The organism is Microbispora sp. CA-135349 (assembly GCF_050947365.1).
In the GTDB taxonomy this organism is placed as follows: Bacteria; Actinomycetota; Actinomycetes; order Streptosporangiales; family Streptosporangiaceae; genus Microbispora.
The window spans coordinates 7,676,567-7,733,504 of record NZ_CP192001.1 but is presented as its reverse complement, the minus strand read 5'-3'; the positions used below and the strand labels follow the sequence as shown (position 1 = coordinate 7,733,504).

Genomic DNA, 56,938 nt, shown 5'->3' with positions numbered 1-56,938 from the left:
GGGAGCGACCGGGCGGACGCTGCGGATTCAGCGGCTCGTTCACGTAGACGAGGCGGCCGCTCGCGGTCAGCATCCGGCCCACCCAGCTCGTGCCGCTGCGCGGCAGGCCCGTGACCAGCATGGGCGGCCCTGAAGCCGCCACCCGGTCCCGCTTGCGCCGCCGCTCGGATGCCGGTGTCACGACGCCTCCATGACGGCCCTCGTCCGAGTGGGACGATTCAGGCCGAAGGGGCGCAGGCCGTAGCGGCGGTGGACCTGCACGGCGGGCAGCAGGTTCTTCACGATGACGCCGCCCGACCAGCCCAGCGCCGCCCCGAGCGCGCCGTGCGCGGGCACGAGCAGCACGTCGAGGACGACCGTCACCGCGACCGCCGTGGTCACGTTGGCCAGGCCGGCGGCCGTACGCCCGCCCGCGACGAGCACGACGTCGACCATGCCGCAGGCGGTGGCGACCATCATCGTGGCCGACAGGACGAGCGCGATCGCGCCGCCACCGGCGTAGGGGGGCCCGAACAACGGCAGCAGCCACGGTGCGAGCGCCGCGTATCCCAGCCACAGCGGCCAGGTGAGCAGCACGAGCCACCTCGTGGTCGTGCGGTACACCGCGCCGGCGCCGTCCAGGTCGCCCTCGGCCAGGGCCCTGACCAGCCGTGCCTGCGCGGCCTGGGCGAGCCCCTGGTTGGCGAGTTGGCCGAGCACCTTGAAGCGGGTCGCCGCCGTGTAGACGGCCGCGGCGGCGGGCCCCGCGAGCAGCGCGACGATCACCACGTCGAGCCGCTGGAACACCGACTGCAGGGCCGCCGCGGCCGACCGCGGCGCGGTGTGCCGCCAGAACGCGCCCACCTCTCCCACCTCGTACGGACCGAGCGCGCGCAGCCGTACGGCGGCCAGCGTCACACCGGCCACGGAGGGAAGCGCCCACGCGGCGGCCAGCACCGGCGGCGGGGCTCCGGCGAGCACGGCGGCGGTGACGAGGGCGAGCTGCCCGAGCGGCTGGACGGTCCCGGCGAGCAGCAGCGTCGGCCGCATGGTGCCGAGCCCGCGGGTGGCGCAGATCAGCACGTCCGACAGGGCGACGAACGGCAGCGCGGCGGCCAGTACCGCCCAGACGCCGCCGGGCACGCCGGTGAGCCCGGCCAGCGGTCCGGCCGCCAGGACGATCCCGGCGCCCGTCACCGACGCGAGCAGGGCCACCGGCGCGAGGATCCCGACGACCAGCCGCCGCCCTCCGCCCCGGCCGGCGCCGCACGCGGCACGGTTGCGGGCCAGGGCGTGAACGAGGCCGTTGCCGGTGTCGAGGCGGACGACGCCCGCGAGCATCAGGCACAGGGCCGTCGCGCTGAAGAACATCCCGGCCGCCGCCGGTTCGAGCGACCGCGTCACCACCAGCGTGATCGCGACCTGCCCGCACGCCGTGGCGCCCGCCGTGGCCAGACCGGCGAGCCCGTGCCTGAGAAGACCCCCCGTCAGCGCCGCCACGAGGGCACCGTCCCGAGCCACGGCACGAGCAGCTCGTCCCACGGCTCGAAGTGCTCCCGAAGCCGGCGGTGAACCGACGCGGGCATGACCGCACGCGGCCGTGCGTTGTGCCGCTCGAACTCCACGTTCCCCAGCCGGGGCAGCCCGAGGAAGCCCAGCACCCGGTCGTACGCGGAGGCGGGATCGCGGAACAGCAGCCCGCTGTCGAGCACCAGGATCCGGTCGTGCCCCACGAGCGGCTCCAGCCGGGCCAGTTGTTCGGCGTACCGCCCTCGGGCCAGGTAGGCGTGGTGCCGGTGCGCGTGACTCACGTACCCGGGGACGGTCCGCAGCCGTTCGGCCTCACCGGCGAGGCGTTCCGGCTCCAGCGCGAGGGCGCGCTCGAAGCACGGCTCGGTCTCGAACCCCCGCGCCAGCTCGTGCGCGTGCGCGGAGCAGGCCCGCTCGACGGGATCCCGGACCAAAGCGATCAGCTTGACGCCGGGCAGGTCCTCCGCGATGCGGGCCCCCGCCAGGGGATGGAACAGGTAATAGGGAGCGGACTCGAACGCCAGCGGGTCACGGCCGTACCGGAGCCTGAGCGGCAGCGCCCTGGACGCCAGCGGGAAGTGCGCGCGGTACCACGACAGGCCCCGGTCGTAGGCCATGTCGAAGTAGTGGACGCCCTTGCGCAGCACCGGCTTCAGCACCAGTGGGTGCCGGGACAGGGCGCGGTACAGCGAGGTCGTGCCGCACCGCTGGGCCCCGACGATCAGGAACGACGGCAGCACCCTGCCGCCGCTGGTCACCCTCCCGGCGGCGAACGAGACGGCGTGCGCGGGACGTTTCAGCGCGGTCCTCACAGCAGGGCCTCCAGGTGGTCGACGAGCGGGTTCAGCCAGACGGCGGGCGGCCCGAGCGGCTCGTGGCCGTCGCGGCGGTGCCGCTCCGCCAGGGCGACCAGGTAGTGGACCGCCGTACGCCGGGCCAGGGCCACATCGGCGCCGAACGGTTCCAGGAGCCCGCCCGCCTGGGCGAGACAGGACCGGGCGGCGATCGGAGGCGGCATCCGGCGCAGCGCGCGATGGAAGAAATGGTGCAGGGCGTCGAAGCCGGGCGGCACGCCCACCGCGAACCGTTCCCAGTCCCACACGAGCAGCCGCCCGTCCGCCCCCGCGGCGATGTTCCAGGGGGTGAAGTCCCCGTGCCAGGCCGCCTGGTCGCCCGCGCCCCCGGCCTCCGCCTCGCCGTACCCGCCCCCGGCCTCCGCCTCGCCGTTCGGGCGGATGGCGGCGATCTCCCGTACGGCGGACGCGAGCAGACGGGCGGGCACGCGGCGGGAACCCACGCGGCGGGAGGCCACGGGCAGCGGCGACAGCATCAGCACCTCCAGGCCCCGCCACACGCCGTGATACAGCACGTCGGGCGGCACGACGACCTTCAACGGCCGCCCGGCGAGCATGCGCAGCACCTCGCTCTCGTACCGCACCAGCCGCCTCGCCCGGGGCGAGTCGCCGATCTTCACGAACCCCGCGAGCCCCGACTCGTCGTACGCCTCCAGGATCGGTTTGCGGTTGGCGCGGCGGGCCGGCCTGACGTGGACGACCACCCGCACGCGGCGGTTGAGCACGTCGCTCAGGTGCGTCTCGATCGTGTCGGGCCCGCTTCCGACGGGCAGGCGGCGGCCCAGCGCGGTGTGCCACCACGCGCGCGGGACGACCCGCCGGGGGACGAGGCGATGCGGCAGCACGCTGCGGACACATGGCCGGGCGCCGGACCCGGAGGAGGGGAACAGCAGGGGCAGGACCTCGTCCAGATAGCCGAGCCGATCGGCAGCGTCCCTCATCGCGCCTCCGTGGGATCCGATGTGACGGCGGCGTTGCGCCAGAGCAGGGCGAAGGAGATCAGATACAGGGTCAGGGCACTGATCAGGCCGTCGTAGACGAACATGTAGAGGAGCACGAGGATCATCACGAGCGTCCCCGCCCTGCCGATCGGCGACCGGTCCGCCCAGTAGCGCCGCACCGCCCCGGCGAAGAAGGCGACGTACAGCAGGGCCCCCGCGAAGCCCTGGCTGATCAGCAGCAGCCACAGTTGCCCGTCGCTGCCGAGCGGGGGATGGCCGCACTCCACACACCACGCGCTGCGGCCCGTCGTGACCGTGCGGTGGCTGCCGTACGCGTAGCGGGTGTTGCCGAACCCGATGACCGGCGACGAGGCCGCGACCCGGACCGTGGCGGCCACCGTGAACGCGCGGATGCCGTTGCTGTGCGGGTTGTCCAGCCGTTGCGTGACGATGGTGCTCAGCGGCGACAGCAGGAACACCGCCGCGGCGACGGTCGTGACCGCCGTGGACAGCAGCAGCCGTCCGCCCGGCGCTCCTCCGTCCCCCACCCTTCGGCCCCCGACTCCTCGGCCCCCGACTCCTCGGCCCCTGAGTACGAGGTACGCCGCCGAGACCCCGAGCCCGATCCACAGCCCCCGGTTGAGCGAGTAGACGACCGGGACCGCCGCGACGGCGAGCAGCAGCACGGCCACCGCACGCCGGCACGGCCCGCCGTAGGCCCACCAGCCCACCACGAACCAGATCACCAGCACCGAGACGTCGCTGCCCCAGGCGTTGGCCCACTCGAACGGCGCCTCCGGGCGCGGCGAGGCGTGCCCGAGCACGTGCTGCACCTGGGCCGCCGTCGGGTGGATCAGGTTGGCGACGAAGGGGTTGCCCCCGATCCACGACGGCAGCGCCATCTCCAGCGGAGAGGTGAACGCGAAACCCGGCGCGAGCACGCCCAGCAGCCCGCCCGCGACGGCCGTCAGGAACAGCACGCCGAGCCACCGCACCAACGTGCGCTGCGGCAGCTCGTCCAAAGTGAGATTGCCCAGGTAGAGCACCATGACCAGGAGCGAGACGTAGACGGCCAGCCGCATCAGATAGCCGATGACCCGGCCGGTGGCGAGCTCGCCGTACGTGCCGTCCGGCGTCTCGGCGAGCGCGAGCGCGCTGATGAGGTAGCCCGTGAGCAGCAGCGCCCACAGGCCGAAGCCCTTCGGCACGCGGATCGGCCGCCTGCGCCACAGCACCGCAGCCATCGGCACGGCCAGCACCACCACCGACAGGGCGCCCAAGCCGAGCGCCCACCAGACCGGGTAGCCGAGCAGGAGCGCCGCGATCGGCCACGCCGCCGTGCCGCCGCGGGCCGCCGGGCGGCCCCGTTCCGGTTCGCCCGCCGCATGACACCGGTCGCCGGACCGCCACCGCGCCGGTCGCGTCGCATGTGGCCGTGCCGGATGCTCTGCCCGCGCCGGAGAGCCGGGCCGCCCCGGGGTGTCCGTTCGGCTGTGCCATCCGTACTCGTGCGGGAGGGCGGTGCGGGGGCCGGAGACGCTCACGTGCCCCACTGCGCGGTCTCCGGGACGGGCGCGACGAATCCCGGCGGCACGGCGACGGCGCCGAGAACGCGGGCGCCCTGCCGGGCGAGTTGCCGTACGGCCCGGGTGACCTCGGGGGAGGTCGTCCGCCGCAGGCCGACCAGCAGCAGGGCGGCGTCGGGATGGGCGGACCGGCCGGTCACGACCGTCACCGGCACGAGATGCGCCAGCGCGGTGCCGAGGCCCTTCGCGAGCGGCCTGGCCGCGCCGCGTGCCCCCGCGCCTTCACGGCCGCCTGCCCCCACGTCTTCGAGGAGCAGCCGGTGGGGCCCGCCGCCCAGGGACGTGGCGACGGCGGCGGCCATCTCGTCGAGGAACGCCGGATCCGGCCTGGCCGGAAGCTCGGCGAGCAGCGGCAGGCCGCACAGTCTCTCGATGTCCGCGCAGGTGCGGATGCGGGTGTCCAGCCGGTCGCGGCCGAAGGCGGCCCCCGCCCCGGCGAGGACGCCGAGGAACAGGCCGCTGCCGAGGAAGAGCGGAGGGCTCGGATGGGCCGGCCGCGCGGGCGGCCTGGCGGGACTGATCACCGTGCCCGGTGTCACGGCGACGGTCTTCAGCGCGTCGTAGCGCAGCGTGAGGTCCGACAGTTGCCGGGCGAGCATGGCCTGCCGCCGTGGCGTCCCCGGCCCCGCCGCGCTCTGCCCTCCTGCGCTCTGCCTTCCTGCGCCTCCTGCGTTCTGCCCCCCTGCGCCTCCAGCGCTCTGGCCCGCCGCGCCCCCGGCGGCCGTGGCCCGGGTCGTCGCCGCCTGAGTCGCCGCCTGGGTCGCCGCCTGGGTCGTCGCGGCCTCGTCGAGATCGTCCTCGACCTCGCGCAGCCGCGCGGCGATCAGCTTGAGCTGGGAGCCGATCGCGTCCTCGGCGGCGCGTGCGCGGTTGCGCAGGTACGCCTGCGCGTACGCCTGGGCTCCCGCCGCTGCGGCCCGGGGGTCCGACGCCGAGTAAGAAATGGAAAGAATGGCAGAATTGGGGGGAACGTCCACTGTCATGTGCTCCCGTAATCCCTCCGGATCCGGATTTTTCAGTATCCCGGCGGCCAGAGCGGAGACGACCGCCGACCGGGCGATCTGTGATTCGGTGTCGAGGTTGAGAGGCTCCCTCTGCCGGGAATTCGGCACGTTGAACTGTTCCTGCGCACCGGTCGGCAGCACCTGCACCTGGGCGACCGCGGTGTAGCGCGCGGGGGTCAGCGCGAGCGCGGCGGCCCCGCCGCCCACTCCCGCGAGCAGGCAGGCGGCGGCGACCAGGCGCCTGCGCTCGAGCACCGAGCCGTATTCGGACAGGTCGCGGCTGTGCGGCGGCAGGCTCATCGGACTCCCCGTGCCCTCGTTCGTCACGCGGCCGCGGCGGCGGTGGGACGGGCGATGGCCCCGGATGAGGGAGGAGCCGCCGGGCGCGTTCGTGGTCCCGGCGGCGATCCGCCGGGATCCGGTCTCGAACTATAAGCCGCCACGGAGTTTCGTCCCGGGCTGTTTCCAAATTCGCGCCAGGAGATGGCCGCTCAATTAGGCGATGAAAACGGAAATGTCCGTACTTGCGAGATGGGGAAACGGCCCCCGAAGCCACGGGAATTGATGGGATGGTGTTTGCCCATCCGTTCATTGCCAGGTCTGCCGAGAAAAGGGGGAGCGATGAGACTCATCGCCGGCGTGGCCGTACTCGCGGCGGGGGTGTGCGCGACGGCCTGCACGGGCACCGCCACGAGCGGGCGGGTGCCGGGCGGCGGCGCCGGGACGACGCCGGTCGCCTGCGTGGTCACGGACAAGCTCATCCCGACGTGCGGGGCGTGGTGGGGGATCGCGCCCGACGTCTTCTCCGGACGCGGACCGGTCCGCGCGGTGGACCTGGCAGAACGGCGCATGGGCCGCCGGGCCGACATCGTGCACGTCTACCACCGGGGCGGGGAGCTCTTCCCGACCGCCGAGGAGCGGGAGATCGCCAAGGGGCCCCGCCTGCTGCTGGTGAACTGGAAGCCGGCGCTCGACCACACGTGGGCCGAGGTCGCGCGCGGCGAGGTGGACGGGCGCGTCGACCGGCTCGCCGAGCACATCCGGCGCACCTTCCCTGGCCGGTTCTTCCTCACGATCCACCACGAGCCGGAAAACGACGTGCGCGAGGGCGGGGGCTACTCGCCCGCCGACTACGTCGCGATGTATCGCCACGTGGTGAACCGCCTGCGGCAGCAGGGGGTGCGCAACGCGGTGACCGTCATGACCTACATGGGCGCGCCCAACTGGGCGGCCAAGCCGTGGTTCGGCCGGCTATATCCGGGCGACGACGTGGTCGACTGGGTGGCCTTCGACCCGTACGCGGACGACCGGGTGAGCGACTTCGCCGGGCTGGTCGACAAGACCCGGCCCGACGCGCCGGGCTGGCCCGGGTTCTACCGGTGGATGCAGGCCAGGTTCCCGGCCAAGCCGATCATGGTGGCCGAGTGGGGCGCCTTCGAGCGGCGCGGGGCACCCGCGTTCAAGCGCGACTTCTTCGAGTCGGTCCGGCGCCAGATCGGGGACTACCCCCAGATCAAGGCGCTGGTCTACTTCGATTCGCCGCTGGCGCCCCGGGGGGACACCAGGTTCGACACCACGCCGGGTGCCACCCGGGCGTTCGCTCAGCTGGGGCGGCTGCCGCGCTTCACGTCGACGCCGGTGCCGCCCTCCTGAGCCTGCGGCGCACCCCCGGCGGGCGCGTCGGCAGACGCCCCGGCGGATGCCTCAGCGGACCCAGCCGCCCGAGGTGACGAGGTTCAGCACGGCGCCGACCGCGCGCTCGATCGTCATGTCCGTGGTGTCGAGGACGAGGTCGGCGTCCTCCGGCTCCTCGTACGGATCGGAGATCCCGGTGAACTCCGGGATCAGCCCGGCCCGGGCCTTGGCGTACAGGCCCTTGCGGTCGCGGCGCTCGCACTCCTCCAGGGGAGTGGCGACGTGGACGAGCAGGAAGTCGCCGCCGACCTCCTCGACCATCGCCCGCACCTCGTCCCTGGTCTCGGCGTACGGCGCGATGGGCGCGCAGATGGCCAGGCCGCCGTGGCGGGCCACCTCGGCGGCCACGAAACCGATCCTGCGGATGTTGCGGTCGCGGTCCTCGCGCGAGAACGTGAGCCCGGCCGACAGCATCCGCCGCACGACGTCGCCGTCCAGGTAGGTGACCGTGCGGCCACCGCGTTCGAGCAGCGCGTCGCGCAGGCCCCGGGCGATCGTCGACTTGCCCGAGCCTGACAGCCCGGTGAAGAACACCACGAGCCCCCGCTTGTGCGGCGGCCCGGGAATCGTGATCGGCGCGGGACCGGCGTAGTGCTCGGTGGCGCCGTAGTTGCGCGCCACGTGCTCGCGGAGTTCGAGGTCGATCTCGGTGTCCTCGCGCGGCGCGAGCGGCACCGCGACCACCGTCGCCCCCGGGAGCCGCTCGGCCGCCTTGAGCGCGGCGCGCACCACGGCCGGGCCGCCCTCGCCGAAGACGAGGGGCATGAGGAGCACGGTCGCGTCCAGTTCCTCGACGGTCGCCGCCACGTCGTCGAGCGCGGCGCCGTCGAGCGGCCCGCGCATGGTCACCGCGAGGACCTCGCCGTCCGGCAGGTCCTTGCGGACCTCCTCCGGCGTACGGCGCAGCCGGGAGAACGGACCGTACACGGGGGCGTCGAGCGCCTCGACCGGCCCGGCGGCGTGGTGGCCGTCCCGCTCCACGACGGTCAGCACCGCGACCGCCGCGCCCTCGGGGTCTTTGAGTGTCACCCGGTCGCCGGGCCCGAACTCGTCCGGGAGCGCGATCGTGATCGGGTCGGGCCAGGACGCCCCTCCGGGCAGCCGCCCGCGCTCGGCCACGCTCTCCACCTCGGCCGAGGTGAGGAAGCCGGTCAGCGGCGCGTACGCCCCGGACAACAGCAGTTCCAGGTCCGCCAGCTCACGTGCGTCGGGCGTCCACTCGGTCATTGCTTCCGTTTCCGCTCGATCGGTCCCAGCTTGGTCTGGGGCGCAGCTCGGTGGGTCGGATACGCACCCTACTGGCAACCACACGCATAGCGCGCCGGTGCTCGGGGCGTCTACAGGCAGACATTAATCCGAGGAGGTGCTCGTGGACGCCGCAGAAGAGCGACGATTCCGCGAATTCGTGTCGGCCCGCGCGCCCGCGCTCATGCGGCTGGCCTATCTGCTGACCGGAGGGGACCAGCACTCCGCAGAGGACCTGGTGCAGACCGCCCTGGCCAAGGTCGTCACCAGGTGGGGGCGCCTCGACGAGCCCGAGGCGTACGTGCGGCAGGTGATGTACCGGCAGCAGGTCAGCTGGTGGCGGCTCGCCCGGCGGCAGCGGGAGACCAGCGTGGCCGATGTGCCGGAGCGCCCGGCCGGCCGCGCGGGCACCGACGAGACCGAGCTGCGGATGATCCTGCGCGAGGCGCTCGCCCGGCTGACGCCCCGCCAGCGCGCCGTGCTCGTGCTGCGCTATCTCGAAGACCTGCCCGAGGACCGGGTGGCCCAGGTCCTCGGCTGCTCCGTCGGGACCGTGCGCAGCACCGCGCACCGGTCCCTCGCCCGGCTGCGGACGACCGCGCCGGAACTCGCCGATCTGCGCCTGAGTGAGGTGATCTCATGACGCCCCGGATGCTGAAGCAGACGTTGGAGGAGTGGTCGCGAGAGGTCCACGTGCCCGGCGACCTCGCCGACCGCGCGCTGCGCCGCCGCTCGCGGCTGCGCCTGACGAGATTCGCGGGGGCGGTCTCGTGCGCGGCCGTCGTGGCGGCCGTGGCCCTGCTGGTGCCGCTGGTCGTGACCCCTCTCTTCGGTGAGGAGCCGATCTCGCGGGTCGGCGGCCCGCCGGTGGTGGTGCCCGTCCAGCCCTACCGGCAGACGACCCCCGCGGAGGACGTGCTCGCCGACACCGGGAACTCCCCGCCGAAGACGATGATCGCGGCGGGCAGGGTGGCCGTCTCCGCCTACTACACGTGGCGGTCGCGTACGGTAGCCGGGCGCGAGGTGCTGGACCGCACGTGGTATCTCCTCGATCCGGCGACGGAGAGCTACGAGAAGACGGAGTGGGGCTGGGCCGAGGTGGCGCCCGGCCTGCGCTGGGCGGCGGTCCTGGAGAAGGACCTGCCCGTGCGGAGGATCGGGATCTTCGACATGGAGACCCGGCAGGTGCGGGCGTGGGTGCCGGTGGACCACCCCGTGGGCGGCGTCGCCTGGTCGCCGGACGGCACGCGCCTGCTCGCCACCGCCTACGACGAGTCCCCCGACCTGGACATGACGTCCGTCGACCGGCGGCGGTGCCCGGCACGAGTCGCGGCGACGCCGGAGGACCTCCGGCAGCCGCCGTTCCAGATGATCTCCACCAGCCGCACCGGCTTCTACCTCGTCGACGTGGCGACCGCGACGGCGGGCGACTTCCACGCCGTCGATCCCTGCTGGACCGACAACAGCAACGTCAGGCGAGACTTCGCGTGGAGCGACGACGGCACCCTGATCCGCGAGCGCAGCAACGTCTGGCAGCGGCCGGACGCCTTCCTCGACCTGGAGGGCAGACCGCACGACGCACCTCCCGGCTACGTCGACACGGAGTCGAAGGCGGGCGTGTCGCCCGACGGCACGCTGCTCGCCGGCCCTGACGGCATGCCCACCAAGGTCACCAAGCTGTCGACGGGTGAGACCGTGGGCCGCCAGCAGGTGCTCCAGCTTCTCGCCTGGGCCGACGACCGCCGCCTGGTCGCACTGGGCTGCGCGGACACGTGCGGAAGCGAGTTCCACAACGGCCTGGTCCTGGTGAACGTCGACGGCAAGGACATGGTCCAGCTCTCGGCCTACCGGAAGAACACCCAGCAGCCCGAGGCGTGGGAGCCGGTGCTGACCCTCAAATAGCGGCCCGGTTGTAGTGGCCCGGTTGTAGGGGCTCAGATGAGGCGGGCGAAGTGGTTCTGCGGACGGCGGATCACCATGGTGATCTCGTCCTCGGTGCCGTTGAGCCCGCCTCGCGAGAGCGCGGCCACGGCCCGGCAGACCACGGCGACCAGACCGCCGTGCGGCCCCCGCCGGGCCGGGCCGCTCACCGCCGAGTAGTCCTCGGCGATCATGAGCCCGCGCATCAGGCAGTAGGCCTGGATGCCCTCGCGGGAGGCCAGCGGCTCGTAGACCGCGGGAAGCGGCCCCACGGACCCGGCCGGGGCGAGCGTGCGCCACAGTCCCCGCCGCAGCCAGCGGGGGGTCACCCGGTCGCAGAAGCCGTACGCCGACTTGCGGTCGCGCATCTTCAGCAGCAGCAGCCCGCCGGGGCGCAGACCGGCGACGAGCCGGTCGAGCACGAGCTCGGCGTGGTGGACGCGTTCGAGCAGGAACGACACGTAGACGACGTCGAAGGAGCGGGGCGGGATCGGCACGAGACGCAGGTCGCCCAGATAGGACGCCTCCAGGTCGCCGCGGTTGGCGGTGTGGGCCCGCAGGGGCGGGAGATCCTCGTCCACCCCCGTCATCCTCGGTTCGTAGCGCCCCACGTCGAGGGCGCCGCCCCGGCCGCAACCGGCGATGAGGATGTCGAGCCGCCGCCCGAGCTGGTCGGTCCACTGCTCGCGAATCCGCTGGCTGAACACGTCGTCCTGGTCGGCGGACGACAACCGAACCTCTGTCATGCCACTGAGAGTAATCATTTGACGACGTTCAGTGGCGCATTTGCCGTCACCCGCCATGTCCGGACCGAGGAGCGACCGGAGCGAGGCGAGGGGACAGGGCGTAGCCTTGGTAGCCGCGGCCCGGTTGGGAGCATCTCGCGGATCCCCTCCGTCAGGGGGATCGGCCGGATGAACGGGGTCGCGTCCGCACGCCGGCTGTCTTTGTCACGGGGCTTTTGAAGGCATCGATGTCTCTTTCCGGACTGCTCGACCTCGTATCCGCCGAACCCAGGCTGGCCGCCGCGCTCGACGCCGCCGGGCAGGCCGCCCATCCCGGCGCCGAGCTGGTGGCGCCGCCGGCGCTGCGGCCGTTCGCCGTGGCCGCGCTGTCCCGCGTACGGCCGGTGCTGGCCGTCACGGCGACGGCGCGCGAGGCGGAGGATCTCGCCGCCGCGCTCACGAGCCTGGTCGACGAGAACGCCGTGGCCGTCTTCCCCGCCTGGGAGACGCTGCCGCACGAGCGCCTGTCGCCGCGAAGCGACACCGTCGGCCAGCGCCTGGCCGTACTGCGGCGGCTGGCGCACCCGGTCGAGGGCGACCCGGCGGCCGGCCCGCTGCGGGTCGTGGTGGCCCCGGTCCGCTCGCTGCTCCAGCCCATCGTGGCCGGCCTCGGCGACCTGGCGCCCGTACGGCTGCGCGCGGGCGACGACGCCGATCTGGACGACGTGGTGGCCCGGCTGGTCGAGAACGGCTACCACCGGGTGGACATGGTGGAAAAGCGCGGTGAGGTGGCCGTGCGCGGCGGCCTGCTCGACGTGTTCCCGCCCACCGAGGAGCACCCGCTGCGGCTGGAGTTCTGGGGCGACACGATCGAGGAGATCCGCTGGTTCAAGGTGGCCGACCAGCGCTCGCTGGAGGTCGCCCAGGACGGGCTGTTCGCCGCGCCCTGCCGCGAGCTGCTGCTCACCGACGACGTACGGCGGCGCGCCCGCGAGCTGGGGGAGGAGCACCCGGCGCTGAAGGACGTGCTCGACCAGCTCGCCGAGGGCGTGCCGGTGGAGGGCATGGAGGCGTTCGCGCCGGTGCTCGCCGGGAAGATGGACCTGCTGCTCGATCACCTGCCGATCCGGTCGGCGGTGTTCGTCTGCGATCCCGAGCGCATCCGTGGCCGGGCCGTCGAGCTGGTCCACACCAGCCAGGAGTTCATGGAGGCGTCCTGGATCGCCGCGGCGGCGGGCGGCGAGGCGCCGATCGACCTGGAGGCGGCCGCCTTCCGCACGCTCGAGGAGGTGCGCGACCACGCCCGCGAGCTGGGCCAGCCGTGGTGGAGCATCGCCCCCTTCGGCGAGGGCGCGGAGCTGGACGCGCAGGACGTCGAGGCCTACCGGGGCGACACCCAGCGGGCACTGGCCGACATCAAGGGCTGGCTCGGCGCGGGCAAGGCCGTCGTGCTGCTGAGCGAGGGGCACGGCCCGGCCGAGCGCATGGTCGAGCTGCTCAAGGGCGTCGACGTGGCGGCGCGGCTCGTGCCGGCCCTCGACGGCCCGCCGCCGAAGGACGTCGTGCAGGTCACGACCGGCCGGATCGACCACGGCTTCATCACGCCGGACGTCGCCGTGGTGACCCACCTCGACCTCGTCGGCCAGAAGGCGTCCACCAAGGACATGCGCCGGCTGCCGTCGCGCCGCCGCAACATGGTCGACCCGCTCCAGCTCAAGGTCGGCGACCACGTCGTGCACGAGCAGCACGGCGTGGGCCGCTACATCGAGATGGTGCAGCGCACGATCCAGGGCGCGACCCGCGAATACCTCGTGATCGAGTACGCCAGGGGCGACCGGCTCTACGTGCCGACCGACCAGCTCGACGAGGTCACGCGCTACGTCGGCGGCGAGGCCCCGACGCTCAACCGGATGGGCGGGGCCGACTGGGCCAAGGCCAAGACCCGGGCGAAGAAGGCGGTCAGGGAGATCGCGGGCGAGCTGATCCGGCTCTACTCGGCCCGGATGGCCTCGCCCGGCCACGCGTTCGGCCCCGACAGCCCCTGGCAGCGGGAGATGGAGGACGCCTTCCCGTACGCCGAGACGGGCGACCAGCTCGAAGCGATCGACGAGGTCAAGCGCGACATGGAGCGGCCCGTCCCGATGGACCGCCTGATCTGCGGCGACGTCGGCTACGGCAAGACCGAGATCGCGGTGCGGGCGGCGTTCAAGGCGGTGCAGGACGGCAAGCAGGTCGCCGTGCTCGTGCCGACGACGCTGCTGGTGCAGCAGCATCTGTCGACGTTCGGAGAGCGGTTCGCCGCCTTCCCGGTCGCGGTGAAGCCGGTCTCCCGGTTCCAGACCGACGGCGAGGTCAAGGCGACCCTCGACGGCCTGCGTACGGGCGAGGTCGACGTGGTGATCGGGACGCACCGGCTGCTGTCGCCCGAGGTGAAGTTCAAGGACCTCGGCCTGATCATCGTGGACGAGGAGCAGCGTTTCGGCGTCGAGCACAAGGAGGCCATGAAGCACATGCGCACGCAGGTCGACGTGCTCGCCATGTCGGCCACGCCGATCCCGCGGACGCTGGAGATGGGCCTCACCGGCATCCGCGAGATGTCGACCATCCTCACCCCGCCCGAGGAGCGGCACCCGATCCTCACGTTCGTCGGGCCGTACGACGAGAAGCAGATCGGGGCGGCGATCCGGCGCGAGCTGATGCGCGACGGGCAGGTGTTCTTCGTCCACAACCGGGTCCGCACGATCGACAAGGTGGCCTCGCGGCTGCGCGAGCTGGTGCCGGAGGCGCGCATCGCGGTCGCGCACGGGCAGATGAACGAGACCCAGCTCGAGAAGATCATGGTGGACTTCTGGGAGCGCAGCTTCGACGTGCTCGTGTCGACCACGATCGTCGAGTCGGGCCTGGACGTGCCCAACGCCAACACGCTCATCGTGGACCGCGCGGACAACTACGGCCTGTCGCAGCTCCACCAGCTGCGCGGCCGGGTCGGCCGGGGCCGCGAGCGCGGCTACGCCTACTTCCTCTATCCGCCGGAGTCGCCGCTGACCGAGACCGCGCACGAGCGGCTCGCCACGATCGCCCAGCACACCGAGATGGGCGCGGGCATGTACGTCGCGATGAAGGACCTGGAGATCCGCGGCGCCGGCAACATCCTCGGGGCCGAGCAGTCCGGCCACATCGCCGGCGTCGGCTTCGACCTGTACGTCCGCATGATGGCCGAGGCCGTCCAGGAGCAGAAGTCCAAGCTCGCGGGCGAGGCGAAGGTGGAGGAGCGGCCCGAGGTCAAGGTCGAGCTGCCGATCAACGCCCACGTGCCGCACGACTACGTCACCTCCGAGCGGCTGCGCCTCGAGGCGTACAAGCGGATCGCGGCCATCGGCTCGGAGGACGACATCGCGGCGGTCCGCGACGAGCTCACCGACCGGTACGGCAGGCCGCCCCAGGAGGTGGACAACCTGCTGGAGGTGGCGCGTTTCCGGATCAAGGCCCGCAAGGCCGGGCTGACCGACGTGACGCTGCAGGGCCAGCAGATCAGGTTCGCGCCCGTCGAGCTGAAGGACTCCCAGCAGGTGCGGCTGCAGCGGCTCTACCCCCGCTCCATCTGGAAGCAGGCGACGGGCATCCTGCTCGTGCCGGTGCCCAAGACCAAGCCGATCGGCGGTCAGCCACTACGCGACCTCGACCTGCTGAAATGGTGTGGGGACCTGGTCGAGGCCCTGTTCCTGGAGTCGATGCGGGTACAGTGACCCGCGAAATTGTCAACATATGCGTGGCCGGTGTCGTTCGGGAGGATCGTCCGTGAAGTCGTATCGAGTGCGCGTCGCCGTGGCGCTGGCGGCGGCCGGGATCGCCGTGACCGCGTGCGGCGGCCCCGTGCAGGCGGGTTCCGCGGCCATCGTGGGCCAGGAGCGCATCACCTCCAGTGAGCTGAACGACGAGGTCCGCGCGCTGCGCGCCGACCTGGCGGCCAACAAGATCCCCGAAGACCAGCTCCGGCTGCCCGCCTCGCTGACGCAGATGGTGCTGCTCAACATCAGCTTCAGCAGGCAGTTCCAGGAGTTCGGCCGGCGCAAGGGCGTCACGGCCACGGACCGGGACATCGACAACCTCGCCACGGCGCAGGGTGGTTGGCCCCAGTTCAGCAAGATGCTGCTGGCCAGCGGCATCCCGACGGACCGGGCCCGCGACTTCCTGCGCGCCTATGTCATCCGCATCAGGCTGATGCAGCAGGCCGGCGCCGGCCAGGACGAGGCGAGCCAGCAGGCGGCGGCCCAGAAGGTCGTCCAGGAGGCCGACTCCACCGTGCCGGTGAAGTACAGCCCGCGCTACGGCAAGTACGACCCCGAGCAGGCGATCTTCGTGCCCGACGACCGCTTCGGCGCGGCGAGCACGGCCCCGGCGGGCGGGCTCCCGGTGGGCGACGCCCCGGCGGGCGGCGACGCCGCCGGCGCAGCCGGCTGACGTGATCGTGTAGTTCTTCCGCGGCACGCGGCCGGCCTGGCCGTTTCCGTGCGTGATCACGCATTTGCCTGATCACGCACGGGGGTGGTTAGGGTGAGGGCATGGCGTTGATCGTGGTGACCACATCGCCCCGGGTCGCTCCGGGCCTGCTCACGCCTGCGGCGTGGAAGGCCCTCACCGGAGAGCGGGTGCTCACCGGCACCTCGGACCACCCCTATCTGCCCTATCTCGACGAGGCCGGCGTCCGGGTCGAGGTGGTGACCCCCGACCCCCGGGCGCTCGCCCGCGAGAGCCGTACGGGGACGGTGGTGTGGCTGGCCGCGCAGGACGGCGACGAGGACTTCCTGCGCGCGGTCGGCCATGCCGCGATCTCCCTGGACGAGCCGCCGGAGATCGAGGTCGTCCCCGGCTCCTACGACCTGCCCGGCGCCCGGCTGCTCGATCTCGTCCAGGTGATGGACCGGCTGCGCCGCGAATGCCCCTGGGACCGCAAGCAGACGCATGAGTCGCTCGTGCCGTACCTGGTCGAAGAGGCCTACGAGGTGCTGGAGACCATCCACGAGGGCGACTACGGTCCGCCGCTGCGCGAGGAGCTCGGCGACCTGCTGCTTCAGGTGATGTTCCACGCCCGGCTCGCGCAGGAACGGATGGGGGCGGACGGGGACGGCTTCGACATCGACGACGTCGCCGACGGCATCGTGGAGAAGCTGGTCCGCCGACACCCGCACGTCTTCGCGGAGGTCGAGGTCTCCGGCGCGGGTGAGGTCAGCGACAACTGGGAGACGATCAAGGCGGCCGAGCGGGCCGCCAAGGGGGAGTCCGCCTCCGCGCTCAGCGGCGTGCCCATGGGCCAGCCGGCGGTCTCCCTGGCCGCCCAGCTCCTCCGCCGGGCCGGGCGCGCCGGCGCGCCCGCCTCCCTCGCGGACGACCTCGCCCCGGCCGCCGGCGCCCGCCTGTTCGCGCTCGTACGGGAGACACAGGACGCGGGGCTCGACCCGGAGGCCGAGCTGAGGGCGGCGGCCAGGGAGTATCGGCGGCGCGTGGAGGAGTGGGAGAGCTCGACCGGCCCCAGCGCCTCAAACGGCTGACCCTGCCGTCGTACCGCGCCCGGACACGCCGTGAACGGGCGGCCCCTGCGCCGTACCGGGTAGTAGGGACCGATAGGCTCGGGTGGCAAACCGCCCGCCATTTTGCTAGGAGCGTTCGTGGCTGCCATCGAGGCCATCACCGCCCGCGAGATCCTCGACTCCCGTGGGAACCCCACGGTCGAGGTCGAGGTACTGCTGGACGACTACAGCACCGGCCGCGCCGCCGTTCCGAGTGGCGCCTCCACCGGTCAGTTCGAGGCCGTCGAGCTGCGCGACGGGGACAAGAAGCGCTATCTCGGCAAGGGTGTCGAGAAGGCCGTCCTCGGCGTGACCGACGAGATCGCCGACGAGCTGATCGGGTTCGACGCCGAGGAACAGCGTCTCATCGACCAGACGATGATCGACCTGGACGGCACGCCCAACAAGGCCCGCCTCGGGGCCAACGCGCTCCTCGGCATCTCGCTGGCCGTCGCCAAGGCCGCCGCCGACAGCGCCGACCTGCCCCTGTTCCGCTACGTCGGCGGGCCGAACGCGCACATCCTGCCCGTGCCGATGATGAACATCCTGAACGGCGGCGCGCACGCCGACACCAACGTGGACATCCAGGAGTTCATGATCGCGCCGATCGGCGCCGAGACGTTCTCCGAGGCGCTGCGCATGGGCGCGGAGACCTACCACACGCTCAAGGGCGTGCTCAAGGAGAAGGGCTACGCCACCGGCCTCGGCGACGAGGGCGGCTTCGCGCCGAACCTGCCGTCGAACCGCGACGCGCTCGACCTGATCCTGGTCGCCATCGAGAAGGCCGGTTACACGCCGGGCCAGGACATCGCGCTCGCGCTCGACGTCGCGGCCAGCGAGTTCCACAACGACGGCGTCTACACCATCGACGGCAAGGGCGTGTCGTCCGCCGAGCTGATCGCCTTCTACGAGGACCTGGTCCGCTCCTACCCGCTGGTCTCCATCGAGGACCCGCTGAACGAGGAGGACTGGGAGGGCTGGAAGGCCATCACCACGTCGCTCGGCGCCAAGGTCCAGCTCGTTGGTGACGACCTGTTCGTCACCAACCCCGAGCGGCTCGGCCGCGGCATCGCCGAGGGCGCGGCCAACGCGCTGCTGGTGAAGGTGAACCAGATCGGCACGCTGTCGGAGACTCTCGACGCCGTGGACCTGGCCCACCGCAGCGGCTACCGCTGCATGATGAGCCACCGCTCCGGCGAGACCGAGGACACCACGATCGCCGACCTCGCCGTGGCCACCAACTGCGGCCAGATCAAGACCGGCGCTCCGGCCCGCTCCGACCGGGTGGCCAAGTACAACCAGCTCCTGCGCATCGAGGAACTGCTCGACGACGCCGCGCGGTACGCCGGACGCGCCGCCTTCCCGCGTTTCCAGGGCTAGGTCGTATCCGACAAATCGCAGCCCTGCTGCGGCGGCCCGGGCGGCGCGATGCATCCACCTGGATCGCCGCTCGTGACGGGCGGCATTTGTCGGACACTGCCCAGGAGCACCGGCATGGCCGGCGGGATACGGGGGTAGCCCGGCTGGACACGCCCCGGACGTGTGGCGCGGCGACGCCGTGCCCGTCCGGGCGTGGACGGCCGGGACGGGCGGTTAGTGTGGCCGTGACCGGGCCATACGGTGACCGACCGGGAGGGGTGGTTTCGTGGCGGCGCAGCGGCCGCAGCTCACCGGGCGCGCGGCGATCCTCGCGGTCGTCGTGTGCGCCATCGCCATGAGCCTGGCCTACCCCGTGCGGGAGTACGTCGCCCAGCGCCGGCAGATCGCCCAGCTGGAGGCGCAGCAGGCGAACGCGCTGCGCAAGCTCCAGAACCTGGAGCAGCGGCGCCGGCGGCTGGAGGATCCGGACTACATCAAGCGCCTGGCCAAGGAGCGGCTGTTCTACTGCGAGCCGGGCGCGGACTGCTACCAGGTGCTCGACGAGGAGCCGGCCGCCGCCGCCAAGGCCGGGACGAAGCCGCCGGAACGGCCCGCCTGGTACGTCACGCTCTGGCGGTCGTTCGAAGCGGCCGACAAGGGGCGGCCCGCCGTACCCCAAGGTCAGCAGCAGAGCCCGGCACCGTCGGCGTCCCCGTCGGCGCCGGCGGCGGGATGAGGGTCGCGGACGCCGCGAGGAGCGGAGGCCGGGGCGGTCGGCCGTCCACGGCGCGCACCGCCGTGCACATCGCGGCGGAAATCGTGAAGGGCGAGGAGATCGACGTGGCGGACGAGCAGACGGCCCACGTGGCCCACGCGGGCGATGTGGACCCGGTGGATCTGGAGGCGGCGCGGGCGCAGCTCGGGCGGCAGCCGCGCGGAGTGCGGGCCGTCGCCCACCGGTGCCCCTGCGGGCTGCCCGACGTGCTGGAGACCGCGCCCCGGTTGCCCGACGGCGCGCCGTTCCCGACCCTGTTCTATCTGACCTGCCCGAAAGCCGCCTCGGCCATCGGCACCCTGGAGTCGTCCGGCCTGATGAAGCGCATGCAGGCGCGGCTCGCCGAGGACCCCGAACTGGCCGAGGCTTACCGGGCGGCCCACGAGGACTACGTCGCCCGCCGCGACCGCGCGGCCGACGAGGAGGGGCTGGAACCGCTGCCGCGCGACATGCAGAGCGCGGGCGGCATGCCGGGCCGGGTCAAGTGCCTGCACGCGCTGGTCGCCCACGAGCTGGCCGCGCCGGGGGTCAACCCGTTCGGCCGGGAGGCCCTGGACGCGCTGCCCGACTGGTGGGCCGACGGGCCCTGCGTGGCCGTGGAGAAGCCGGGAGACCAGGAGGGATGAGCGTGGGTACGAAGAGGGTCGCGGCCATCGACTGCGGGACCAACTCGGTCCGGCTGCTCATCGCGGACATATCTGGAGACGACCTCACCGACGTCGAGCGGCGGATGGAGATCGTCAGGCTCGGCCAGGACGTCGACCGTACGGGACGGCTCGCGCCGGAGGCCCTGGAGCGGACGTTCACCGCCATGCGCGGGTACGCCAAGCTGATCAGGGAACACTCCCCGGACGATCCCGTGCCGGTCCGCGTGGTCGCCACCTCGGCGACCCGTGACGCCGCCAACCGTGCCGACTTCGTGTCCGGCGTACGGGACATCTTCGGCGTGGAACCCGAGGTGGTGACCGGTGACGAGGAGGCGCGGCTGTCCTTCACCGGCGCCACCCGTGGCCTGGCCCGGGCCGGCGCCGCCGCCGAGACGCCCTATCTGGTGGTGGACATCGGGGGCGGCTCCACCGAGTTCGTCGTCGGCTCCCGGTCCGTCGAGGGCGCGCTGTCGGTGGACATCGGCTGTGTACGGCTGACCGAGCGCCACCTGCGCGACGACCCGCCGGGCGCCGAGACGGTGGAGGCGGCCGTCGCCGACATCGAGGCGGCCATGGACCGGGTCGAGGGGAGCGTCCCCGTGCGTACGGCGCGGACGCTGGTCGGCCTGGCGGGCTCGGTCACCACGGTCGCCGGGATCGCGCTCGGCCTTCCCGCCTATGACCGCGCGCGCACCCACCATTCGCGGATTCCCGCCGAGCGGGTCCACGAGGTGTCCGCGCGGCTGTTGCGCATGACGCACGATGAGCGGGCGGCCATCCCGGTCATGCACCCGGGACGGGTGGACGTCATCGGCGCGGGCGCGCTCATCCTCGACCGCATCGTCCGCCGCTACGGCTTCTCGGAGGTCGTGGTGAGCGAGCACGACATCCTCGACGGCATCGCCTGGTCCCTCACCACCTGACCCGACCCGGCGCCGGTCCGGTGTCAGTCGTCGACGGCCTGGTAGAGCGTGGTCCAGAAGTCGTGGATGAGCCGGGTCGAATCCGGCGTGGACGCCCCGACCTGGGTGAGCAGGATTCCGGTGAGCCGCATGGCCGGGTCGGCGTAGGTCGCGGTGCCGCTTCCGCCGTCCCAGCCGAACTGGCCGACGGACGCGTAGTCGCCGCGGTAGGTCCGCACCGCCATCCCGAAGCCCCAGCCGCCGTGCTGCCCCTGGCCGTGGGACACATGGACGTTGTCCCTCGCCATGGCGTCCCGGGCGGCCTGCTGCCCGGGCGTGAGGCGGTTGGTGGTCATCAGCTCGACGGCGGGCCGGGACAGGATCCGCTTTCCCTCGTGCACTCCGCCGTTGAGCAGCATCCGGAAGTAGGCGTGGTAGTCGTCGACGGTGGAGACCAGCCCGCCGCCGCCGCCCTGGAACGCCGGAGGCTCGCTCCACCGTCCGCCCTCGGCCTCGTCCCACACGAGGAACTGTCCGGTCCCCGGGTCGGGGGCGTAGAGGACCGGCAGTCGATCGATCTTGCCGGGGGGTACGTGGAAACCGGTGTCGATCATGCCCAGCGGCTCGAAGACACGCTCGCGCAGGAACTCCTCGAACGACTGGCCCGTGACCCGGGAGACGAGCACACCGACCAGATCGCTGCTGATCTGGTACTGCCAGCGCTCTCCGGGCTGGTGCATCAGCGGAAGCTCGCCCAGGCGGCGCATCCACTCGTCCGGCTCGGGCATCGGCTCCGGCAGGTTGGGCGTGAGGCCCCGCTCGAAGACCGCGTTCATGATCGGAGCGCCCAGCGACGTCATGTCCATGCCGAGTCCGAACGTGGAGGTCAGCACGTCCCGCACCGTGATCGGCCGCCGTGCCGGCACGGTGTCGTCCAGCGGGCCGTCGAACCGCTTCAGCACCCGCCGGTCGGCCAGTTCCGGCAGCCACGGGTCGACCGGGTCGTCCAGCCGCAGCCGGCACTCGTCGAGCAGGACCATCGCCGCCGCGATCGTGACCGGCTTGGACGTCGAGGCCATCCGGAAGATCGTGTCCCGGCGCATCGGCGCGCCACCGTCATGGCGCATCGTCCCGATCGCCTCGACGTGCGTTTCGTCACCCCGCCCGATCAGGGCGACGAGGCCGGGAATCTTCCCCGATTCGACATGCCGCGCCAGCACTTCGCGCACCCTGCTCAGCCCTGCCGCGGACAGGCCGTTGTTGCCGGTTTCCATCATGAATCTCCTTGCGCGCTATTTCGATCTGGGGGTCAGAGGCTGCGGGCGGTGATGTCGCCGTCGGCGGTGGTGGCGTGGATCTCGAGCGCGGCGGTGCCGTCGTTCTCGAGTGCGTTGATGATGCGGCCGTGGGTGGTGCCGGCGTCCATGGAGGCCGGCACACCGGCGGCGGCGGTGACCGAGATGTCGCCGGACTGGGTGCGGAGCACGACCGTGCCGCCCGTGGCCTCGGCGATGGTGATGTCGCCCCGTGCGGTGCTGATCTCCGCGGGGCCGCCCAGCCGGCCGACCGCGACGTCACCATCGGTCGCGGTGAGGCGGAGGCTCGCGGTCTCGTCGAGCTTGATCTGGCGGTACGCGCCTTCGAAGGCGACGTCGCCGAGGCGGCCGACGGTCCGGAGTTCGGCGCCGGCAGCCCGGCCCTCGACGCGGGAACCGGCGGGCAGCTTGACCGTCACCTCGACGGCTCCGGCCGGGCCGAGGTACTGGTTCTTCCCCGTGGTCTCGATCCGCAGGACGCCGTCGGCGTACTCGACCGAGGTCTGCTCCGCGGCCTTCAGATCGCGGCCCTTGGAGGCGTTCGCGGGCAGGACCTCGACGGTGGTGTCGGCCCGGTCCGCGGCGATGACCTGAACGCGTCCCGCGGGGATGTGAAGGACGGCGGAGATCGGGGCGGGGGTGTCGAACTTCTGCATCATGCGCTCCTTGTGCCGTGTTGTTTCTGACAACGGAAACGCTACGTTGCCTTTCAAAGATTGGCAACGTACTCGTTGCGCAAAGCAGGCATTTAGGCAGGTAAGAGCGGTGAAATCGTTGCAACGGCCTTCGATGCTAACGCAATGACGACTGATCGGTCATTGCAATGCAATGAAGCTGAACGCTATGGTGGGAGGCGTCGAGGAACGCCGAGCGGCCGCATGGGCACCCCCGTGGGGCACGAAGGGGGTCGTGATGCCGGGAGGCAGGCTCACCCAGCAGGAGCGCCAGCAGATCGCGGTGGGTCTGGCCGACGGCCTGGCCTACGCCGAGATCGCCCGCCTTCTCGGCCGCCCGACGTCCACGATCACGCGTGAGGTGTCGCGGAACGGCGGCCCCACCGGCTATCGCGCCGAGCTTGCCCACCGCGCCACGCAGCAGCGCACCCACCGGCGCAGGCAGGCCACGCCCCGGGGGCCGCAGGCCTCCCCGCAGCCCTACGGACGCGACCCCGAAGTCGTGCGCGACTATCAGGAGACCCTCACCACCGTCTTCATGACCTCGGGCCTGCCCAAGATGATGGCCCGCGTGCTGGGCTGCCTCTACACCACCGACACCGGCAGCCTCACCGCCTCCGAACTCGCCCAGCGCCTCCAGGTCAGCCCGGCGTCCGTCTCCAAAGCGATCACCTTCCTCGCAGGCCTGGACCTCATCCGCAGGGAACGCGACGAACGCCGCCGCGAGCGCTACGTGGTCGACGACGACCTCTGGTATCAGTCGGTGATCCGCAGCGCCCGGTCCAACGACCAGCTCGCCGAGGCCGCACGGCAGGGTGCCAGAGTCCTCGGCCCCGGCACTCCGGCCGCCATGCGCCTCGAAAACGTCGCCCGCTTCCAGGACTTCATCACCGAAAACCTCATCCGCGCCGCGGAGCAGGCCCGCGAGGTCCTCTACGCCGGAACCGGAACGATCTCGGACGGCGCCGCCACGCCGAGTTCCGATCACGGACACGACATGAGTTAGAGCCGGCCGCGCCGTCTCTCGTCTGCGGGCGGCCCTGCCGGCCGAGCTGCGCTCCGCCTCGGAGCTCGGCGGGTGCGACCGCCGCCTCGGCGTGCGCCGCCCTCGCGGACCGCCCGCACGCCGCCCGCGGCCGGCCGGGCCGGGCCGCTGTGCCACGTTGGTCGCCGGTGGTGACGGCCACCCGGCTGATGCGCGGCTCTCGGACGTGGAATCTTGACGCTATTTCGCATTGCACAGTACTGTGCGGTGCGTGGACAGTAGCCAGCTCCTCAAAGGAGTTCTCGACCTGGCGGTCCTCGCGGTGCTCGCCGAGCGCGACAGCTACGGATACGACGTCGTACGCCGCCTGCGTGAGGCGGGGCTGGAGGACGTCGGCGACGCCTCGGTGTACGGGACGCTGCGGCGGCTCTTCAGGGCCGGAGCGCTCACCTCCTACGTGGTCGCCTCCGACGAGGGGCCGCACCGCAAGTACTACGGCCTGAACGACGTGGGCCGCTCGCTCCTCCAGACCTCGGCGAAGACCTGGACGTCCTTCGCCGCCACCATGAACGACCTGCTCAAGGAGGTCGATCCGGGATGAATCCCCCCATGACGCCCCAGGACTACGCCACCGCCGTACGCGAGGCGCTCGCCGATCTTCCCGCTCGTGACAGGGACGCGCTGCTGGAGGACCTGGACGAGCACCTCGCCGAGGTCGCCGCCGAGCCGGGAATGTCGCTGGAGGAACGGCTCGGCAGCCCCGAGACGTACGCGGCAGAGCTTCGGGCCGCCTACGGCGGGCGGCCTTCGGGCGGTGGCTCCTCCCTGGGCGGGCGGCTGCGCGAGAGCATGAGCCGAGCAGTCCGGCGGGTTCACACGCGGCTGCTCGTGCTGCCGCCCTACCGCCAGGCCGCCGCCTTCGCCCCCGAGCTGCGTCCCGCGTGGTGGGTGCTGCGGGGCTATGCGATCGCGCTGGGCGTGCTCGCGCCGATCAGCGCCCCGGGCCTCATTCCCGGCGACCTCCCCGCCTGGGTGTTCACGCTGGCGGTCATCTGGGGCTCGGTGTGGCTGGGCCGGCGGGGCCGCGTGCGGCCGTCGCGCTGGGGCCGCGTGCTGCTGCTCGGGGCCAACCTGCTGGCCGCGGTCCTCGTGATCACGGCGATGGCCGACGTCCCGAGCACGTCGTCGCGCAGCGTGGCGTTCGACTACGGCCCCCAGCCGGAGGTGTACGCGCCGAGCATGCGGGTGGAACGGGTGGACCGGGTGGCCTCGCTGGGCGAGGACGTCTACAACATCTTCCCGTACGCGGAGGACGGGACGCCGTTGCGTAACGTCCGGCTCTACGATCAGGACGGCAACCCGATCATGGTGAGTCCGGAGATGTCCGGCCAGACGATCGACGTCCCCTGTGACGGCGAGCCGCCCATCCGCCACGCCTACCCGTTGCCGCTGCGGCCCGTGGAGTACCGCGCCGGGGCGACCTGCGCGCCCGCCGCACCGGCCCCCACATCGTCGCCCGCGTCGTCGCCCACGCCCTTCGCGACGCCCTCCTCCTCACCTTCCGCCGAGCCCTCACCCTCCGCCGAGCCGTCGCCCTCCGCCACACCGTCCCGCCGGCACCGGTAGGGGGACGGACGGAGCCGGGGGCGGAACGTCAGGCGCGCAGGCGGACCGGAAGCGAGAACAGGCCGCGCATGATGGCGCTCGGCCACCACGTCAGGTCCGCGGGGTCTGCGGCGAGCGCCAGATCGGGGAACCGTTCGAGGACCCGGCCGATCGCGACCTCTCCCTCCACCTTGGCCAGGGCCGCGCCGACGCAGTAGTGCGGGCCCCGGCCGAAGGCGAGATGCGGTTCGCCGATCCGGCCGGGGGAGAACGCGTCCGGGTCGGCGAACGCCGCCGGGTCGCGGTTGGCCGCCAGCAGTGAAACGAGGATGGCCTCCCCGGGCAGCATCTCCTGGCCGCCGATCACCACGGGCTCGGTGGGAAAGCGCCAGGTGGCGTTCCGTACGGGGCCGTCGTAGCGCAGCATCTCGTCGATGAAGTCCGGCAGCAGGGAGGGGTCGGCGCGCAGGGCCGCCGCCTGGCCGGGATGCCTCAGCAGCGCGAGCAGACCGTTCCCGACCAGCGCCACGGTCGTCTCGTGGCCCGCGATGAGCAGCAGGAACGCGGTCGAGGTCAGCTCGTCCTTGTCGATCTCGCCCTGGTTCGACCGCCGTACGAGGTCGGTGAGCAGGTCGTTGCCCGGCCGGGAGCGCTTCAGTTCGACCAGGTCGGCCAGGAAGGCCTCCAGGGCGTCCGTGGCACGGGCGATCTCCTCGACCTCGGACGCCGCCGCGGAGTCGATGACGGAGGCGTGGTGATGGAAGGTGGCCCGGTCCTCCTCGGGCACGCCGAGCAGGTCGCAGATGATCGTGATCGGCAGGGGATAGGCGAGGCCGGTGATCAGGTCCGCCTCCGGGCCGTCGAGGCGGTCGAGCAACGCGTCGGTCACCTCCAGCGCCCGGGTGCGCAGCGCCGCCATCCGCCGGGGCGTGAAGGCGGTGCTCACGAGCCGCCGCAGCCGCGCGTGGTCGGCTCCGTCGGCGTTCAGCATGTGGCGGGCGAGCCCCGGCCTGTGGTCCAGGGGCAGGCCGAGACCGGCGGCCCGCCACTCGGGTGAACCGGCCGCGGGGTCCTTGGCGAGGGCGGGATGGGTCAGCGCCGTCACGGCGTCCTCGTACCGCGTGACCAGCCACGCCTCGCAGCCGGGCAGCGGCACGCGGGTCACCGGCGCGTTCCGGCGCAGCCAGTCGTAGGCGGGATAGGGGTCGGCGTCGAAGGCGGGGCCGAACAGCGGAGGACATGAGTCGGTGGACACGGGCGGTACGTACCCACCTCCGGCACGACGGAAAAGATTGAAATCTTCCTCTGTGTGACCTCGTTGTGGCCCATTCCGGGATGAGCGGTCACCGCGACACGCGCTCGCGAACCGCGCGGGACGGTCGGGGTGCCCTCGCCGCGAGGGCCGGATTCCGGCCGACGCATCCCCTTTCACCTGGCACGATCGGTGTCATGAGCTTCGTTCCTCCCGGTTCCGGCTGGCCGGGCGACCCCGCACGCCCGGACACCCCCGTCGCCCACGACGCTGACGAAGTCGCCAAACTGGCGGCCGAGAGCCGTACGCTCGCGGACCTGACGGCCAGGCAGTCGGTGTGCCGCGCCTGCCCGCGTCTCGTCGAGTGGCGCGAGGAGGTCGCCGACGTCAAACGGCGGGCGTTCGCGGACGAGACCTACTGGGGCCGGCCGATCGCGGGCTGGGGTGACGAGAAGCCGCACACGCTCATCGTCGGGCTGGCGCCCGCCGCGCACGGCGGCAACAGGACCGGCCGGATCTTCACCGGCGACCGCAGCGGCGACTGGTTGTTCGCGTCGCTGTACCGCACCGGACTCGCCGCGCAGGAGACCAGCGTTCACGCGGGGGACGGGCAGCGGCTCATCGGCGCGCGGATGATGGCCGCGGTGCGGTGCGCGCCGCCCGCCAACAAGCCCACCCCCGAGGAGCGTGACACCTGTTTCCCCTGGCTGGCCAGGGAGCTCACGCTGGTGGCAGGAACGGCCCGGGTGATCGTGGCGCTCGGCGGCTTCGCCTGGCAGGCGGTGTGGCCCGCGCTGCGCGCGGCCGGGTTCACGCTGCCGTCCCGCAGACCGCCCTTCGGGCACGCCGTGGAGGTGCCCGTCGCCCACGGAGCGACTCCGATCACGCTCATCGGCTGCTATCACCCCAGCCAGCAGAACACCTTCACCGGCCGGGTCACCGCGGACATGCTCGACGCGGTCTTCTCCCGCGCCGTCGCCCTGGGGACCGCCTTGTGAACCACTTCACAAGTGTGAAGTCGATCACTTAGGAAAGATTCCGGGAATTTTCCCGAGAAATCTCAGTCGCAGATGACAAAGTGGTGAAAATCACTGGACCTTCGGCCGTGGTGGATTGGTGTCATTGCCAACTCGTGACGTAGGCTTGTGAATGCTTTCACAAGCTTGGGAGGGCATCGTGGCAGACCGCAACTGGAAGCACGTCGTCATCGTCGGCGGTGGATACGTGGGCCTTTACACGGCTCTTCGTCTCCAGCGCACGCTCCGCCGAGAGCTGCGCGACGGCAGCGTGCGGATCACGCTCATCGACCCGCAGTCGTACATGACCTACCAGCCGTTCCTCCCGGAGGCGGCGGCCGGCAACATCTCGCCGCGCCACGTCGTGGCCCCGCTGCGCCGGGTGCTGCCCAAGGTGCGAATCCTCAACGGCAAGGTCTCCAAGGTGCACCACGAGGCGCGCACGCTGACCTTCGAGCCCGCCGCGGGCCAGTCCCGGGAGATCGAGTACGACGTCGTCGTCATGGCGGCCGGCTCGATCTCGCGTACGCTGCCGATTCCCGGCCTCGAGGACGCGGCCATCGGCTTCAAGACCGTCGGCGAGGCCATCGCGCTGCGCAACCGGGTCATCGCCCTCCTTGACCGGGCCGAGTCGAGCGACGACGAGGATGTGCGCCGCCGCGCGCTGACCTTCGTCGTGGTCGGCGGCGGCTTCGCGGGCATCGAGGCCCTCGCCGAGCTCGAGGACATGACCGAGGACGCGATCAAGTACTACCCGAGCATCGACAAGAAGGACCTGCGCTGGGTCCTGATCGAGGCGTCCAACCGCATCCTGCCCGAGGTCGGTCCCGAGATGGGCGAGTGGACCGCCGAGCAGCTGCGCGAGCGCGGCATCGAGCTCAAGATGGAGACGTTCCTGCAGTCGTGCGAGGGCGGCCTGGTCAAGACCTCGGACGGTGACGAGTTCGAGTCGGCCACGATCGTCTGGACCGCCGGCGTCAAGCCCAGCCCGATCGTCAACTCCACCGACCTGCCGGTCGACGAGCGCGGCAGGATCAAGACCACGACGCGCCTGACGGTCGCGGGCGTCAAGGGCGCCTTCGCCGCCGGTGACATCGCGGGTGTTCCCGACATGACCAACCCCGGCCAGTACTGCGCGCCCAACGCCCAGCACGCCGTACGGCAGGCCAAGGTCCTCGGCGACAACATCACCGCGTACCTGCGCGGGGAGAAGCTGCAGGACTACCGGCACAAGTACGCCGGGTCGGTCGCCGGTCTCGGCCTGTACCGGGGCGTCGCCAACGTCTACGGCATGAAGCTGCGCGGTTTCCCGGCCTGGTTCATGCACCGCACCTACCACCTGTCGCGCGTCCCCACGGCCAACCGGAAGGTCCGCGTGGTGATGGACTGGACGCTGTCGCTGTTCTTCAAGCGGGAGACCGTCTCCCTCGGGGAGATCGAGCACCCGCGCGACGAGTTCAGGGCGGCGGCGAAGAGCGGCCTCAAGCGCTGATCCGCTGGGCGGAAACGGCTTTGGCAACGCGACATCGGGACACCGGACACGGCCTGGCGGCACACACCGCTGGGCCGTTCCGTGTTCCTGCGCTCTGACGTGCTGCTGTGATGGAGGGGAGAGAAGGTGCGGACGGTCTCCAGGACCTTGACCGGGCGGCGGCCAGGGGCGCCGTTCGCGCGCTGCGGAAAGGGGGACAAGCCGCGTAAGACGTAACTTGCTTACAGAGGAGTGATCCGTGACATATGATCGCGGCGCCCCCGTAGCCCAATGGCAGAGGCAAGCCCCTTAAAAGGGCTGTGGTGTGGGTTCGAGTCCCACCGGGGGCACCAGCGCCCGGCAGCGCACCTTGGCATCGACACGAGCGGGTAGCACGACGCCCTTGGCGTCGAACTCGGCCCCGTTGCACCGGCCGCGTACCCGAAGGTATAGCCCGTCATCGGAGAACCGCGGGCGAGATCACCGCTGATACCAAAGTGTCTTTGGAGTTGCTATGGCAACTCGAGATGCCAACTTGACTGCTGATACATCGATGACCCCCCGAAGAGGGGAATAGTCCTGTATGTCCGATTCGGGAGGCTTTCAGGCGTGCTCATGCGGCGCTGCAGAGGCCCCGACCGGAAGGAATCGCATGTACGGGAAACGAAACAGCATTTTAGGTGCGGCGCTTTTCGGCACGCTCGTGCTGTGGCCGACCCACGGAGCCCTGGCCTCGTCCTCGCCGGTCTCCGGTCTCGCGGCTGCCGCGGCGGCGATATCGCCGCAGGACGACGGGCATGGCCGGGACCACCACCGCGGGCACGACCACCGGGGCCATGACCATCGCGGCCGGGATCACCGCGGGCATGACCATCGCGGGCATGACCATCGCGGGCACGACCACCGGGGCCATGACCATCGCGGGCACGACCACCGCGGGCACGACCACCGGGGCCACGACCACCGCGGGCACGACCACCGGGGCCACGACCACCGGGATCATGACCATCGCGGCCGGGATCACCGCGGGCATGACCATCGCGGGCATGACCACCGGGGCCACGACCACCGGGATCATGACCATCGCGGGCACGACCACCGGGGCCATGACCATCGCGGGCACGACCACCGGGGCCACGACCACCGCGGGCACGACCACCGCGGGCACGACCACCGCGGGCACGACCACCGCGGGCACGACCACCGCGGGCATGACCACCGCGGGCATGACCACCGCGGGCATGACCACCGCGGGCACGACCACCGGGGCCACGACCACCGCGGGCACGACCACCGCGGGCACGACCACCGCGGGCACGACCACCGCGGGCACGACCACCGCGGGCATGACCACCGCGGGCATGACCACCGCGGGCATGACCACCGCGGGCATGACCACCGCGGGCACGACCACCGCGGGCACGACCACCGGGGCCACGACCACGGGGGCCGGATGCCGAGGTAGGCGACTCGGACCGCATCACCATGGCCGCTCCTCCTTCGACTGGAGGGGCGGTCTTCGCGTGTTTGGCGGGGTTGTGGGCCGGGGTCTCCCGCTGCGTGTTCCGGCGGCGCGGTCGTTGATCCAGGAGGGCCCACCCTGACGGCCGATCGTAGATCTTTTCGTTCAGTTTTGTCATAGGGAGCCCATGCTCGGATACATTCGTGCATGCGTTTCGTCCCTTTTGTCATGATTCTTGCGGGGTTGATGGCAAGCATCGCCTCGCCTGCGTCGGCCATCACTCACGGCTCGGTCGATAAGACCGCGCATCCGGAAGTGGGAGCCCTCATCGGCGAGAAGCCGGAAAGCGACGGCACGTGGTCGTACTGCACCGGCACCCTCATCTCCCCGACCGTCTTCCTCACGGCCGCCCACTGCGGGCACGAGGGCCAGAAGACCGCCCGTGTCTCCTTCGCCAGCCACTACCAGCCCGGCGAGAAGCTGTACACCGGACGCTACGTGGCCGACTCGAGATACAAGGGCGACGCCTATGACCTGGCGGTCGTGATCTTCCCCGAGCCCGTCACCGGCATCGCGCCGGCCAAGCTGCCCACTTTGGGCCTGCTCGACCAGCTCAAGGCCGACGGCAGCCTGAAGACCGCGCGTTTCACCCCGGTCGGGTACGGCTCGCTGGACCCCACGAAGAAGCGGCACGGCTGGCGCTACTACTACACCGACACGCGCAACCAGACCTCCATCTCCTTCAAGCGCCTCGGTAGCAGGTGGCTCGACCTGGCGCCGAACTCCTCGCGCGGGGAGGGCGGAACCTGCTTCGGCGACTCGGGCGGCCCCAACTACCTCGGAGGTCCCGACTCGAACCTGCTCGTGGCCACGACGATCAGCGGAGTGGACGACGCCTGTCGGACGACCAACGTCGACTATCGCCTGGACATCCCCGAGGTCCGGGACTTCCTCGGAGAGTTCGTCACACTTCCCTGATGGTGACCCTGCCGGGCCGCGATGCCGGCTGAGGGGCAGAACCTCGCCCTGCATGTCCTGCGGGCCATGGAGATCGAGCCCGCCCTGCTCGAACGCGACCTCACGCGCCCCGGCCGTCCGGCCGGTAATGCATGCGGATCCCTTCCTCGTGGACCTCGGTGTCCGCTGGGAGCGGCGGCGGCGACGCGTACACCCAGAGGGCACCGGATGAGGGCGATCCGGCAGTACCGGTGTTACCGCAGTGTTTTGGAGTTGTCGGGGTAATCGCAGAGGCCAACTTGACTGCTGGTGCATCTATGACCTCACGGAGAGGGGAATAGTCCCTATAAGTCCGATTCGGGGGGATTTGGGTGCGCACATCGGGCGCAAGCGGGCCCCACGACCAGGAGGAATCGCATGTACGGGAAGAAATGCGGCATCTTAGGTGCAGCCCTTCTCGGCGCACTCGCGGTGCTGCCGGCGCAGACCGGCCTGGCCTCGACAGCAACAATCTCCAGCTCTGTGAGGGCGGCAGTGGCGTCGTCGCCTCAGGAGGACCCACCGGGCATCGCCGAGCGCTGCTGGCGGGAAGGCCACCTCAGATGCTGTCGTTCTCGCCACGGGCGCACGCACTGTCAACCGCTCCACGGCGGCCACCCCGGGCATCCCGTCCATCCGGTCCATCCCGGACATCCAGGGCATCCGGGACACCCTGGGCATCCCGTCCATCCCGGGCACCCTGGGCATCCGGTCCATCCGGGGCATCCCGGGCATCCCGTCCACCCCGGGCACCCGGGCGGCGGCGGACATCCCGGCGGCGGGCAGCATACCCGGGGGCCGCGGTGACCGACCGTAACCGCATCACAATGGCCGCCCCTCCTTTGGGGGGCGGTCCTCCTCGTGGTCGCGGCGGGGCGGACGGCTGCCGTGGGTGCACGGCGGCGTACGCGATATCCGGGCGACCGGCTGACCGGCCTCTGTGGAGGTGAGGGGCAGAAGACCGCACGGGTCTCCTTCGCCCGCCATTACAAGGACGGGGACAAGGTCTCCACCGGTCGCTACATCCCGCGCGTGGACCAACGTCAACCACCGCCTTGGACACCGCCTCCGCCCGCCACTTCCTCGGTTGCTTCGTCACGCGTCCCTGACGCCCCGGTTGGGGGTATAGACGTGTACCCCCATTAGGGTTATAAATGGCTCATGCCTAAGATCAACGTGTATCTGCCGGACGATCTCGCCGAGGCGGTCAAGGAGGCGGCTCTGCCGGTGTCCGCGATCTGTCAGCGGGCGCTGGAGCAGGCGGTCCGCCGTGTGGCCGCCATCCGGGAGAGCGTCATCGGCGATTTCGAGATCGACGACCCCCGGTTGTCGCACTTCACGCCCAGGACCCGCGCCGTCTTCCGGCTGGCGCTGGAACGCGCCCGGGCCGAGGGCGCCTCCGGCGTCGGCACCGAGCACCTGCTCGCCGCGATGCTGGCCGAGGGGCAGAACCTCGCCCTGCACGTCCTGCGGGCCATGGAGATCGAGCCCGCCCTGCTCGAACGCGACCTCGCGAGCCGCCCGTCCGCACCCGCCGGGGCGGCCGGCCGGGAACGGGCCGGGGACGAGGGGGCCCGGAAGGACGGGCCGAGCCGGTTCGACGCGTCCGCGGCGGGCGCCCTCGAACTGGCGGTCACCGAGGCCCAGGCGCTGGGGCACAACTACATCGGATGTGAACATCTGCTGCTCGGTCTGGTCGCGGAGCCCGACGGAACCGCCGGGCACGTGCTGCGGGCGCGGGGCGCCGAGCCCCGCCTCACGCGGCGCGCGGTCGCCGCGGCGCTCGCCGGCTACGTCCACCTCCGGGCTCAGGGACAGGACGCGTCCCAGAACGCCTCTCAGAACCTTCCCCAGAACGCCGCGCAGATCGTGGCGGCGGTCGTTCGTCAGGAGATCGCTCCGCTCCTTCAGCGCGTCGAACGGCTCGAGCGGCACGCCGGAGTCGCCGCACCCGGCGAGGGCGACGCGTCGTGACCGGTCGCGTGCTGCTGCTCGCGACGGGCGACGTCATGGCGTACGCCCGCCACACCGGCCGCCCGGGGCTCGCACTGGCCGCCGACCTGCTGGCGGCCGTGCCCGGGGATCTCGGCGTGGAGGTCGTGACCGAGGACGTGCAGGCCGAGCCGAGCTGGGACACCTCGCCCTCCACCATGCTGCGGCTGGCCCGGCGTGCCCGGTCGGCCCTGCTGAACGAGGGGTTCGACGGTGTGGTCGTCACCCACGGCCTGGACACGATCGAGGAGACGGCCTTCCTCGCCGACCTGCTCGCCGGGCCGGCCGCTCTCCGCGGTGGCATCGTGCTGACCGGCGCCGTGCGCGGGCTGGACGAGCTGTCGAGCGACGGCCCGCGCAACCTCGCGTCGTCTCTGGTCGCCGCCGCCGATCCCGCTCTTCGCGGCGCCGGCGCGGTGGTCTGCGTGAACGACGAACTGCACGCGGCCCGCTGGGTCACGATGACCGACGCGACGGGCGTGGCGGCCATGTCCTCGGCTCCCGCGCCGATCCTCGGCCGGGTGGTGGACGGGCGGGCCGAGCTGACGGCCGTACCTCCGCCGCGACCCCCCGCCGCGCGGGGAGAGCCGGAGACCCACGTCGCGCTCGTCAAGACGTACCCGGAGATGGACCCCGTGCTCCTCACGTCCGTCGTGGACGCAGGGGCCAGGGGAATCGTGCTCGAGGGCACCGGCGCCGGGAACGTCCCGATCACCCTGTACGCGACCATCAGTGAGCTGACGGAGTGGGACATCCCCGTGGTGGTCGCCTCGCGGTGCCGCACCCGGCCGGTCCCGCTGGACGACCTTCCACTGGGCCTGGGACTGGCCGCCAAGGTCGGCGCCGTCGGGGCACGCGGACTGACGGCGGTGAAGGCCCGCTACGCCCTCATGGTGGCGCTCGGCGGGGGCGGGCGGCGGGCCGTCCGGGACTGGTTCGCCGGCCTGTGACCCTGTCAGGCGCGCCCTTGGTTCGCCGGCGCCCAGGTGTCCTCCGGCCCGGGCGCGTTCTCCGGCTGCGACGGCTCGGCGTACGGGCCCGTGGCATGGCCGGTCGCGGCCCGAGAGGGCGCGGCGCCGGCGATCGGCGGGCAGCCGGAGACCGGCAGGCGCAGCACGAACTCGGCGCCGCCGTGCGCCGACTCGGCCGCCACGAGGGTGCCGCAGTGGGCGCGGGCGATGTCACGGGCGATGGCCAGGCCGAGCCCGGTGCCTCCGATGCCTCGGCTGCGCGCCGAGTCCGACCTGGCGAACCGCTCGAAGACGCGCTCTCGTTCGCCCACCGGGACGCCTGGCCCGTCGTCGCCGACCCGCAACTCGACGAAGCCGGCGTCGCGCCGCAGCCCGATCTCCACCACGCTGCGGGCGTGCCGCTGGGCGTTGTCGAGCAGGTTGGTCAGCAGCCGGGCGAGATGACGCGGAGCGGCGTGCATCCTGACCCCGTCCGCGAGCCGGAGGCGCACCGGTATCCGGTCCGTCCGGCGGGCGACCTCATCCCTGACCAGCTCCGACACGTCCACGAGTGTGCGGTCCGGGGCCGTGGCCCCCACCTTCGCCAGCAGGAGCAGGTCGTCGATGATCGCTTCCAGCCGTTCCACGTCGAGCAGCGCGTCCTTGAGCAGCGACCGCAGGTCGGTCTCGTCGGGGTGAAGCTGCGCCTCCTCCAGCTGCGTGCGCAGGCCGGCGAGAGGAGTGCGTAGTTCGTGGGAGGCGTCCGCGGCGAACTCGCGCTGCCGCCGCAGCGCCCGCTCGGTGATCCGCTTGGCCTCCTCGATGCGGGCGAGCGTGCTGTTCACGGTGCGGGCGAGCCGCCCGATCTCGTCGTCCCCGGCCGGTACGGGCACCCGGGTGTCCAGGTCGTTCACGTTGACGGCCGCCAGGTCGCTGCGGATCGCTTCGACGGGCAGCAGGGTGCGCCCGGCGACCTTCCAGGTGGCCCAGGCGGTGAGAAGCACGAGCGCGGCGACCTCCACGGTGAAGAGCAGGTCGAACATCGCGACGGGCGTGAACCCGTCGACGGGACGTCCCGCGTAGACGACGGGGGAGTCCGACCCCGGCGTCACCCGCAGCGCCGACAGACGCAGGCAGCCGATCCCGTAGTGCGGACAGGCCTGCAGATCCTGCATCGGGTCCTGCTGTGACGGCCAGAAGGAGCTCAGCGGGGCCATCCCCCGGGCGGCGGGCGACGCGGCGAGCACTCGCCGGTCGGGAGCCACCACCTGGACCAGGTCGATCCCGGCCACCTGCGGGGTGATGCCGCCGTGGAAATGACCCGTACGCCACGCGGCGGCAGTGAGCGCCGCCTCCTGCCGCGCGTCGAGCCAGACCGCGGTGGAGAACGCCTGCCGGGCCAGAATGCTGCCCAGGATCCCGGTCGGGATCAGCAGCAGGGTGGCGAGCGCGGTGACGAGAACCGTGATGCGCCCTCGGATGGAATGAGGCCGCAACCTTCGCAGTAACGGTGGGCCGCTGACTTTCATCGCCGTCCTCCTCGCGATGACATTCCCCTACGGCACGTGGCGGGCGGCGGCTCACGAGTCCACGTGGCCGGCCGCGTGCCCTGTGCCTGTGACTTGAGAGGTCAGCAACGGCAGGCAAATGATCACTGAAGCGATCTGCCTGGTCAGGCCGCTACTTTTCGGCTTCAGCTCACGCTAGCACTAGACTTGAAGAACTCAACTGAATGAATTATTCAAGTTTTGTCCCTGTGATCGGCGTCGGCCGGTTTCCGGGAGGCGCCGGCGGGAACTCGCCGGAAATCCTGATCGTTACCAGTGTGGTGGAGTGGCGCTCCCGCTTGTAGGGGCACCGCTCCTCGGGCACCATCCCCACTAGGCCGCGCAGCGGCTGATCAGTGAGTCGCGTCCTGGAGGAAGCGAATGGAGAGTAAGAACCCCATATTCAGTCGGCGCGGGGCGGCTGGTCAGCAGGCGTGGGCCGGTCCCACGCCCAGCGTGCAGCAGCTGAACCAGATGTACGCCACGCCCTCGTACGCTCCCCCGGGAGCGCGGACCATGACGATCGACGACGTCGTGGTGCGCGGCTTCATGACCCTCGGCACGCTCGTCGTGTCGGCGGCCCTGGCCTGGTCCCTCGACCTCGGCTGGGGGCTCGCGGCGCCGGCGATGATCGTGGGCCTGATCCTCGGGCTCATCGTGTCGTTCAAGCAGAGCACGAACCCGGCGCTGATCCTCGGCTACTCCGTGTGCTACGGCCTCGCCATCGGTGTGCTGAGCCACATGTACAACGAGGCCACCGACGGCATCGTCCTGCAGGCCGTGCTCGGCACGATGGTCGCCTTCGGCGGCACGCTCGCGGTGTACACGCTGAAGATCTTCCGGCCGACGCCGAAGTTCGCCAAGTTCGTGATCGCCGCCGGGTTCGCCGCGATCGGCCTCATGCTGCTCAACTGGATCGGGAGCCTCTTCCTTCCGGGAGGTTTCGGCCTGCGCGCCGACACGCCCCTCGGCTGGATCTTCAGCATCGCCATGATCCTGCTGGGCTGCTTCTTCCTGCTGCTCGACTTCAGTGAGATCGAGCAGGGAGTGCGGGCCGGCGTGCCGGAGCGCTACTCGTGGCTGATGGCCTTCGGCCTGACCCTGAGCCTCGTCTGGCTCTACCTGGAGATCCTCCGCTTCATCAGCTACTTCACAAGCAACGACTAGCCGTACGAGCGCAAGGGGCGCCGTTCCTTCGGGAGCGGCGCCCCTTTGTCGCTCTATATCAGGATCCGGTGATCGCTGCCGTAACTTTTGATCAACATCTTGTAACAAATCAATGCCGCTGAGGGCTTGTCAAGCGCGGAGCGGTGATGCACTGTGACACAAAGCAGCCTTTTCCGTGGAGGTGCCCATGTCGTTGAACCACTCACCGGAGACCCAGACCAAGCTGATCGCCCGTGTCCCGTCCATAACCGGGCGCGACCTCCCAGAGTGGTTCGAAGCCATCGACAACGGCCCGTCGTTCCTACGCTGCGAAGAGCGGGCCAACTGGCTCGCCGACGAGCACGGGCTGAGCCACGGCTACGCCGCCGCGATCGTCCTCGAGCACGAACGGCGCCGCCGCTTCTAGCGACCGATCCGAGCGCGGGCGGGGCAGCATCGTCCCGCGTCCACAGCACGCAGCAGCAGCGAGCCGCGAGCGGACACGCTCCCGGCAGCCGGGTGAGCTCCCGGCGACCACCCGTCCCGAGTAGCGTCCACAGGCAGCAGTGATGCGCCCGCACCGATCCGGTGCGGGCGCATCATTGTTCTATGGATCTCGACAAGGCGCGTGAGTTCGTCAGGAACAACCACCGAGCGGTCATGCTGACCCGGTACTCAGACGGAAGGCCGCAAACCTCGCCAGTGACCGTCGGCTGCGACAAAGACGGCTATATCGTGATCAGCAGCCGCGAGACGGCCGTCAAGACCCGCAACCTGCGGGAGAACCCGCAGGTCGTGCTCACTGTGATGACCGACGCCTTCTACGGCCAGTGGATGCAGATCGAGGGCACCGCCCACGTCGTCTCGCTGCCGGACGCGATGGAGCACCTGGTGCAGTACTACCGCGACATCAGCGGCGAGCACCCGGACTGGGACGACTACCGCGCCGCGATGATCCGGGACAAGCGAGTGATCATCCGGGTTGAGCCCACCCGCGCGGGCCCCGACTACCACGGCTGAGTCCGTGCCGGTCCCGGCGCGCGCCGGGACCGGCGTCGGCTTCTCCGATCAGGACAGCCGCTCCAGCACCATCGCCATGCCCTGGCCGCCGCCGACGCACATCGTCTCCAGCCCGATGGACTTGTCGTGGAACCGCAGGCTGTTGACCAGGGTGGAAGTGATGCGGGCTCCGGTCATGCCGAACGGGTGGCCCACCGCGATGGCGCCTCCGTTCACGTTGAGCCGCTCGATGTCGATTCCCAGCTCCTGATAGGAGGGGATCACCTGCGCGGCGAACGCCTCGTTGATCTCGACCAGGTCGACGTCGCCGATCGACATGCCCGCGCGGGCGAGGGCCTGCCGCGACGCCTCGATCGGGCCCAGCCCCATGATCTCGGGCGACAGGCCGGTGACGCCGGTCGACACGATCCGGGCGAGCGGCGTGATGCCCAGCTCGGCGGCCTTGGTGTCGCTCATGACGATCACCGCGGCGGCGCCGTCGTTCAGCGGGCAGCAGTTGCCCGCCGTCACCGTGCCGTCCGGCCGGAAGACCGGCTTGAGCTGCGAGACCGCCTCGTACGTCGTGCCGGCCCTGGGGCCGTCGTCCTTGCCCACCACGGTGCCGTCGGGCAGCGTCACCGGAGTGATGTCGCTCTCCCAGAAACCGTTGGCGATGGCCTTCTCCGCGAGGTTCTGCGAGCGCACGCCGAACTCGTCCTGCTCGCGCCGCGAGACGCCCCGCAGGGCCGCGACGTTCTCGGCCGTCTGGCCCATGGCGATGTAGACGTCGGGCAGCGCGCCGTCCTCGCGCGGGTCGCGCCACACGGGCGCGCCGCCCTTCGCGGTCTCCTCCGTCCGCGCCTTCGCCTCGTCGAACAGCGGGTTCTGCGCCTGCGGCATGTCGGAGCTGCCGTTGGTGAAGCGGGAGACGGTCTCGACCCCTGCCGAGACGAACACGTCACCCTCGCCGGCCTTGATGGCGTGGAACGCCATCCGCGTCGTCTGCAGAGAGGAGGAGCAGTAGCGGGTCACGGTGGTGCCCGGCACCGTGTCGAGCCCGAGCATCACGGAGACCACGCGCGCCATGTTGTGGCCCTGCTCGCCGCCGGGGAGCCCGCAGCCCAGCATGAGGTCGTCAACGTCGTTCGGGTCGAGCTGCGGCACCTTCGCCAGCGCGGCGCGGATCATCTGCACGGTCAGGTCCTCCGGGCGGATGTCCTTGAGTGACCCCTTGAAGGCGCGGCCGATCGGCGAACGCGCGGTCGCCACGATGACTGCCTCGGGCATGTGACTCTCCTGCCTGATCTCGTGCCCCTCCACCAGGGTTCGCGGGGCCTCCTCCCCGGAGGTTACCCCTCGGTACGCCCCTCGCCACGTCTCGGACCCCACGCACCAGAACTTTGTACTGATGCACAGTGTTTCCCGCTTCACCGTCGGGGCGCTCACTTCCGATGTCTTCCCTCGTCGTTCGGGAGTTCGTTCCTCACTCCCTCTCTCCTCAGTCCAGACACCGGCGCACCCCGACGGCTCGCTCGGTGGTTCCCGCTCAGCCGTACATGCCGGGGGTGGTGGCGGTGCCGTCGTTGAGGGCGTGGAGGCCGCCCTTCTCGTCGCGCCACAGGCGCCAGCCGTTCTGGCTGCCGGTGAACCAGGAGGGCGGCGCGGAGGAGGAGTCCTTGCGCTTGCCCGTGGCCAGGTCGAACTCGCACAGCGCCGCGATCGAGTAGAACCCGGGGATCATGCCCCGCAGCGGCAGCGGCTTGGGGTCGGTCACGCAGAACGACCAGCCGGTCGCGCCGCTCACCGGGGTCGGCTCGCCGGTGCTGAGATCGAAGACCGAGCCGGGCGCGTCGCGCTTGAGGAAGCCGAGCTTGTTCATCTCGGGCGGGAAGGCGAGCCACCAGCCCGATCCGGGCACCTGCGTGGGCGTGATCTGCCCCAGGACCCGTCCGGTCTCGGCGTCGAGCCGGGCGAACCCGCCGTACTGGCCCTGCTCGTCGACCGGCCGGACGACCGGCGCGTACGCGGGGTTCCCGCTGGGGTAGACGCGGACGACGGACGGCCGCATCCAGTCGACGGCACCGTCGGCGAGACGCGCGGAGAACAGGCCGAAGGTCGAGGTCTCCTTGGTCTGGGGATTGGTGTAGGGGGCGACGTACCCGATGATCTTGTCACCCGTCGCGCCGAACGCCCAGCCCCCGCTCAGGTCGACGCCGGGGCCGAGGGCCTGCTCGATCGGCAGCTGCCAGACGGTCTTGCCGTCCTTGAGCGTGCGGGCCTCCAGCACCGGGTGGGAGGCGAGCCTGAGCAGGACGACCTTGGCCGTGTCGGACCACTCGACCTCGGCGATGCCGGGCAGGCGCCACTTCACGGCGCCGTCACGGGGGTCGAGGACCACGACGCGGGCCGACGAGAGCGCGGTGTCCTCCGAGACGCAGACGTACGGCCCGCAGCGCTGCGGCCCGAAGGTGGACCGCACGGGCCTGACCCACTTCTGCTGCCCGGTGCGGGCGTCCCTGGCCACCAGGGTGGCGCCCTTGTGGCCGGCTGCGGCGGGGTCGAGCGCGACCACCACGGCCTGCCCGCCGCCGGTCTCCACGGTCGAGGGAGCCTGCACCCCCATGCCGGGGAGCCGCCCCACCATCGTCGCGGGATGCGCCCACAGCCGTCGGCCGGTGGCGAGGTCGAGGGCGACGGTCTCCAGGGAGCCGTCGGGCCGCATGGAGGTGGTGGCCGCGACACCTCCTCCGGTGGTGGGCCGGCTGACCGCGTTCACCTGCGTGTTCTGCCAGGCCGGGGTGTCTTTCGCGGCCTCGTCGCCACCGGAGCAGCCGGTGAGGGCGCCCCCGGTCAGCAGGGCGGTCGCGGCGAGTGCCAGAGCGGGTTTCGCGTGGGTCAGCTGGGGCCGGATCATTTCGCTCCTACAGGGGGTGATGGCCCGGCCGCGGCAGGTAACCGGCTCTAGGCGTCCGGGAGCGGCCCGGGTCTCCGGCGGAGCAGCGCCGCCCACCGTCCATGGGGGCCGACCGCCCGGCCGGCGACACGGGTCGCGGTGACCTCGGTGCCGGGTTCCTCCACGGCCATCGCGGCCAAGAGGTATTGCGATCCTTCGACGCGCACGGGTTCCGGCTCGGGCCACAACCCCAACGCAGCGCATACAGACGGTAGCACTGCGTACGCGGCTTGTAGGTAACCTCGGGCAGATGGATGAAAACGATCAGGTCCGAACATCTCGGCCGGGTTCGCGTCGAACTCGGGTCCGAGCAGGTCGGCGAACGCCACGGTCCGGCCGCCCGCCTCGATGACGGCGACCGTCTGAGCCGCGGCGAGCTGCCGCGACCAGCGCCGGGTGACCCACCGGAGCGGCTGCGCGATCGGGCGTACGGTGCCCAGATCCGGGCAGGTTCCCACGACCACCTGGGCCCCGGCCTCGCGCAGGCGGCGTACCGCCTTCTGCAGGTGCCGTACGGCCCGGGCCGGCAGGGTCGCCGTGGTCACGTCGTTGGCCCCCACGAAGACGACCGCGATTTCCGGCCGCGTCTCCAGCGCGCGGTCCACCTGGACGCCGAGGTCCACCGACGCGGCGCCCGACCGGCCGGCCACGGTGAGGCTGACCGGGCGCTCGGCCACCGCCGCGAGCCCGTACGCGATGCGGACGGCCGGGGTGTCCTCGGGGCGGGTCATGCCGAGGCCGACGGAGAGGGAGTCGCCGAGGACGGCGATGCGGATCGGCTCCCCGGGGTAGGCGCCGTACACGCCGTCGGCCTTCGGGCCGTCGAGGCCGTGCGGCTGCCCCACGATGCGGCGGGCCACCATGGCCTCGGCCATCAGCAGGCCGTACGTGACCGCTCCGAGGGCCGTGAGCCCGCCGCCGCCCAGGGCGGCGGCGGTGGCGATGCGCCGGGCGGCGCGCGCCGCGCCGGATGTCCAGACCACCCGCCCTCCCCACGCTCACGGTACGGTTTGAAGTAAGAAATTAGCCGAGTTCCGGCCACCCCTACCGGGACCCCGGCTGACGGCAGGCTGACAAGCTTCGGCAACAAGGTGGTCATCGCGGTGCGCGTACACGACTCGCTGATCGAGCTGATGGGCAACACCCCGCTCGTCCGGCTGCGCAAGGTCACGGCGGGCGCGCCCGCTCAGGTGCTGGCGAAGGTGGAGTACTTCAACCCCGGCGGCTCGGTGAAGGACCGCATCGCGGTGCGGATGATCGAGGCGGCCGAGCGGAGCGGCGCGCTCAAGCCCGGCGGCACGATCGTCGAGCCGACCTCCGGCAACACCGGCGTGGGGCTGGCCATCGTGGCGCAGGAGAAGGGCTACCGCTGCCTGTTCGTCTGCCCGGACAAGGTCGCCCAGGACAAGATCAACGTGCTCCGGGCGTACGGTGCGGAGGTCGTCGTCTGCCCGACCGCCGTCTCGCCGGACCATCCCGACTCGTACTACTCGGTGTCGGACCGGCTGGCCCGCGAGATCCCGAACGCCTGGAAGCCCGACCAGTACTCCAACCCGGAGAACCCGGCGAGCCACTACCACTCGACGGGCCCGGAGATCTGGGAGCAGACCGAGGGAAGGATCACCCACTTCGTCGCGGGCATCGGCACCGGCGGCACGATCAGCGGGACCGGGAAGTACCTCAAGGAGATCTCCGATGGCCGGGTGAAGGTCATCGGGGCCGACCCCGTCGGTTCGGTCTACTCCGGCGGCACCGGCCGGCCGTACCTGGTCGAGGGTGTGGGCGAGGACATCTGGCCCGTCACGTACGACACCTCGATCTGCGACGAGATCATCGCGGTCTCCGACAAGGACTCGTTCGGCATGACCCGCAGGCTCGCGCGCGAGGAGGCGCTGCTGGTCGGCGGATCGTGCGGCATGGCGGTGGTGGCGGCGGTGCGGGTGGCCCAGGCGGCCGGGCCGGACGACGTCGTGGTCGTGCTGCTGCCGGACGGCGGCCGCGGCTACCTGTCGAAGATCTTCAACGACGAGTGGATGGCCGACTACGGCTTCCTCACCGAGACGAGCGATGAGGGCCTGGTCGGCGACGTGCTGGGCCGCAAGACGCCGGGGCTGCCCGAGTTCGTCCACGTTCACCCACACGAGTCGGTCGGCACCGCGATCTCGATCATGCGGGAGTACAACGTCTCCCAGCTTCCGGTGATGAAGGAGGAACCGCCGGTCATGGCGGCCGAGGTCGTCGGCTCCATCGTGGAGCGCGACCTGCTGGAGGGCCTCTACCGCGGCCGGGTGCGGTCCGAGGACGAGATCGGCGGCCACATGTCCGCACCGCTGCCCATGATCGGCTCCGGCGAGCCGGTGGCCCGGGCGGTCGAGGCGCTGGAGAAGGCCGACGCCGCGGTGGTCCTCGACGACGGCAAGCCGGTCGGCATGGTCACCCGGCAGGACCTGCTCGCCTTCCTGGCCAACCACTAGCTGGCAGTTCGAAGAACAACGGGCTTCGGGCGCGGGCGGATGCCCGCGCCCGGCGCACTACCGCACACAGTTGGAGTGCCGACGCCGGGCCGCTCCCCTCAGCGCGTCGACAATCTCAAACAACGCATCCGCCCAGTTACCGAACACCGAGTACACCTCGGCGCGGAACGCCGCCGGCTGCTCCGGAGCGGAGACCTCCAGTGATCACGGTCATGTCCGCGTCTCGAAACGGAGTGCGCCGCGCAGCAGAGGGCGTGCCGCCAGGGCGACGAGCACAGCGGCGAGGACTCCGACGCCCGCCATGGCCACGGCCCTGGCAACGGCCCAGCTGAGCCACTGACCCTGGTAGACGTCCACGGTGGCCAAGACCACCACGGCAACTCCCGAAACGGCCGCCACCACGCAGACGGGCAACGCGGCGATGACCGCCTGCCGCACGAGCACCTCTCCCAGCGCCCGCTCCGGCACCCCGCAAGCGGCCAGCGCGGCGAACGAGCGGCGAAGGTCGATCAGTTCCTCCGCCTGGTGCACCACCAGGGCGACCGCCGAGATCACCAGGGCCACCAGGAGCGCGACGTCCACCAGGGCGTGGGCCTGGGAGTAGTCACCGCCGGCCTGCTGGGCCCCGGCCGCCGCGCCGAAGAACACCGTCAGGCTCACCACGGACAGGGCTCTGGCCCACGCCCGCGGATCCGCCTCGACCAGCCGCGCGGCCAGCAGCGCCTCCGCCGACCGGGCCCGCCGACCGGCCCGGCGGGCGTACGCTCCGATCGCCCAGGTCGCGGCCAAGGTCACGCCGAACAGCAGCAGCACCAGCCCGGCCGTCATGGCCACCACGGACCCGTACGTGCTGACGAGCGGAAAACGGCCCTTCACCACGGCTCCGAGGACGAAGAAACCGACGCCCGCCCCGAACAGGAGCAGGTCCCGCACCCGCGGCCCCCGCACACGCGCACGGCGGGCCACTCCCAGCGGGGAGGCGACAACGTGACGGCCGGCGCGTGCCCCCGACAGAACCCCGCCGAGCGTTACCACAGCCACAACCACCGGCACCTGCGGCAGCGGCCCGGACAGATGCGTGACCACGTAGAGCGCGCCGCCGCCCAGCGAGCCGCCCAGTGCCAGCACGCCTCCTTCCAGGATGCCCAGCCGCCGCACGTCACCCGGCGTCGCCCCCGCCAGCCGCAGGGCGGCCAGCCGCCGCTCCCTGGTGGCCGAGGCCAGCCGATTGGCCTGGTGGACCAGGCCGGCGACCGGTACGGCCAGCAGGGCCAGACCGAGCCCCTTGAGCGAGTTATCCCCCTCAGCCTGGTAGTCCGCCAGGCTGACAGCCAGGCAGACCAGGAACGTCGCCACCGCTGCGCCCGTGACGACCAGCCGGGCGCGCACCCGCTCGGCCCGCGAGCGTCCCCTGTTCAACATCCGCAGCACGGTGATCATCGCTGCACCCCTGCCAGCACCGCTCCGTCGCGCAAGGCGATCTCCCGGTCGGCGTAGGCGGCCACCCGGTTGTCGTGCGTGACCAGGACGACGGCGGTACGGCTGGCGCGGGCCGTACCGATCAGCGCGTTCATCACCTGCTCGCCGCCGAACGTGTCCAGCGCCCCGGTGGGCTCGTCGGCGAAGACCACGCGCGGACCGGTCACCAGTGCCCGCGCGAGGGCCACCCGCTGCCGCTGCCCCCCGGACAACTCACCGGTGCGCTGGTCGGCGCAATCGGACACCTCCAGCCGGGCCAGCCACCGCGCCGCGACGGTCATCGCCTCCTGCCTGCCATGCCGGTTGAACAGCAACGGCAGCGCGACGTTCTCCGCCGCGGTCAGCTCGGGCACCAGCTCGCCGAACTGGAAGACGACACCGAAGCTCTCGCGCCGCAGTTTGGTCAACTCCGCCTCGGGCAGCGTGTCGATCCGCCTGCCGTCCAGGACGACCTCGCCGGATTCCGGCCGGACGATCCCGGCCAGGCAGTGCAACAACGTCGACTTGCCCGCGCCGCTCGGCCCCGTGATGGCGACGATCTCGCCCTCCGCGATCGTCAGGGAGACGTCGGTCAGCGCCCTGGTCCGGCCGAACGACTTGCCCAGGGCTCTGGCTTCAAGCATTGCTGTTCTCCTTCATCCGCGCGAGCGCGGTCTCGATCCAGCGCAGGTCGGCGTCAAGGTGCTGAAGCGCGTAGTCGGCCGCCAGCACCTGGGCGGGCGCACCGGACGCCTTCTCGGCGGTCAGCTCCCGCATGCGGGCGAGGTGCGCCTCGCGTTGCCGCACGAGGTAGGCGTCGGCGGCCTTCCCCGCGACGGCGACCCGGGCGAACAGAGGGCTGGCGACATACGGCGCCGACGGCTCGACGGTGTTCAGCCACCGCTCCAGCTCCGCCTTGCCGTTCTCAGTGATCGCATACAGGGTGCGTTCCGGGCCGCCCTCCTGCTGCGTCTCGGCCACCTCCGCCAGACCGTCGCGCTCCAGGCGTTGCAGTGTGGCGTAGACCTGTCCGTACGCCAGCGGCTTGGCGCCGGCGAGACGATGATCGTGCTCCTTCTTGAGCTCGTAGCCATGTTTCGGGCGCTCGACGAGGAAACCAAGTAGCACATGACCAGTTGTCATAATCGCGACTATACATTGAGTGAATAGTCGCTAGAAGAGAGACCCCGGCGATTGCTGCCGCCCTGCCCGGACTCCAGCCGGCGCGATGCCTCGAGCTCGGGGGGCTCGATCTGGCGGTAACCGCACCGGCGTAGACGTTGCGGAGCGTCTCGGCCGGTGATCGCCGTTGCTCCGCCTGCTCGGGCAGGATCAGGACTGATCACGATCAGGCATGATGCGGATGACCTGCGCGGCAGCACGCCGAACCACAGAGCCGAGCCACGTGCGAGCTGATCCGCATGTCGCCGGTCTAGCGCGAACGGTCGCGTTTCTCCTGCGGATACGCTCGAGGCCATGAACGAAGGTTTCGAGACGCTCGCCATCCACGCGGGCCAGGAGGCGGACCCGCACACGGGTGCCGTCGTTCCTCCCATATACGCCGTGTCCACCTACAAGCAGGACGGCGTCGGCGGCCTGCGGGCGGGTTACGAATACAGCCGGTCGGCCAACCCGACCAGGACCGCCCTCGAGGAGGCGCTGGCCGCCGTCGAGGGAGGCGCGCGCGGGCTGGCCTTCGCGTCGGGCCTGGCCGCCGAGGACACGCTGCTGCGGACCGTCTGCAAGCCGGGCGACCACGTGGTGATCCCCGACGACGCGTACGGCGGGACCTACCGGCTGTTCTCCCGGGTGCTCCAGGAGTGGGGGGTCTCCTTCGACCCGGTGCCGCTCGGCGACCTGGACGCGGTTCGCGCCGCCGTCCGGCCGGAGACGAAGGCGGTCTGGGTGGAGACGCCCACGAACCCGCTGCTGAACGTCGCGGACATCGCCGCGCTGGCGGACGTCGCCCACGATCGGGGCGCGGTGCTCGTGGTGGACAACACCTTCGCCTCGCCGTACCTGCAGCAGCCGCTCAGCCTGGGCGCGGACGTGGTGGTCCACTCGACGACCAAGTACGTCGGCGGCCACTCCGACGTGGTCGGCGGAGCGCTGGTGACGCGGTCGGCGGACCTCGGCGAGCGGCTGGCCTACCACCAGAACGCGATGGGCGCCGTGGCCGGGCCGTTCGACGCCTGGCTCACGCTGCGCGGCCTCAAGACGCTGGGCGTGCGCATGGACCGGCACTGCGACAACGCCGAGCGGGTGGTCGACCTGCTGCTGTCGCATCCGAAGGTCGTCCAGGTCCTCTACCCCGGCCTGCCCGAGCACCCCGGCCACGAGGTCGCGGCCAAGCAGATGCGGCGCTTCGGCGGGATGGTGTCGTTCCGGGTCGAGGGCGGAGAGGAGGCCGCCGTCGAGATCTGCAACCGCGCCAAGCTGTTCACACTCGGGGAGTCCCTCGGCGGCGTCGAGTCGCTGATCGAGCATCCCGGCCGGATGACCCACGCGTCGGCCGCCGGGTCGCCGCTCGAGGTTCCCGCCGACCTGGTACGTCTGTCGGTCGGCATCGAGACCGTCGACGACCTCCTGGCCGATCTCTCCGAGGCACTGGGCTGAGAGTCGCCGCCCGCTCCGCGCCCTGTCTATGTGTCTAATGGGCGCTCCGCGCCCTGTCTAATGGGCGCTCCGCGCCGGGGCCGTACGCTCCGGCGCGGCGGGGCGGACGGGAGACACCCAGCGTTCGCACAGCAGGACGCCGAGTGCCGCGGCGGTCAGGACGGCGCCCGCCACGGTCACGCTGCGAACGCCCGAGTGGTCGATGAGCGCGCCGCCGAGCAGCGAGCCGCCCGCGATGCCGATGTTGAAGGCGGAGCCGCTGCCGGCCGAGGCGATGTCGGTGCTGCCGGGGGCGACCTGCAGCGCGCGGCTCGCGATGGCCGCCGCCAGCGCGCTGAACGACATGCCGGTCACGCAGAGGGCCACCACCGCCACCGGATGCACGGCGCCGAAGGCGTACAAGCCCAGCAGCGCGCACGTGATGAGGGCCAGCGGCCCGGCGAGAGCGGTCCTCGGCCGGCTGTCGAGCAACCGGCCGACCACGATCGTTCCCGTGACCCCGGCGATCCCGGACGCGAGGAGCAGCGGGCTGAGCGCGGCCGGGGCGAACCCGCCGAACTCCAGCAGGAACGGCGTGATGTAGGTGTACGCCGTGAGGTAACCGCCCACCCCGATGACGGTGGCGACGATGAGCAGCGCGTAGCGGCGGGCGTCCGGGGTCGCGCCGCGCCCGGGTTCGTGGCTGCCGGGGCCTGCTTGCCGACGGCCCGGCATCAGCGTCGCCACGGTCACGCACGTGACGAGGCCGACGGCGGCGGCCAGGGCGAACGCGGCCCGCCAGCCGACCTGCTGGCCGAGCCAGGTGCCGGCCGGGACGCCGAGGACGGGCCCGAGGGAGCTGCCGATCGACATGCGGGCGATCGCCCGTCCCCGGATCTCCGGGGGGAACATGGCCGCCGCGGCCGGGGTGGCGACCGACCAGAACAGCGCCTGCGTGGCCGCGACCAGCAGCCGGGCGGCCAGCAGCGTCGGGTAGTTCGGCGCCACGGCGGTCAGCAGCATCCCCGCGACGAACACGGCCAGCGTGGCGGTGAGCAACCTGCGCCGCGGCACCCGCTGGGTCAGCCGGGTGAGGGGCAGCGACGCCAGCACCACGACCGCGGCGTACCCCGTGACGAGCAGGCCCGTCTCGGACGGCGACCGGTCCAGATCGGTCGCCATCACCGTGAGCAGCCCGATGGGCAGGACCTCGGCGGTGACGTAGGTGAAGGCCCCGACGGCGAGGGCGACCAGCGCCCACGCCGCGCGGCGTTGCGTCGTAAGGTGCACCCGCTCCTCTTTCCCCCGTTTCCGGCCAAAGACGTTTTACCGGACATTCGGGAGAAAGGGGGAATTCTAGGGGTTGAAGAAGATCATCAGGAAGAGGATGACGAGCCAGATCAGGGCACTGATACCGGCCAGTGCGGCGATCCGCCCGGTCTGCACCTTGGCGTCGTCCTCCGGCGACTCGCTGGACAGAGCCGCGATGGCCGTACGCTGGTCACGCTCGACGATCACCAGCAGGACGGCCGCCACGACGAACAGCGTCATCGACACCGACAGGTACGGCGCGCCGAGCGCGCCCCGGTCGATGGCGAGGCCCAGAAGCAGGCCGAACAGGAAGACGCCGATCGTGAGCAGGCCGAACAGCCGGGTCGCGCGGTGCAGATACCGCAGCACGCCCACCTCCCGCGCACGGATGTAGCGCGGGGTGACGCTCGTGACCGCCGTGAGCGGACCGAGCGCGAAGATCGCGAACCCTATGTGCAGCCACAGCAGCAGATGGTCGAGAGGCGACATGGGCAGAGGCTATCCTGACCGATCGGCCCGCAGTCGGCCTGACGCGCTCTTCGCGAGCGCGTCGGACGCGGGCGCGTGGCGGGGCCGGAGCGCCGAGAGGTCTACTTCCGGCGACGGGGGCGGTTGTGAACCGCCATCTCGAACAGCACCGTGGTGACAACCATGAGGACGACGAGGCCGACTGCTGCGAACATGGGAGCGCTCCTTCCACCGGCATGTGGAACGACCAGCGCGAACAAGGGGATGCCTGTCTATCGTCCGCCGATTGCAACCCGTTCGGCAACGGATTATCGATCTCACGGACCACGGCCGCCGTCTCCCCGCATGCCCGCTGTCCGCCGCTTCTCCGGCCTCCGTCAGTCCTGCGGCTTCGGACGCGCCCCCGAATCGTGCCGATGTCCCTAGCCTGCCCGCACAGCGCACCGCGAACCGCCGGGAGGTGCCCGCGGGCCACACGCTGAACGAGGATCTCGCCGTCGTCGTCCTGCTGCTGTCCGTGATCACCAGCATCGTCGTTCTGGCGGTGGGATCGATCATCGCGGTCAGGCGGGCCTCCGAGATGTCGCAGGAGCCGAATGGGAAACGTGCGGGTTGATCCGGCGTCTCATCGAGGAAGCTCGTCTCCTCGGCCCGGCCGGCGTCGGATTCGATGAAGGCGTGGTGCGATAGGGCATTCGCCTCCGCCTGGGGCGGCGCCGGTCTGCACGGATATGACGACACTGTCGAAATCCTCGTGCAGGTCGAAGAGCGGATTTCCCATTGTTGTGCTCTGAGAAACTCGCAGGTTTTCGTCTCCCGTCCGCGAGTGCCGCCGCGGCCGCGGCCAACGGTCAGCGGGTGCGGCGGGCTCGGAGGAAGTCGCTGACGACGTATTCGCCGAGACGGTCCGCGTCGGGGGAGAAGACGCGGCCGCCGTTGCGCCGGGCGACCTCGTCGACGAATTCGCGCAGCCGGTCGTCGGCGGCGAGCATGAAGACGTTGATCGTCGCACGCCGCCTGGTCATCTTGTCGACCTCGGCGAGCGTCAGCGTCAGCGTCTCCTGCGACGGGGGCCATTCGAACCGGGGAGCCCCGTTGCGCATCAGGTGCGCCGTCGGCTCGCCGTCGGTCACCACCAGGACGACCGGCTCGAAGTCGGGGTGCCGGTCGAGGTGGCGGCCCGCGATCAGCAGCGCGTGGTGCAGGTTGGTGCCCTGCACCATGTCCCATTCGAGCCCGGCCAGTTCGTCGGGCCGCAGCACTCGGGCGTAGTTGGAGAATCCGATGATCTGCACCGCGTCCTGCGGGAACTTCGAGGCCACGAGCGCCTGAAGCGCGAGCGCGGTCTGCTTGGCCGCGGCCCAGGTGCCGCGCAGGGCCATCGAGTACGACAGATCGACCAGCAGGCACACCGCGGCGGCGCTGCGGCGCTCGGTCTCCGTCACCTCGAAGTCGTCGACCGACAGCCTCACCCCGGCCCCGGTCACCCGCCCCACGGGCGACGCCCCCGCGTCGGAATCCGTCACGTCGTGCCGTGTGAGGCCGTGCCGTTCCGGCGGAGCGCCGCGTCGTACGGCGTTGACCACCGTACGCACGACGTCGATGGGCTGCTCGTCGCCGAAACGCCATGGACGGGTCGATCCGGTCGGCTCCCCGGCCGTGCCCGCGTCGCGCTGGTCGTGGTCGCCCCGGCGGCCCGAGTCGAGCGAGGCGAAGACGCGGCGCAGAGCGGTCTCCCCGAGACGGCGTACGGCCTTGGGGGTGAGCTCCAGCTTGCCGCGGTTGCGTCGCAGGTAGCCCTGGGCCTCCAGCTCACGCTCGACCTGCCGCAGTGCCTCCAGGTCGTCCACGGCCGAGCGGCCGAGGGCGCGCCGGATGGCGGCCTCGTCGACGTCGTCGAGCCGCGCGCCGGGGTAGTCCTGGCGCAGCGCGGCCTCCAGGTCGCCCAGGTCGGCCAGCTCCTGCAGGGCCGTCACGGCGTCGCCCATGCCCATCGGCTGCTCGCCGGACACCCGTTCGGGGGCGCCCCAGGCCAGGTCGGGGCGGCGGGCATGGAGGGCGTCGCCGAGCCGGCGCATCTGGTCGGCCAGCCCCGCCTGCTCCAGCGTCTGGTTGATCAGCCCGGCGAGCTCCTCGCGCTGTTCCGGGCTGAGCGAGGCGAGCAGCCGCTGCGCGGCGGCGGCGCGGCGGGCGAGCTGGTCGACCAGCTCCTCCAGGTTCCGCGGATTCTCGGGGAACATGTCCCCGTATTTCTGCATGAACCGGTCGAAGTCGTCTTGCGTGTGCTCACCCCGGGCGTCCCGGTCCAGCATGTCGTTGAGGTCCGACATCATCTCCCTGACCCGCTCCATGGCGGCCGGGTCGGGGTTGGCCAGCGCGTCGCGCATGCCGCGGAACTGGCTGTCGAGGACCTCCCTGCGCAGCAGGTCGCGCAGCTCCTCGAACGTCTGCCGCGCGGCGGCCGACCGCCAGTCGTAGCCGGCCAGCTCCTGGACCGCCCGGGCGGCGTCGGTGGGCAGCGCGTCGAGCATCGCCTCCCGGAACCGGGCGTCGTCGAACGGATCAGGACCGCGTTCTCCCGGGGGGCGACCCCCGGACCCTCGCTGGAGTTCGGCCCGCTCCTGGCCGATCGCCTTGTCGAGCAGGGCGCGCACCCGCTCCAGCGTGCCGTCGAGCCGGGTGTTGTCCCGCAGCTCGCGCCGCCGCCGCCGCACCTGGCGGAGCAGGTCGTCGAGGCCGCGCCGGTCGGGGGCGCCGGGGAGCCCGCGCCGCAGCAGGTCGCGCAGCGCGTCGAGCGGCGTCGAGCCGGACAGGATCGCATCGCCCATCTCGTCCAGCGCCGAGCGCACGTCGTACGGCGGCGCGAGCGGGTCCGGCCCGTCGTGATACTCCCGGTAGAAGTAGGTCACGTCCGGTACACCGTGCCGCCGTCGGTTTCGTCCTTGGACAGCCTGCGCATCAGGTACAGCCCCTCCAGCGTGAACTCCAGCGCCGCGGCGGCGTGACCGGGCGACTCGTCGCCCTCGCCCATGCCGAGCCTCGCCATGATCTTTGACAGGCCCTCGACGCGCCCGATCCTGCGCAGCAGCTCGTGGGCCGCCACCAGCTCGCCCGACTCGACCTGGGCGCCCTCGCCGAACCTGTCCAGCAGCGGCGCGAGATCGGCCCCGCCGAGCGAGGCGCGGAAGGTCTCGGCCGTCGCGCGGCGCAGCAGGTGGGAGAGCACGTCGATCTCCCGGCCCTCCTCGCTGACCTCGAACTCGACCTTGCCGCGCAGTGTGTGGACCACGCCGGGCAGGTCGCACACGCGCGTGACGGGCCGTTCCTCCCCGGTCAGCGCGGCCCGCCGTACGGCGGAGGCGGCGGCGGTCTCGGCGGCGGCGATCGAGAAGCGGGCCGACACGCCCGAGCGGGAGTCGATCGCGGTGGACTCGCGGACCAGGCGGGTGAACCGGGCGATCACCTCCACCAGGTGGTCGGGCAGGTCCGCGCCGAGGGCGGCGAGATCGGCCTCCTGGCGGATCAGGACCAGCTCGTCCTCGACCGTACGGGGGTAGTGGGTGCGGATCTCCGCGCCGAAGCGGTCCTTCAGCGGGGTGATGATCCGGCCCCGGTTGGTGTAGTCCTCGGGGTTGGCGCTGGCGATCAGCAGGATGTCGAGGGGGAGCCGCAGGTTGTAGCCGCGGACCTGGATGTCGCGCTCCTCCAGCACGTTGAGCAGCGCCACCTGGATGCGCTCGGCCAGGTCGGGCAGCTCGTTGACGGAGAAGACACCCCGGTTGGTCCGGGGGACCAGGCCGTAGTGGACGGTCTCCGGGTCGCCGAGCGTGCGGCCCTCGGCGATCTTGATGGGGTCGACGTCGCCGATCAGGTCGCCGACGGAGGTGTCGGGGGTGGCCAGCTTCTCGCCGTACCGGTCCTCGCGGTGCTTCCACGCGACCGGCAGGTCGTCGCCGTGCGCGGCCGCGAGCCGACGGCACCGGACGCAGACCGGCGCGTACGGGTGGTCGTTGATCTCGCAGCCCTCGACCACGGGCGACCACTCGTCGAGCAGCCCGGTGACGGTGCGGATCAGGCGGGTCTTGCCCTGGCCGCGCTCGCCGAGGAGCACGAGGTCGTGACCCGCGATCAGCGCCCTCTCCAGGTGGGGCAGGACGCTGTCGTCGAAGCCGACGATGCCGGGGAACCGTGTCTCGCCGGCCCGCAGCCGGGCCAGGAGGTTCTCCCTGATCTCGGCCTTGACCGTTCGGTATCGGTGTCCACTCTCGCGCAGTTCACGCAGAGTGCTGGGGGCAGGCGTGGGCGATTTGTGCACGCAGTCGAGCCTACGTCCCCATCGGACGATCCTGCAGCCGGGTTTGGGAGACACGGCTGCGGGACGCCCGGCCCAATTGGCCGGGCGGCCCGTGCGTCGTCCTCCGTTCAGTGGGGAGAATCGGCCCAAGGAAACAGTCGCGGAGGAAGAGAGGGCGAGACATGGCGGTATTGACGAGCCGCTTCGCCGACGGTCTCGCCGTGGGCGCGAACCTGGTGGAAGCGGCCGAGACGGCCGTACGCCAGGCGTTGGCCGGCCTGTCGGGTCCGCCAGACCTGGTGTGCTTCTTCATCTGCGGGGACGATCCCGACGACGTGGACAGGGCGGGCCGGCGGGCGATGTCCGTGGCGTCCGGAGCCGACGTGATCGGCTGCAGCGCGACCGGTGTCATCGGGCACGGCCAGGGCGTGGAGCTGACCCCGGCCGTGAGCGCGTGGGCGGCCTCCCTCGGCGGCGCCAGGATCGACACCTTCGCCCTGGAGACGCTTCGGACGGAGGACAGGTTCGTGGTCGTGGGGTTGCCCGAGCGCGTCCCCGACGACCGGGCGGCGATCCTGCTCGCCGACCCCTACAGCTTTCCCACCGACGCCTTCATCGAGCACTCGCACGAGGTGCTGGGCAGCCTGCCGATCGTCGGCGGCCTGGCCAACGGCCTCCAGGGCCGTGGTTCCGTACGGCTGTTCGCCAACGGAGAGGTCCACGACTCCGGCGCGATCGGAGTGATCATCGGTGGCTCGGTGAACATCGGCACCGTCGTCAGCCAGGGCTGCCGGCCGATCGGGCCGTCCATGGTCGTCACCCGGGCCGAGGACAACGTGCTGCTGGAACTCGCCGGCCAGCCCGCCCTGGCCCGCCTGGAGGACATCGTCAGCGCCCTCGACGAGGAGGACCGCGACCTGGTCGCCGCCGGCTTACAGATCGGCATCGCGATGGACGAGTACGCCGAGCGCCACGAGCGCGGTGACTTCCTGATCCGGGGGGTCATCGGCATCGACCCCGAACGCGAGGCGGTGGCCGTCGGCGACGTGATCGAGATCGGCAGGACCGTGCGCTTCCAGGTCAGGGATGCCGAGGCCGCCGACGAGGACCTCTACGAACTGCTCGACGCCCACATGCAGCAACACTCCGGCCGGGTCGAGGGGGCCCTGCTGTTCTCCTGCAACGGCCGAGGCTCGGGCATGTTCGGCTCGGCCGACCACGACGCGCTCGCCGTGCGCGAGACACTGGGGCCCATCGGGGTGGCGGGGTTCTTCGCCGCGGGCGAGGTCGGGCCGGTCAGCGGGCACAACCACGTTCACGGCTTCACCGCGTCGCTGCTCGTCTTCTCCAGCGGCACCGGTTTCCCGGGCGGCACGGAGTTCTCGGGGGGCACGGGTTTCCCGGGCGGCACCGGTTTCCCGGGTGGTACGGGTTTCCCGGGCGGCGGGGGAGCGGACGCGTGAGCGACCTCACCCTGGCCGTCGACATAGGGGGCACGAAATTCGCGGTGGGCCTGGTGGAGCCGGACGGCGGGGTCGTGGCCGCCGAGCGGGCCGCCACCCCGCAGGGCGGCGACGCCGAGACGCTGTGGGAGACGCTGACCACGCTGCTCGACCGGCTGGACCTGCCCGCCGCGCTCGCTGGCGTGGGCGTCGGCTGCGGCGGGCCGATGACCTGGCCGGAGGGGGAGGTGTCGCCGCTCAACATGGGCGGCTGGCGCGGCTTCCCGCTGCGCGCGAGGCTGGCCGCGCGCTTCCCCGGCGTCCCGGTCCGCATCCACAACGACGCGATCTGCCTGGCCGTCGCCGAGCACTGGCGCGGTGCCGGACGGGGAAGCGCGGCCATGCTGGGGATGGTCGTGTCGACCGGCGTCGGCGGCGGGCTGATCCTCGGCGGCCGGCTCATCGACGGCGGGACGGGCAACGCGGGTCACATCGGCCATGTGGTGGTCGACCCCGAGGGCCCGGCCTGCGGTTGCGGCGGCAACGGCTGTCTGGAGGCGATCGCCCGCGGCCCCGGTCTCGCCGCCTGGGCGCTCACCCAGGGCTGGTCCCCGTTCGCCGGCGCCTGGGGCGAGGCCGTCGTCGAAGGGGGCCTTTACCAGGAGGAGGGCACGGCCACCGCGCGCCGGCTGGCCGCCGACGCAGCGGCGGGCGACCCGATCGCGCGGACCGCGATGGCCCGGGCGGGGCGGGCTCTGGGGATCGCGATCGCCTCGGCCGTCAACCTGTGCGACCTCGACCTCGTGACCGTCGGCGGCGGGCTCAGCCAGGCGGGCGACCTGTTGTTCGCACCCCTGGAGGAGGCGCTGCGGGAGCACACGCGGATGGGGTTCGCCGGGCGGGTGCGGGTCGTGCCCGCCGCGCTGGGTCAGGACGCCGGTCTCGTCGGCGCCGCCGCCCTCGTGGCGGCCGGCGACAGGTACTGGTCGCCGGAGCGCTGAGAGTGCCGGAACCTGTGATGATGGGCACATGGCTGTCCCACAGGTGACGTACGAGGACGTCGTCGCCGCGCGCGAGTCGCTGTCCGACGTGGCGGCGCTGACACCCGTCCTGCATTCACGGGTGCTGTCCGAGATCGTGGGCGGCCCGGTCCACCTGAAATGCGAGAACCTCCAGCGGGCCGGGTCGTTCAAGGTCCGCGGGGCGTACGTGCGGATCGCGCGCCTGAGCGAGGACGAGCGGGCCAGGGGGGTGGTCGCGGCCAGCGCGGGCAACCACGCGCAGGGCGTGGCGCTGGGCTCGTCGCTGGTCGGGGCCAAGTCGACGGTCTACATGCCCGAGGGCGCGCCGCTGCCGAAGGTCGAGGCCACCCGCGCGTACGGCGCGGACGTGGTCTTCGCGGGGCACACCGTGGACGAGGCGCTGCGGGCGGCCAGGGAGCACGCGGACCGGACCGGGGCGGTGTTCATCCACCCGTTCGACCACCCTGACGTGGTCGCCGGGCAGGGCACCGTCGGCCTGGAGATCCTTGAGCAGCTTCCCGGCACGGCGACGATCGTGCTGCCCATCGGCGGCGGCGGCCTCGCGGCGGGGGTCGCGCTGGCGGTGAAGTCCCAGCGACCGGGGATCAAGGTGGTGGGCGTGCAGGCCGAACGGGCCGCGGCCTATCCCGACTCGCTGGCCGCGGGCCGTCCTGTCATGGTCGAGCCCACGTCCACGATGGCGGACGGCATCGCGGTCGGGCGGCCGGGCGACCTGCCGTTCGAGCTGATCCACTATCTCGTGGACAGCGTCGTGACGGTC

Annotated in this window: 50 protein-coding genes and 1 tRNA gene (2 of these 51 cut by a window edge); 28 read left to right on the top strand and 23 right to left on the bottom strand. The window is 71.7% G+C overall.

The window, feature by feature from the left end; translation table 11 throughout:
- The 6 genes in view from ACQPZZ_RS35605 to ACQPZZ_RS35580 are tightly spaced (each overlapping or abutting the next) and all read right to left on the bottom strand, a layout consistent with a single transcriptional unit that may run on beyond the window.
- Positions 1–181, bottom strand: partial view of a sulfotransferase gene (locus ACQPZZ_RS35605; RefSeq protein WP_432926349.1) — the start only. 797 nt of this gene lie to the left of the window's left edge; only the first 181 of its 978 coding nucleotides appear in the window; its start codon is at positions 179–181; the stop codon falls past the left edge of the window.
- Positions 178–1,479 carry a lipopolysaccharide biosynthesis protein gene (locus ACQPZZ_RS35600; RefSeq protein WP_432926347.1) on the bottom strand — a complete coding sequence of 434 codons (1,302 nt, stop codon included), beginning with the start codon at positions 1,477–1,479 and terminating at the stop codon, positions 178–180. Before ACQPZZ_RS35600 ends, ACQPZZ_RS35605 begins: the two co-directional genes overlap by 4 nt.
- Positions 1,467–2,321: a sulfotransferase domain-containing protein gene (locus tag ACQPZZ_RS35595; RefSeq protein ID WP_432926345.1), complete on the bottom strand. Its 855-nt coding sequence runs from the start codon at positions 2,319–2,321 to the stop codon at positions 1,467–1,469. The genes ACQPZZ_RS35600 and ACQPZZ_RS35595 overlap by 13 nt, the downstream gene beginning before the upstream one ends.
- Entirely contained in the window at positions 2,318–3,304 is a 987-nt protein-coding gene (locus ACQPZZ_RS35590) for a hypothetical protein (RefSeq protein ID WP_432926343.1), read from the bottom strand. The genes ACQPZZ_RS35595 and ACQPZZ_RS35590 overlap by 4 nt, the downstream gene beginning before the upstream one ends.
- Positions 3,301–4,848, bottom strand: coding sequence for a hypothetical protein (locus ACQPZZ_RS35585; RefSeq protein ID WP_432926341.1), 1,548 nt, complete (start codon positions 4,846–4,848; stop codon positions 3,301–3,303). The genes ACQPZZ_RS35590 and ACQPZZ_RS35585 overlap by 4 nt, the downstream gene beginning before the upstream one ends.
- Positions 4,845–6,194 (bottom strand): hypothetical protein, encoded by a 1,350-nt coding sequence (locus ACQPZZ_RS35580; protein WP_432926339.1) that lies wholly within the window; start codon positions 6,192–6,194, stop codon positions 4,845–4,847. The genes ACQPZZ_RS35585 and ACQPZZ_RS35580 overlap by 4 nt, the downstream gene beginning before the upstream one ends.
- A 321-nt stretch (positions 6,195–6,515) precedes the next feature.
- Here ACQPZZ_RS35580 and ACQPZZ_RS35575 point away from each other — a divergent pair, with 321 nt between their 5' ends.
- Positions 6,516–7,547 carry a glycoside hydrolase family 26 protein gene (locus tag ACQPZZ_RS35575; protein WP_432926337.1) on the top strand — a complete coding sequence of 344 codons (1,032 nt, stop codon included), beginning with the start codon at positions 6,516–6,518 and terminating at the stop codon, positions 7,545–7,547.
- 51 nt (positions 7,548–7,598) lie between these two features.
- Here ACQPZZ_RS35575 and cysC read toward each other — a convergent pair whose 3' ends face one another.
- Positions 7,599–8,900 (bottom strand): adenylyl-sulfate kinase, encoded by a 1,302-nt coding sequence (cysC, locus tag ACQPZZ_RS35570; protein ID WP_432926335.1) that lies wholly within the window; start codon positions 8,898–8,900, stop codon positions 7,599–7,601.
- A gap of 58 nt (positions 8,901–8,958) precedes the next feature.
- On the opposite strand from cysC, the gene ACQPZZ_RS35565 reads away from it, so the two are divergent.
- Together ACQPZZ_RS35565 and ACQPZZ_RS35560 are read left to right on the top strand one after the other, a co-directional pair.
- Positions 8,959–9,477, top strand: coding sequence for a SigE family RNA polymerase sigma factor (locus ACQPZZ_RS35565; RefSeq protein WP_432926333.1), 519 nt, complete (start codon positions 8,959–8,961; stop codon positions 9,475–9,477).
- A complete protein-coding gene (locus ACQPZZ_RS35560) occupies positions 9,474–10,736 on the top strand; it encodes a hypothetical protein (RefSeq protein WP_432926331.1) in 1,263 nt (420 codons plus the stop codon). The genes ACQPZZ_RS35565 and ACQPZZ_RS35560 overlap by 4 nt, the downstream gene beginning before the upstream one ends.
- Positions 10,737–10,768: 32 nt before the next feature.
- On the opposite strand, the gene ACQPZZ_RS35555 is transcribed toward ACQPZZ_RS35560, so the two are convergent.
- Entirely contained in the window at positions 10,769–11,500 is a 732-nt protein-coding gene (locus ACQPZZ_RS35555) for a methyltransferase domain-containing protein (RefSeq protein ID WP_363644834.1), read from the bottom strand.
- 227 nt (positions 11,501–11,727) lie between these two features.
- Here ACQPZZ_RS35555 and mfd point away from each other — a divergent pair, with 227 nt between their 5' ends.
- The 7 genes from mfd to ACQPZZ_RS35520 all read left to right on the top strand — a co-directional run bounded on the left by mfd (position 11,728) and on the right by ACQPZZ_RS35520 (position 20,750).
- The gene (gene mfd, locus ACQPZZ_RS35550) at positions 11,728–15,225 is read left to right on the top strand and encodes a transcription-repair coupling factor (protein ID WP_363644832.1); all 3,498 of its coding nucleotides are present in this window, start codon (positions 11,728–11,730) and stop codon (positions 15,223–15,225) included.
- A 52-nt stretch (positions 15,226–15,277) separates the two neighbouring features.
- On the top strand, positions 15,278–15,940 hold the full coding sequence (locus ACQPZZ_RS35545) for a hypothetical protein (RefSeq protein ID WP_432926328.1): 663 nt from the start codon (positions 15,278–15,280) through the stop codon (positions 15,938–15,940).
- Between the two features lie 101 nt (positions 15,941–16,041).
- The gene (locus ACQPZZ_RS35540; RefSeq protein WP_432926326.1) at positions 16,042–17,028 is read left to right on the top strand and encodes a MazG family protein; all 987 of its coding nucleotides are present in this window, start codon (positions 16,042–16,044) and stop codon (positions 17,026–17,028) included.
- A 117-nt stretch (positions 17,029–17,145) separates the two neighbouring features.
- The gene (eno, locus tag ACQPZZ_RS35535; protein WP_363644826.1) at positions 17,146–18,426 is read left to right on the top strand and encodes a phosphopyruvate hydratase; all 1,281 of its coding nucleotides are present in this window, start codon (positions 17,146–17,148) and stop codon (positions 18,424–18,426) included.
- A 265-nt stretch (positions 18,427–18,691) separates the two neighbouring features.
- Positions 18,692–19,141 (top strand): FtsB family cell division protein, encoded by a 450-nt coding sequence (locus tag ACQPZZ_RS35530; protein ID WP_363644824.1) that lies wholly within the window; start codon positions 18,692–18,694, stop codon positions 19,139–19,141.
- 128 nt (positions 19,142–19,269) lie between these two features.
- On the top strand, positions 19,270–19,806 hold the full coding sequence (locus tag ACQPZZ_RS35525) for a DUF501 domain-containing protein (protein WP_432934654.1): 537 nt from the start codon (positions 19,270–19,272) through the stop codon (positions 19,804–19,806).
- Between the two features lie 2 nt (positions 19,807–19,808).
- The gene (locus ACQPZZ_RS35520; protein WP_432926323.1) at positions 19,809–20,750 is read left to right on the top strand and encodes an exopolyphosphatase; all 942 of its coding nucleotides are present in this window, start codon (positions 19,809–19,811) and stop codon (positions 20,748–20,750) included.
- 23 nt (positions 20,751–20,773) lie between these two features.
- Here the strand turns inward: ACQPZZ_RS35520 and ACQPZZ_RS35515 are convergent, their stop codons facing one another.
- The gene (locus ACQPZZ_RS35515; protein ID WP_432934652.1) at positions 20,774–22,003 is read right to left on the bottom strand and encodes a serine hydrolase domain-containing protein; all 1,230 of its coding nucleotides are present in this window, start codon (positions 22,001–22,003) and stop codon (positions 20,774–20,776) included.
- 35 nt (positions 22,004–22,038) lie between these two features.
- Positions 22,039–22,701 (bottom strand): DUF4097 family beta strand repeat-containing protein, encoded by a 663-nt coding sequence (locus ACQPZZ_RS35510; RefSeq protein ID WP_432926321.1) that lies wholly within the window; start codon positions 22,699–22,701, stop codon positions 22,039–22,041.
- 256 nt (positions 22,702–22,957) lie between these two features.
- Here ACQPZZ_RS35510 and ACQPZZ_RS35505 point away from each other — a divergent pair, with 256 nt between their 5' ends.
- The 3 genes from ACQPZZ_RS35505 to ACQPZZ_RS35495 all read left to right on the top strand — a co-directional run bounded on the left by ACQPZZ_RS35505 (position 22,958) and on the right by ACQPZZ_RS35495 (position 25,330).
- Entirely contained in the window at positions 22,958–23,725 is a 768-nt protein-coding gene (locus ACQPZZ_RS35505) for a helix-turn-helix domain-containing protein (RefSeq protein ID WP_432934650.1), read from the top strand.
- Positions 23,726–23,975: 250 nt separating this feature from the next.
- Positions 23,976–24,305, top strand: a complete 330-nt coding sequence (locus ACQPZZ_RS35500) for a PadR family transcriptional regulator (RefSeq protein WP_432926319.1) — start codon at positions 23,976–23,978, stop codon at positions 24,303–24,305.
- Positions 24,302–25,330: a DUF1700 domain-containing protein gene (locus ACQPZZ_RS35495; protein WP_432926317.1), complete on the top strand. Its 1,029-nt coding sequence runs from the start codon at positions 24,302–24,304 to the stop codon at positions 25,328–25,330. Before ACQPZZ_RS35500 ends, ACQPZZ_RS35495 begins: the two co-directional genes overlap by 4 nt.
- Positions 25,331–25,358: 28 nt before the next feature.
- Here ACQPZZ_RS35495 and ACQPZZ_RS35490 read toward each other — a convergent pair whose 3' ends face one another.
- A complete protein-coding gene (locus ACQPZZ_RS35490; RefSeq protein ID WP_432926315.1) occupies positions 25,359–26,564 on the bottom strand; it encodes a cytochrome P450 family protein in 1,206 nt (401 codons plus the stop codon).
- Between the two features lie 194 nt (positions 26,565–26,758).
- Between ACQPZZ_RS35490 and ACQPZZ_RS35485 the strand changes: the two genes are divergently transcribed.
- The 3 genes from ACQPZZ_RS35485 to ACQPZZ_RS35475 all read left to right on the top strand — a co-directional run bounded on the left by ACQPZZ_RS35485 (position 26,759) and on the right by ACQPZZ_RS35475 (position 29,401).
- Entirely contained in the window at positions 26,759–27,559 is an 801-nt protein-coding gene (locus tag ACQPZZ_RS35485) for a uracil-DNA glycosylase (RefSeq protein WP_432926313.1), read from the top strand.
- 151 nt (positions 27,560–27,710) lie between these two features.
- Positions 27,711–29,069, top strand: a complete 1,359-nt coding sequence (locus ACQPZZ_RS35480) for an NAD(P)/FAD-dependent oxidoreductase (protein ID WP_432926311.1) — start codon at positions 27,711–27,713, stop codon at positions 29,067–29,069.
- A gap of 256 nt (positions 29,070–29,325) precedes the next feature.
- A tRNA-Leu gene (locus ACQPZZ_RS35475) sits at positions 29,326–29,401 on the top strand.
- A gap of 323 nt (positions 29,402–29,724) precedes the next feature.
- Here ACQPZZ_RS35475 and ACQPZZ_RS35470 read toward each other — a convergent pair.
- The gene (locus ACQPZZ_RS35470) at positions 29,725–30,492 is read right to left on the bottom strand and encodes a hypothetical protein (protein ID WP_432926309.1); all 768 of its coding nucleotides are present in this window, start codon (positions 30,490–30,492) and stop codon (positions 29,725–29,727) included.
- A 333-nt stretch (positions 30,493–30,825) separates the two neighbouring features.
- On the opposite strand from ACQPZZ_RS35470, the gene ACQPZZ_RS35465 reads away from it, so the two are divergent.
- The 3 genes from ACQPZZ_RS35465 (at position 30,826) to ACQPZZ_RS35455 (ending at position 34,448) form a co-directional block, all read left to right on the top strand.
- Positions 30,826–31,488 carry a trypsin-like serine protease gene (locus ACQPZZ_RS35465; RefSeq protein ID WP_432926307.1) on the top strand — a complete coding sequence of 221 codons (663 nt, stop codon included), beginning with the start codon at positions 30,826–30,828 and terminating at the stop codon, positions 31,486–31,488.
- 1,179 nt (positions 31,489–32,667) lie between these two features.
- Positions 32,668–33,480 (top strand): Clp protease N-terminal domain-containing protein, encoded by an 813-nt coding sequence (locus ACQPZZ_RS35460; RefSeq protein WP_432926305.1) that lies wholly within the window; start codon positions 32,668–32,670, stop codon positions 33,478–33,480.
- Positions 33,477–34,448 (top strand): asparaginase, encoded by a 972-nt coding sequence (locus ACQPZZ_RS35455; RefSeq protein WP_432926303.1) that lies wholly within the window; start codon positions 33,477–33,479, stop codon positions 34,446–34,448. Before ACQPZZ_RS35460 ends, ACQPZZ_RS35455 begins: the two co-directional genes overlap by 4 nt.
- Positions 34,449–34,453: 5 nt before the next feature.
- Here ACQPZZ_RS35455 and ACQPZZ_RS35450 read toward each other — a convergent pair whose 3' ends face one another.
- On the bottom strand, positions 34,454–35,944 hold the full coding sequence (locus ACQPZZ_RS35450; RefSeq protein WP_432926301.1) for a sensor histidine kinase: 1,491 nt from the start codon (positions 35,942–35,944) through the stop codon (positions 34,454–34,456).
- A 432-nt stretch (positions 35,945–36,376) separates the two neighbouring features.
- Between ACQPZZ_RS35450 and ACQPZZ_RS35445 the strand changes: the two genes are divergently transcribed.
- The 3 genes from ACQPZZ_RS35445 (at position 36,377) to ACQPZZ_RS35435 (ending at position 38,161) form a co-directional block, all read left to right on the top strand.
- A complete protein-coding gene (locus ACQPZZ_RS35445; protein WP_432926299.1) occupies positions 36,377–37,162 on the top strand; it encodes a Bax inhibitor-1/YccA family protein in 786 nt (261 codons plus the stop codon).
- Between the two features lie 187 nt (positions 37,163–37,349).
- A complete protein-coding gene (locus ACQPZZ_RS35440) occupies positions 37,350–37,568 on the top strand; it encodes a DUF4287 domain-containing protein (protein WP_142619963.1) in 219 nt (72 codons plus the stop codon).
- Positions 37,569–37,750: 182 nt separating this feature from the next.
- Positions 37,751–38,161 carry a PPOX class F420-dependent oxidoreductase gene (locus tag ACQPZZ_RS35435; RefSeq protein ID WP_363644794.1) on the top strand — a complete coding sequence of 137 codons (411 nt, stop codon included), beginning with the start codon at positions 37,751–37,753 and terminating at the stop codon, positions 38,159–38,161.
- 48 nt (positions 38,162–38,209) lie between these two features.
- Here the strand turns inward: ACQPZZ_RS35435 and ACQPZZ_RS35430 are convergent, their stop codons facing one another.
- The 3 genes from ACQPZZ_RS35430 to ACQPZZ_RS35420 all read right to left on the bottom strand — a co-directional run bounded on the left by ACQPZZ_RS35430 (position 38,210) and on the right by ACQPZZ_RS35420 (position 42,076).
- Positions 38,210–39,427, bottom strand: a complete 1,218-nt coding sequence (locus ACQPZZ_RS35430) for an acetyl-CoA C-acetyltransferase (protein ID WP_432926296.1) — start codon at positions 39,425–39,427, stop codon at positions 38,210–38,212.
- Between the two features lie 259 nt (positions 39,428–39,686).
- Positions 39,687–41,054, bottom strand: a complete 1,368-nt coding sequence (locus ACQPZZ_RS35425; protein WP_432926294.1) for a PQQ-binding-like beta-propeller repeat protein — start codon at positions 41,052–41,054, stop codon at positions 39,687–39,689.
- A 47-nt stretch (positions 41,055–41,101) separates the two neighbouring features.
- Positions 41,102–42,076 (bottom strand): SGNH/GDSL hydrolase family protein, encoded by a 975-nt coding sequence (locus ACQPZZ_RS35420; protein ID WP_363644788.1) that lies wholly within the window; start codon positions 42,074–42,076, stop codon positions 41,102–41,104.
- Positions 42,077–42,196: 120 nt separating this feature from the next.
- Here ACQPZZ_RS35420 and ACQPZZ_RS35415 point away from each other — a divergent pair, with 120 nt between their 5' ends.
- Positions 42,197–43,567 (top strand): cystathionine beta-synthase, encoded by a 1,371-nt coding sequence (locus tag ACQPZZ_RS35415; protein ID WP_363644786.1) that lies wholly within the window; start codon positions 42,197–42,199, stop codon positions 43,565–43,567.
- Between the two features lie 210 nt (positions 43,568–43,777).
- Here ACQPZZ_RS35415 and ACQPZZ_RS35410 read toward each other — a convergent pair whose 3' ends face one another.
- From ACQPZZ_RS35410 to ACQPZZ_RS35400, 3 genes are read right to left on the bottom strand one after another with little or no spacing between them, the layout of a single operon-like run.
- The gene (locus ACQPZZ_RS35410; protein WP_432926291.1) at positions 43,778–45,007 is read right to left on the bottom strand and encodes a hypothetical protein; all 1,230 of its coding nucleotides are present in this window, start codon (positions 45,005–45,007) and stop codon (positions 43,778–43,780) included.
- Complete coding sequence (locus tag ACQPZZ_RS35405; RefSeq protein ID WP_432926289.1) at positions 45,004–45,669, bottom strand: ABC transporter ATP-binding protein; 666 nt, start codon at positions 45,667–45,669, stop codon at positions 45,004–45,006. The genes ACQPZZ_RS35410 and ACQPZZ_RS35405 overlap by 4 nt, the downstream gene beginning before the upstream one ends.
- Positions 45,662–46,168: a PadR family transcriptional regulator gene (locus ACQPZZ_RS35400; protein WP_432926287.1), complete on the bottom strand. Its 507-nt coding sequence runs from the start codon at positions 46,166–46,168 to the stop codon at positions 45,662–45,664. Before ACQPZZ_RS35400 ends, ACQPZZ_RS35405 begins: the two co-directional genes overlap by 8 nt.
- A gap of 333 nt (positions 46,169–46,501) precedes the next feature.
- Between ACQPZZ_RS35400 and ACQPZZ_RS35395 the strand changes: the two genes are divergently transcribed.
- Positions 46,502–47,641 (top strand): cystathionine gamma-synthase, encoded by a 1,140-nt coding sequence (locus ACQPZZ_RS35395; protein WP_432926285.1) that lies wholly within the window; start codon positions 46,502–46,504, stop codon positions 47,639–47,641.
- A gap of 57 nt (positions 47,642–47,698) precedes the next feature.
- On the opposite strand, the gene ACQPZZ_RS35390 is transcribed toward ACQPZZ_RS35395, so the two are convergent.
- Entirely contained in the window at positions 47,699–48,910 is a 1,212-nt protein-coding gene (locus tag ACQPZZ_RS35390) for an MFS transporter (RefSeq protein WP_432926283.1), read from the bottom strand.
- Between the two features lie 66 nt (positions 48,911–48,976).
- A complete protein-coding gene (locus ACQPZZ_RS35385; RefSeq protein ID WP_363644774.1) occupies positions 48,977–49,420 on the bottom strand; it encodes a hypothetical protein in 444 nt (147 codons plus the stop codon).
- Between the two features lie 439 nt (positions 49,421–49,859).
- On the opposite strand from ACQPZZ_RS35385, the gene ACQPZZ_RS35380 reads away from it, so the two are divergent.
- Positions 49,860–50,015 carry a hypothetical protein gene (locus ACQPZZ_RS35380; protein ID WP_432926281.1) on the top strand — a complete coding sequence of 52 codons (156 nt, stop codon included), beginning with the start codon at positions 49,860–49,862 and terminating at the stop codon, positions 50,013–50,015.
- Between the two features lie 235 nt (positions 50,016–50,250).
- Here ACQPZZ_RS35380 and ACQPZZ_RS35375 read toward each other — a convergent pair whose 3' ends face one another.
- Both ACQPZZ_RS35375 and ACQPZZ_RS35370 read right to left on the bottom strand, forming a co-directional pair.
- Entirely contained in the window at positions 50,251–52,308 is a 2,058-nt protein-coding gene (locus tag ACQPZZ_RS35375; RefSeq protein ID WP_432926279.1) for a vWA domain-containing protein, read from the bottom strand.
- Positions 52,305–53,714 (bottom strand): sigma 54-interacting transcriptional regulator, encoded by a 1,410-nt coding sequence (locus ACQPZZ_RS35370; protein WP_363644768.1) that lies wholly within the window; start codon positions 53,712–53,714, stop codon positions 52,305–52,307. Before ACQPZZ_RS35370 ends, ACQPZZ_RS35375 begins: the two co-directional genes overlap by 4 nt.
- 161 nt (positions 53,715–53,875) lie before the next feature.
- Between ACQPZZ_RS35370 and ACQPZZ_RS35365 the strand changes: the two genes are divergently transcribed.
- The 3 genes in view from ACQPZZ_RS35365 to ilvA are tightly spaced (at most 28 nt apart) and all read left to right on the top strand, a layout consistent with a single transcriptional unit that may run on beyond the window.
- A complete protein-coding gene (locus ACQPZZ_RS35365) occupies positions 53,876–55,156 on the top strand; it encodes an FIST signal transduction protein (RefSeq protein ID WP_432926276.1) in 1,281 nt (426 codons plus the stop codon).
- Positions 55,153–56,136 (top strand): ROK family protein, encoded by a 984-nt coding sequence (locus ACQPZZ_RS35360; protein ID WP_432926274.1) that lies wholly within the window; start codon positions 55,153–55,155, stop codon positions 56,134–56,136. The genes ACQPZZ_RS35365 and ACQPZZ_RS35360 overlap by 4 nt, the downstream gene beginning before the upstream one ends.
- 28 nt (positions 56,137–56,164) lie before the next feature.
- Positions 56,165–56,938 carry the 5' portion of a threonine ammonia-lyase gene (gene ilvA / locus ACQPZZ_RS35355; protein WP_432926272.1) on the top strand. The gene runs 441 nt beyond the window's last position, so only the first 774 of its 1,215 coding nucleotides appear in the window; the start codon lies at positions 56,165–56,167; its stop codon lies off the right edge, out of view.

Bases quoted from the DNA above. Each gene is read 5' to 3' on its own strand.
- ACQPZZ_RS35365 (WP_432926276.1), top strand. From the start codon at position 53,876: ATGGCGGTATTGACGAGCCGCTTCGCCGACGGTCTCGCCGTGGGCGCG.
- ACQPZZ_RS35400 (WP_432926287.1), bottom strand. From the start codon at position 46,168: ATGACAACTGGTCATGTGCTACTTGGTTTCCTCGTCGAGCGCCCGAAA.
- ACQPZZ_RS35445 (WP_432926299.1), top strand. From the start codon at position 36,377: ATGGAGAGTAAGAACCCCATATTCAGTCGGCGCGGGGCGGCTGGTCAG.
- ACQPZZ_RS35460 (WP_432926305.1), top strand. From the start codon at position 32,668: ATGCCTAAGATCAACGTGTATCTGCCGGACGATCTCGCCGAGGCGGTC.
- ACQPZZ_RS35430 (WP_432926296.1), bottom strand. From the start codon at position 39,427: ATGCCCGAGGCAGTCATCGTGGCGACCGCGCGTTCGCCGATCGGCCGC.
- ACQPZZ_RS35385 (WP_363644774.1), bottom strand. From the start codon at position 49,420: ATGTCGCCTCTCGACCATCTGCTGCTGTGGCTGCACATAGGGTTCGCG.
- ACQPZZ_RS35395 (WP_432926285.1), top strand. From the start codon at position 46,502: ATGAACGAAGGTTTCGAGACGCTCGCCATCCACGCGGGCCAGGAGGCG.
- ACQPZZ_RS35540 (WP_432926326.1), top strand. From the start codon at position 16,042: ATGGCGTTGATCGTGGTGACCACATCGCCCCGGGTCGCTCCGGGCCTG.
- ACQPZZ_RS35560 (WP_432926331.1), top strand. From the start codon at position 9,474: ATGACGCCCCGGATGCTGAAGCAGACGTTGGAGGAGTGGTCGCGAGAG.
- mfd (WP_363644832.1), top strand. From the start codon at position 11,728: ATGTCTCTTTCCGGACTGCTCGACCTCGTATCCGCCGAACCCAGGCTG.
- ACQPZZ_RS35590 (WP_432926343.1), bottom strand. From the start codon at position 3,304: ATGAGGGACGCTGCCGATCGGCTCGGCTATCTGGACGAGGTCCTGCCC.
- ACQPZZ_RS35555 (WP_363644834.1), bottom strand. From the start codon at position 11,500: ATGACAGAGGTTCGGTTGTCGTCCGCCGACCAGGACGACGTGTTCAGC.
- ACQPZZ_RS35435 (WP_363644794.1), top strand. From the start codon at position 37,751: ATGGATCTCGACAAGGCGCGTGAGTTCGTCAGGAACAACCACCGAGCG.
- ACQPZZ_RS35425 (WP_432926294.1), bottom strand. From the start codon at position 41,054: ATGATCCGGCCCCAGCTGACCCACGCGAAACCCGCTCTGGCACTCGCC.
- ACQPZZ_RS35575 (WP_432926337.1), top strand. From the start codon at position 6,516: ATGAGACTCATCGCCGGCGTGGCCGTACTCGCGGCGGGGGTGTGCGCG.
- ACQPZZ_RS35485 (WP_432926313.1), top strand. From the start codon at position 26,759: ATGAGCTTCGTTCCTCCCGGTTCCGGCTGGCCGGGCGACCCCGCACGC.
- ACQPZZ_RS35405 (WP_432926289.1), bottom strand. From the start codon at position 45,669: ATGCTTGAAGCCAGAGCCCTGGGCAAGTCGTTCGGCCGGACCAGGGCG.
- ACQPZZ_RS35505 (WP_432934650.1), top strand. From the start codon at position 22,958: ATGCCGGGAGGCAGGCTCACCCAGCAGGAGCGCCAGCAGATCGCGGTG.
- ACQPZZ_RS35515 (WP_432934652.1), bottom strand. From the start codon at position 22,003: ATGGAAACCGGCAACAACGGCCTGTCCGCGGCAGGGCTGAGCAGGGTG.
- ACQPZZ_RS35510 (WP_432926321.1), bottom strand. From the start codon at position 22,701: ATGCAGAAGTTCGACACCCCCGCCCCGATCTCCGCCGTCCTTCACATC.
- ACQPZZ_RS35580 (WP_432926339.1), bottom strand. From the start codon at position 6,194: ATGAGCCTGCCGCCGCACAGCCGCGACCTGTCCGAATACGGCTCGGTG.
- ACQPZZ_RS35410 (WP_432926291.1), bottom strand. From the start codon at position 45,007: ATGATCACCGTGCTGCGGATGTTGAACAGGGGACGCTCGCGGGCCGAG.
- ACQPZZ_RS35440 (WP_142619963.1), top strand. From the start codon at position 37,350: ATGTCGTTGAACCACTCACCGGAGACCCAGACCAAGCTGATCGCCCGT.
- ACQPZZ_RS35480 (WP_432926311.1), top strand. From the start codon at position 27,711: ATGCTTTCACAAGCTTGGGAGGGCATCGTGGCAGACCGCAACTGGAAG.
- ACQPZZ_RS35495 (WP_432926317.1), top strand. From the start codon at position 24,302: ATGAATCCCCCCATGACGCCCCAGGACTACGCCACCGCCGTACGCGAG.